Source organism: Corynebacterium sp. Marseille-Q4381 (assembly GCF_036881695.1).
Taxonomy (GTDB): domain Bacteria; phylum Actinomycetota; class Actinomycetes; order Mycobacteriales; family Mycobacteriaceae; genus Corynebacterium.
The window spans coordinates 223,943-280,565 of sequence record NZ_JBAJNR010000001.1; the positions used below are offsets into that span (position 1 = coordinate 223,943).

The 56,623-nt window shown below is 66.1% G+C and carries 55 protein-coding genes (2 of these 55 cut by a window edge); 23 read left to right on the forward strand and 32 right to left on the reverse strand.

From position 1 onward, the window contains the following. Positions 1-22: the 3' end of a metal-dependent transcriptional regulator gene (locus tag V6D40_RS01170; RefSeq protein ID WP_334288522.1), read on the forward strand. Its footprint begins 668 nt before the window's first position; 22 of the gene's 690 nt are visible here — the last part of the coding sequence; the start codon falls outside the window, past its left edge; the stop codon is at positions 20-22. Positions 23-30: 8 nt separating this feature from the next. Beyond that, positions 31-1,011, forward strand: a complete 981-nt coding sequence (gene galE / locus V6D40_RS01175) for a UDP-glucose 4-epimerase GalE (protein WP_334288523.1) — start codon at positions 31-33, stop codon at positions 1,009-1,011. Between the two features lie 6 nt (positions 1,012-1,017). Here the strand turns inward: galE and V6D40_RS01180 are convergent, their stop codons facing one another. Beyond that, on the reverse strand, positions 1,018-2,121 hold the full coding sequence (locus tag V6D40_RS01180) for a DUF4192 domain-containing protein (RefSeq protein WP_334288524.1): 1,104 nt from the start codon (positions 2,119-2,121) through the stop codon (positions 1,018-1,020). Positions 2,122-2,355: 234 nt separating this feature from the next. Between V6D40_RS01180 and V6D40_RS01185 the strand changes: the two genes are divergently transcribed. The 3 genes from V6D40_RS01185 (at position 2,356) to V6D40_RS01195 (ending at position 9,410) form a co-directional block, all read left to right on the forward strand. After that, the gene (locus V6D40_RS01185) at positions 2,356-3,357 is read left to right on the forward strand and encodes a PAC2 family protein (protein ID WP_334288525.1); all 1,002 of its coding nucleotides are present in this window, start codon (positions 2,356-2,358) and stop codon (positions 3,355-3,357) included. Further along, on the forward strand, positions 3,354-5,894 hold the full coding sequence (locus V6D40_RS01190) for a DEAD/DEAH box helicase (RefSeq protein ID WP_334288526.1): 2,541 nt from the start codon (positions 3,354-3,356) through the stop codon (positions 5,892-5,894). Before V6D40_RS01185 ends, V6D40_RS01190 begins: the two co-directional genes overlap by 4 nt. An 81-nt stretch (positions 5,895-5,975) precedes the next feature. Continuing rightward, on the forward strand, positions 5,976-9,410 hold the full coding sequence (locus V6D40_RS01195) for a bifunctional proline dehydrogenase/L-glutamate gamma-semialdehyde dehydrogenase (protein ID WP_334288527.1): 3,435 nt from the start codon (positions 5,976-5,978) through the stop codon (positions 9,408-9,410). An 82-nt stretch (positions 9,411-9,492) separates the two neighbouring features. On the opposite strand, the gene V6D40_RS01200 is transcribed toward V6D40_RS01195, so the two are convergent. Both V6D40_RS01200 and V6D40_RS01205 read right to left on the reverse strand, forming a co-directional pair. Further along, positions 9,493-10,017, reverse strand: a complete 525-nt coding sequence (locus tag V6D40_RS01200) for a carboxymuconolactone decarboxylase family protein (RefSeq protein WP_334288528.1) — start codon at positions 10,015-10,017, stop codon at positions 9,493-9,495. A gap of 18 nt (positions 10,018-10,035) precedes the next feature. Then, complete coding sequence (locus tag V6D40_RS01205; protein ID WP_334288529.1) at positions 10,036-10,632, reverse strand: peroxiredoxin; 597 nt, start codon at positions 10,630-10,632, stop codon at positions 10,036-10,038. 102 nt (positions 10,633-10,734) lie between these two features. Between V6D40_RS01205 and V6D40_RS01210 the strand changes: the two genes are divergently transcribed. Further along, the gene (locus V6D40_RS01210; RefSeq protein ID WP_334288530.1) at positions 10,735-11,688 is read left to right on the forward strand and encodes a hydrogen peroxide-inducible genes activator; all 954 of its coding nucleotides are present in this window, start codon (positions 10,735-10,737) and stop codon (positions 11,686-11,688) included. Beyond that, on the forward strand, positions 11,689-15,558 hold the full coding sequence (gene hrpA, locus V6D40_RS01215) for an ATP-dependent RNA helicase HrpA (RefSeq protein WP_334288531.1): 3,870 nt from the start codon (positions 11,689-11,691) through the stop codon (positions 15,556-15,558). A 9-nt stretch (positions 15,559-15,567) separates the two neighbouring features. Here hrpA and nrdR read toward each other — a convergent pair whose 3' ends face one another. Both nrdR and V6D40_RS01225 read right to left on the reverse strand, forming a co-directional pair. Beyond that, complete coding sequence (gene nrdR, locus V6D40_RS01220; protein WP_334288532.1) at positions 15,568-16,026, reverse strand: transcriptional regulator NrdR; 459 nt, start codon at positions 16,024-16,026, stop codon at positions 15,568-15,570. 10 nt (positions 16,027-16,036) lie between these two features. Next, a complete protein-coding gene (locus V6D40_RS01225; RefSeq protein WP_334288533.1) occupies positions 16,037-16,360 on the reverse strand; it encodes a hypothetical protein in 324 nt (107 codons plus the stop codon). Between the two features lie 189 nt (positions 16,361-16,549). Here V6D40_RS01225 and lexA point away from each other — a divergent pair, with 189 nt between their 5' ends. From lexA to V6D40_RS01240, 3 genes are read left to right on the forward strand one after another with little or no spacing between them, the layout of a single operon-like run. After that, on the forward strand, positions 16,550-17,230 hold the full coding sequence (gene lexA, locus V6D40_RS01230; protein ID WP_334288534.1) for a transcriptional repressor LexA: 681 nt from the start codon (positions 16,550-16,552) through the stop codon (positions 17,228-17,230). A 5-nt stretch (positions 17,231-17,235) separates the two neighbouring features. Next, the gene (locus tag V6D40_RS01235) at positions 17,236-18,024 is read left to right on the forward strand and encodes a DeoR/GlpR family DNA-binding transcription regulator (protein ID WP_334288535.1); all 789 of its coding nucleotides are present in this window, start codon (positions 17,236-17,238) and stop codon (positions 18,022-18,024) included. A gap of 49 nt (positions 18,025-18,073) precedes the next feature. Then, positions 18,074-18,343, forward strand: a complete 270-nt coding sequence (locus tag V6D40_RS01240; protein ID WP_334288536.1) for an HPr family phosphocarrier protein — start codon at positions 18,074-18,076, stop codon at positions 18,341-18,343. Between the two features lie 11 nt (positions 18,344-18,354). Here the strand turns inward: V6D40_RS01240 and V6D40_RS01245 are convergent, their stop codons facing one another. Together V6D40_RS01245 and V6D40_RS01250 are read right to left on the reverse strand one after the other, a co-directional pair. Continuing rightward, positions 18,355-19,656 (reverse strand): uracil-xanthine permease family protein, encoded by a 1,302-nt coding sequence (locus V6D40_RS01245; RefSeq protein ID WP_334288537.1) that lies wholly within the window; start codon positions 19,654-19,656, stop codon positions 18,355-18,357. 35 nt (positions 19,657-19,691) lie between these two features. Continuing rightward, positions 19,692-20,792 (reverse strand): HNH endonuclease signature motif containing protein, encoded by a 1,101-nt coding sequence (locus V6D40_RS01250; RefSeq protein WP_334288538.1) that lies wholly within the window; start codon positions 20,790-20,792, stop codon positions 19,692-19,694. A 118-nt stretch (positions 20,793-20,910) separates the two neighbouring features. Here V6D40_RS01250 and nagB point away from each other — a divergent pair, with 118 nt between their 5' ends. Beyond that, on the forward strand, positions 20,911-21,633 hold the full coding sequence (nagB, locus tag V6D40_RS01255; RefSeq protein ID WP_334288539.1) for a glucosamine-6-phosphate deaminase: 723 nt from the start codon (positions 20,911-20,913) through the stop codon (positions 21,631-21,633). On the opposite strand, the gene hflX is transcribed toward nagB, so the two are convergent. Then, complete coding sequence (gene hflX / locus V6D40_RS01260) at positions 21,630-23,126, reverse strand: GTPase HflX (protein ID WP_334288540.1); 1,497 nt, start codon at positions 23,124-23,126, stop codon at positions 21,630-21,632. The genes nagB and hflX overlap by 4 nt on opposite strands. A 105-nt stretch (positions 23,127-23,231) precedes the next feature. Here hflX and V6D40_RS01265 point away from each other — a divergent pair, with 105 nt between their 5' ends. After that, positions 23,232-23,999, forward strand: coding sequence for a hypothetical protein (locus tag V6D40_RS01265; protein ID WP_334288541.1), 768 nt, complete (start codon positions 23,232-23,234; stop codon positions 23,997-23,999). Between the two features lie 15 nt (positions 24,000-24,014). Then, positions 24,015-24,530: a hypothetical protein gene (locus tag V6D40_RS01270; protein WP_334288542.1), complete on the forward strand. Its 516-nt coding sequence runs from the start codon at positions 24,015-24,017 to the stop codon at positions 24,528-24,530. Positions 24,531-24,697: 167 nt separating this feature from the next. Here the strand turns inward: V6D40_RS01270 and dapF are convergent, their stop codons facing one another. Genes dapF through V6D40_RS01285 form a run of 3 tightly spaced genes read right to left on the reverse strand, consistent with a single transcriptional unit; the run spans position 24,698 to position 27,017 of the window. Continuing rightward, complete coding sequence (dapF, locus tag V6D40_RS01275; RefSeq protein ID WP_334288543.1) at positions 24,698-25,555, reverse strand: diaminopimelate epimerase; 858 nt, start codon at positions 25,553-25,555, stop codon at positions 24,698-24,700. Continuing rightward, positions 25,552-26,454: a tRNA (adenosine(37)-N6)-dimethylallyltransferase MiaA gene (gene miaA / locus V6D40_RS01280; protein ID WP_334288648.1), complete on the reverse strand. Its 903-nt coding sequence runs from the start codon at positions 26,452-26,454 to the stop codon at positions 25,552-25,554. The genes dapF and miaA overlap by 4 nt, the downstream gene beginning before the upstream one ends. Then, complete coding sequence (locus tag V6D40_RS01285; RefSeq protein WP_334288544.1) at positions 26,448-27,017, reverse strand: hypothetical protein; 570 nt, start codon at positions 27,015-27,017, stop codon at positions 26,448-26,450. Before V6D40_RS01285 ends, miaA begins: the two co-directional genes overlap by 7 nt. 119 nt (positions 27,018-27,136) lie before the next feature. Between V6D40_RS01285 and V6D40_RS01290 the strand changes: the two genes are divergently transcribed. Together V6D40_RS01290 and V6D40_RS01295 are read left to right on the forward strand one after the other, a co-directional pair. Then, positions 27,137-28,459 carry a DUF349 domain-containing protein gene (locus V6D40_RS01290; RefSeq protein WP_334288545.1) on the forward strand — a complete coding sequence of 441 codons (1,323 nt, stop codon included), beginning with the start codon at positions 27,137-27,139 and terminating at the stop codon, positions 28,457-28,459. Continuing rightward, positions 28,459-29,556, forward strand: a complete 1,098-nt coding sequence (locus V6D40_RS01295; RefSeq protein ID WP_334288546.1) for a GNAT family N-acetyltransferase — start codon at positions 28,459-28,461, stop codon at positions 29,554-29,556. The genes V6D40_RS01290 and V6D40_RS01295 overlap by 1 nt, the downstream gene beginning before the upstream one ends. A 4-nt stretch (positions 29,557-29,560) precedes the next feature. On the opposite strand, the gene V6D40_RS01300 is transcribed toward V6D40_RS01295, so the two are convergent. After that, positions 29,561-30,121 carry an Rv2732c family membrane protein gene (locus tag V6D40_RS01300; protein WP_334288547.1) on the reverse strand — a complete coding sequence of 187 codons (561 nt, stop codon included), beginning with the start codon at positions 30,119-30,121 and terminating at the stop codon, positions 29,561-29,563. Further along, a complete protein-coding gene (gene miaB / locus V6D40_RS01305; protein ID WP_334288548.1) occupies positions 30,118-31,587 on the reverse strand; it encodes a tRNA (N6-isopentenyl adenosine(37)-C2)-methylthiotransferase MiaB in 1,470 nt (489 codons plus the stop codon). Before miaB ends, V6D40_RS01300 begins: the two co-directional genes overlap by 4 nt. 89 nt (positions 31,588-31,676) lie before the next feature. Here miaB and V6D40_RS01310 point away from each other — a divergent pair, with 89 nt between their 5' ends. Further along, complete coding sequence (locus V6D40_RS01310) at positions 31,677-32,525, forward strand: transporter substrate-binding domain-containing protein (protein ID WP_334288549.1); 849 nt, start codon at positions 31,677-31,679, stop codon at positions 32,523-32,525. A gap of 8 nt (positions 32,526-32,533) precedes the next feature. Here V6D40_RS01310 and V6D40_RS01315 read toward each other — a convergent pair whose 3' ends face one another. The 5 genes from V6D40_RS01315 to V6D40_RS01335 form a co-directional block, all read right to left on the reverse strand. Continuing rightward, positions 32,534-33,706 (reverse strand): aminotransferase class I/II-fold pyridoxal phosphate-dependent enzyme, encoded by a 1,173-nt coding sequence (locus tag V6D40_RS01315; protein WP_334288550.1) that lies wholly within the window; start codon positions 33,704-33,706, stop codon positions 32,534-32,536. Further along, positions 33,703-34,398 (reverse strand): 6-carboxyhexanoate--CoA ligase, encoded by a 696-nt coding sequence (locus tag V6D40_RS01320; protein WP_334288551.1) that lies wholly within the window; start codon positions 34,396-34,398, stop codon positions 33,703-33,705. Before V6D40_RS01320 ends, V6D40_RS01315 begins: the two co-directional genes overlap by 4 nt. Before the next feature lie 23 nt (positions 34,399-34,421). Then, positions 34,422-35,012, reverse strand: a complete 591-nt coding sequence (gene recX, locus V6D40_RS01325; protein WP_334288552.1) for a recombination regulator RecX — start codon at positions 35,010-35,012, stop codon at positions 34,422-34,424. Further along, positions 34,996-36,120: a recombinase RecA gene (gene recA / locus V6D40_RS01330; RefSeq protein WP_334288553.1), complete on the reverse strand. Its 1,125-nt coding sequence runs from the start codon at positions 36,118-36,120 to the stop codon at positions 34,996-34,998. The genes recX and recA overlap by 17 nt, the downstream gene beginning before the upstream one ends. 167 nt (positions 36,121-36,287) lie before the next feature. Further along, positions 36,288-36,503 (reverse strand): DUF3046 domain-containing protein, encoded by a 216-nt coding sequence (locus tag V6D40_RS01335; protein WP_334288554.1) that lies wholly within the window; start codon positions 36,501-36,503, stop codon positions 36,288-36,290. Between the two features lie 33 nt (positions 36,504-36,536). Between V6D40_RS01335 and V6D40_RS01340 the strand changes: the two genes are divergently transcribed. Genes V6D40_RS01340 through V6D40_RS01350 form a run of 3 tightly spaced genes read left to right on the forward strand, consistent with a single transcriptional unit; the run spans position 36,537 to position 38,425 of the window. Continuing rightward, the gene (locus V6D40_RS01340; RefSeq protein ID WP_334288555.1) at positions 36,537-37,127 is read left to right on the forward strand and encodes a biotin transporter BioY; all 591 of its coding nucleotides are present in this window, start codon (positions 36,537-36,539) and stop codon (positions 37,125-37,127) included. Positions 37,128-37,130: 3 nt separating this feature from the next. Further along, the gene (locus tag V6D40_RS01345) at positions 37,131-37,814 is read left to right on the forward strand and encodes an energy-coupling factor ABC transporter ATP-binding protein (protein ID WP_334288556.1); all 684 of its coding nucleotides are present in this window, start codon (positions 37,131-37,133) and stop codon (positions 37,812-37,814) included. Then, complete coding sequence (locus V6D40_RS01350; RefSeq protein WP_334288557.1) at positions 37,811-38,425, forward strand: energy-coupling factor transporter transmembrane component T family protein; 615 nt, start codon at positions 37,811-37,813, stop codon at positions 38,423-38,425. Before V6D40_RS01345 ends, V6D40_RS01350 begins: the two co-directional genes overlap by 4 nt. Positions 38,426-38,431: 6 nt before the next feature. Here V6D40_RS01350 and V6D40_RS01355 read toward each other — a convergent pair whose 3' ends face one another. The 5 genes from V6D40_RS01355 to pgsA form a co-directional block, all read right to left on the reverse strand. Next, positions 38,432-41,077: a lamin tail domain-containing protein gene (locus V6D40_RS01355; protein ID WP_334288558.1), complete on the reverse strand. Its 2,646-nt coding sequence runs from the start codon at positions 41,075-41,077 to the stop codon at positions 38,432-38,434. Positions 41,078-41,227: 150 nt separating this feature from the next. Beyond that, a complete protein-coding gene (locus V6D40_RS01360) occupies positions 41,228-42,076 on the reverse strand; it encodes a PspA/IM30 family protein (RefSeq protein ID WP_334288559.1) in 849 nt (282 codons plus the stop codon). Between the two features lie 88 nt (positions 42,077-42,164). Then, positions 42,165-42,536 carry a helix-turn-helix domain-containing protein gene (locus V6D40_RS01365; protein ID WP_334288560.1) on the reverse strand — a complete coding sequence of 124 codons (372 nt, stop codon included), beginning with the start codon at positions 42,534-42,536 and terminating at the stop codon, positions 42,165-42,167. A gap of 8 nt (positions 42,537-42,544) precedes the next feature. Further along, complete coding sequence (locus V6D40_RS01370; RefSeq protein ID WP_334288561.1) at positions 42,545-43,102, reverse strand: CinA family protein; 558 nt, start codon at positions 43,100-43,102, stop codon at positions 42,545-42,547. After that, positions 43,099-43,644 carry a CDP-diacylglycerol--glycerol-3-phosphate 3-phosphatidyltransferase gene (pgsA, locus tag V6D40_RS01375; RefSeq protein ID WP_334288562.1) on the reverse strand — a complete coding sequence of 182 codons (546 nt, stop codon included), beginning with the start codon at positions 43,642-43,644 and terminating at the stop codon, positions 43,099-43,101. The genes V6D40_RS01370 and pgsA overlap by 4 nt, the downstream gene beginning before the upstream one ends. A 24-nt stretch (positions 43,645-43,668) precedes the next feature. On the opposite strand from pgsA, the gene V6D40_RS01380 reads away from it, so the two are divergent. Beyond that, positions 43,669-43,956, forward strand: coding sequence for a YciI family protein (locus tag V6D40_RS01380; protein ID WP_334288563.1), 288 nt, complete (start codon positions 43,669-43,671; stop codon positions 43,954-43,956). A 3-nt stretch (positions 43,957-43,959) separates the two neighbouring features. Here the strand turns inward: V6D40_RS01380 and V6D40_RS01385 are convergent, their stop codons facing one another. From V6D40_RS01385 to dapB, 9 genes are all read right to left on the reverse strand, one after another. Continuing rightward, positions 43,960-45,132: a TerC family protein gene (locus V6D40_RS01385; RefSeq protein ID WP_334288564.1), complete on the reverse strand. Its 1,173-nt coding sequence runs from the start codon at positions 45,130-45,132 to the stop codon at positions 43,960-43,962. Positions 45,133-45,305: 173 nt separating this feature from the next. Continuing rightward, entirely contained in the window at positions 45,306-48,359 is a 3,054-nt protein-coding gene (locus V6D40_RS01390) for an FtsK/SpoIIIE family DNA translocase (protein WP_334288565.1), read from the reverse strand. 75 nt (positions 48,360-48,434) lie between these two features. Then, on the reverse strand, positions 48,435-48,890 hold the full coding sequence (locus V6D40_RS01395; RefSeq protein WP_334288566.1) for a hypothetical protein: 456 nt from the start codon (positions 48,888-48,890) through the stop codon (positions 48,435-48,437). After that, positions 48,891-49,517, reverse strand: coding sequence for a TIGR03085 family metal-binding protein (locus V6D40_RS01400; RefSeq protein ID WP_334288567.1), 627 nt, complete (start codon positions 49,515-49,517; stop codon positions 48,891-48,893). A gap of 14 nt (positions 49,518-49,531) precedes the next feature. Beyond that, positions 49,532-49,966 (reverse strand): hypothetical protein, encoded by a 435-nt coding sequence (locus V6D40_RS01405; protein WP_334288568.1) that lies wholly within the window; start codon positions 49,964-49,966, stop codon positions 49,532-49,534. Positions 49,967-50,051: 85 nt separating this feature from the next. After that, positions 50,052-52,124 carry a ribonuclease J gene (locus V6D40_RS01410; RefSeq protein ID WP_334288569.1) on the reverse strand — a complete coding sequence of 691 codons (2,073 nt, stop codon included), beginning with the start codon at positions 52,122-52,124 and terminating at the stop codon, positions 50,052-50,054. Between the two features lie 2 nt (positions 52,125-52,126). Further along, complete coding sequence (gene dapA, locus V6D40_RS01415) at positions 52,127-53,035, reverse strand: 4-hydroxy-tetrahydrodipicolinate synthase (RefSeq protein WP_334288570.1); 909 nt, start codon at positions 53,033-53,035, stop codon at positions 52,127-52,129. Between the two features lie 62 nt (positions 53,036-53,097). Beyond that, positions 53,098-53,850, reverse strand: coding sequence for an FAD-dependent thymidylate synthase (thyX, locus tag V6D40_RS01420; protein ID WP_334288571.1), 753 nt, complete (start codon positions 53,848-53,850; stop codon positions 53,098-53,100). Beyond that, positions 53,851-54,597 (reverse strand): 4-hydroxy-tetrahydrodipicolinate reductase, encoded by a 747-nt coding sequence (gene dapB, locus V6D40_RS01425; RefSeq protein WP_334288572.1) that lies wholly within the window; start codon positions 54,595-54,597, stop codon positions 53,851-53,853. It abuts the gene before it with no gap. A gap of 39 nt (positions 54,598-54,636) precedes the next feature. On the opposite strand from dapB, the gene V6D40_RS01430 reads away from it, so the two are divergent. The 3 genes from V6D40_RS01430 to V6D40_RS01440 form a co-directional block, all read left to right on the forward strand. Then, entirely contained in the window at positions 54,637-55,284 is a 648-nt protein-coding gene (locus tag V6D40_RS01430; RefSeq protein ID WP_334288573.1) for an AMIN-like domain-containing (lipo)protein, read from the forward strand. Beyond that, positions 55,281-55,520, forward strand: coding sequence for a hypothetical protein (locus V6D40_RS01435; protein ID WP_334288574.1), 240 nt, complete (start codon positions 55,281-55,283; stop codon positions 55,518-55,520). Before V6D40_RS01430 ends, V6D40_RS01435 begins: the two co-directional genes overlap by 4 nt. Before the next feature lie 146 nt (positions 55,521-55,666). After that, positions 55,667-56,623 carry the 5' portion of an oxygenase MpaB family protein gene (locus V6D40_RS01440; RefSeq protein WP_334288575.1) on the forward strand. 180 nt of this gene lie beyond the right edge of the window, so only the first 957 of its 1,137 coding nucleotides appear in the window; its start codon is at positions 55,667-55,669; its stop codon lies beyond the right edge, outside the window.

Sequence of the window (56,623 nt, forward strand, 5' to 3'; positions counted from 1 at the left end):
GCGCGTTGAGTTAGCGAGGTAGGAAAGGGTATGAAACTCTGTGTCACCGGCGGTGCCGGCTACGTCGGCAGCGTCTGCGCCGCTACCCTGCTCGAGGCCGGCCACGAAGTCGTGGTTGTCGACGACCTGAGCACCGGCAACCGCGGGGCAGTTCCGGCCGGCGCCACCTTCGTCGAGGGCAACATCGTCGACGTGATCGACGACGTCTTCACCGAGCACGCCATCGACGGCGTGCTGCACTTCGCGGCCCGCTCACTCGTTGGCGAGTCTATGGTCGAGCCCGCGACGTATTGGCACGACAACTTCGAAGTGTCGCTGCACCTGCTCGACCGCATGCGCGCCCACGGCGTGAATTCGCTGGTGTTCTCATCCACCGCCGCGACCTACGGCGAGCCGGATCAGACCCCGATCGTAGAGACCGCCCCAACGCGCCCGACCAACCCGTACGGCGCTTCCAAGCTCGCCATCGACTACGCAATTACCTCCTACTGCCAGGCCTACGGCCTCGCCGCGACCAGCCTCCGCTACTTCAACGTCGCGGGCGCCTACGGCTCCATCGGTGAGAACCACATCACAGAGACTCACCTCATTCCGTTGGTGCTGCAGGTGGCGATGGGCTACCGCGACAAGATCATGATCTTCGGCGACGACTGGCCCACCAAGGACGGCACCTGCGTGCGCGACTACATCCACATCCGCGACCTCGCGGACGCGCACATACTCGCCCTCGAAGCGAACACGTCCGGCACCCACGCCATCTACAACCTCGGTTCCGGCGACGGCTACACCGTGCGCGAAGTCATCGACGCCTGCCGCGAGGTCACCGGGCACCCGATCCCGGCTGAGGTGGCTCCCCAGCGCGCCGGCGACCCCGCAGTGCTGATTGCCTCCTCGGCGAAGATCCAGGACGAGCTCGGGTGGAACCCGACGCGCACCGAGCTTCACCGCATCGTGCGCGACGCCTGGGAGTTCACCAAAGAACTCGGCGACGCCTCCCACGGCGCGCGCTAAACCGCGCTAACCCAGCACGTCCCTCCACGTCGCGTCGCAGCCGGAGCGGGCGCTCTGCAGTAAGCCTTCATGCTCGCCGCCGCGCAGCAGCTGGTCGAGGATGTAGGACAGGGAGTGACCCGGCACCTCCTCCTGGGCACACATGAGGGCCACGCTTGCCCAGTTGGCGAGCTTGAGCTTCACGGCGATGACGGCCCACACGCTCAGCGCGTTCGCGCGGATGACCCCCTCGAAGTTGCGGGCGATGGTGAGCATCACCGCGCCGGCCTCCTTCGGGTGGTCCAGCGCCGTGTTGAACAGGCTGTCGCGCAGCTGCGAGCGGGTCAGCATCGTCGCGACGCGCTCCATTTGCTGCGTGCTGGTGAACACGTCGTCGAACCTCAGGTGCTCCGCCCCGCCGACGAGGGGGTGCGGCGGTGCGGACGCCAGGTCGACGCACGCCTCGAGTGCGAGATCGCGCGCCGCACTGGGATTGGCCTCGAGTTGCTCGATCAGGTTATCGCCCAGGTGGTAGCAGTGCGCGGCGCCAGATGCCGCCGCCTCTTGGTCCCCCCGGCAGCTCGCGTCGAAAAACGCCCGTGTGTCGTCCTTGCGCAACTCCGGCAGCGCCCCTTGTGCAAGCAGCGCGCCCATTGTCGGCTGCTGCATGACCGACGCCACGGTGCCGCCGACCCAGTCGTCGCCGAAGCCTGCCGTGACCAGCTCCCCCGGCGGCGGTCCGAACACGAGGCTGTACGGGGTGCCGGGGGCGATCTCGGAGACGTGCCAGCAGACGTCGACAAGCGCAAGCCCCTGCGCATCCTTCAGTGCGTAGAGCGCTTCCACCGCATCCAACGCGAGGCCCGAGTTCGGAATGCGGGTGACCACCACCGCCATGTGGCCAATGGCGTTGTGCGTGTCCACCTCATCCACGGCGTCCTGCAGGTTGCCGGCGTGGCACAGATCGGTGCGCAGCACCGGGCCGAGAACTGGTTCACCGCTTTCGTCGTCGAGCCACAAGCTCATGATTACGGCAGATTCTTGCGGGTAGTAGCCTAGAACCCCCGGCAGCGAGGCAATGAAGTCGGCGGGGCCGGATAGCGTGGTGTCTGGGTGCATGTATTGAGTCATGGTTATTTTGACTTCCAGTTCCCCCTTGCGGTTCCGCTTGCCCGCAATCTCGCTGAAGCTGTGGATAACTTGCGGGGTGGGTGCTGGCAGCCGAGGCACCGATCCGGCACAATAGGTGCTTTGAACTTCGTGGTTGCTGGGTGCAACCCTGTGGAATGTTCGCAGCGGCGACCACGTTGTCGAAAGGGAATGCGCGCCATCAAGGGCGCCCATCTTCGGATCAGGAGGCACACCATGTCGGACGAACGCCGCATGTACGAACTCGAGTATCCTGCGCCATCAGTCGGCGAGGGTGCTCCCGCCGGGCCCGCCCTCATCATCGCCATGCAGGGCTACGCAGATGCCGGCCACGCCGTCGAAGGCTCTGCCGACCACCTGAAGGCCGCGCTGGAGTCGCGCACCGTAGCCACCTTCAACAACGACGAGCTGATCGACTACCGCTCCCGCCGCCCCGCAGTGACGTTGAGCCAGCACGAGATCACCCAGATCGACGAGCTTGAGCTAGACATGCGCGTGCTCAAAGACAACACCGGCACGCCGTTTCTGCTGCTCTCCGGCCCGGAGCCGGACCTGCGCTGGGAAGCGTTCTCGGAGGCCGTAGCTGACCTGGCGGAACGCTTCGACGTGTCGAAGACGATCTGCTTGTACGCCGCGCCGATGGGTGCGCCCCACACCCGCCCGCTGGTGGTTTCGGCGCACGGCAACAGCGCTGAGCTGGTCGGCTCCATGTTCACGTTCGACGGCATGGTGACCATCCCCGGTTCCGCCGCGATTTTGATCGAGCGCGAGCTGCACAAGCGCGGGCGCTCGGTTGCGGGGTTTACCGCCCACGTGCCGCACTACGTCGCTTCCTCGCCGTACCCGCACGCGATGTACCAGCTGCTGCAGTCGGTGGAGGATTCCACACAGCTGAAGTTCCCGCTGCGCGCGCTGGAGCAGGACATGAAGAAGGTGGCGCGCCAGCTCGCGGAGCAGACCTCTGCGTCCGAGGAAATCACGCAGGTGGTGCAGTCGCTCGAGGAGCACTACGACGCGGAGATGGAGGACTACCGCAAGCGCAACCCGGAGGCCATGATGCCGGGTGAGGCCGAGCTGCCGAGCGGGGAGGAGATCTCTGAGGCGTTCGAGAATTTCCTTTCGGCCATCGAGGACCGGGACCGCTCGAGGGAGCTGTCCGACCCCTACTTCGTTGACCCCGACGAAGACGGCGCTGACGGGACGGACGAGAACGAGTGACACTCTCTGACTTCCTCCCAGATCTCGCCGACGTTCCCGAATCGCTCTTTGAAGACGCGGTGTGGGACTCGTTCACCCAGTGGACGGTTGAGCGGGGTATCTCCCTCTACCCCGCCCAGGAGGAAGCGTCGCTCGCTTTGCTCGCGGGCGACAACGTCATCCTCGCTACCCCGACTGGGTCGGGAAAGTCGATGGTGGCCAACGCCGCGCACTTCATCGCGATGGCGCGCGGGCAGCGCACGTTTTACACTGCGCCGATCAAAGCGCTGGTGAGCGAGAAGTTCTTCGCCTTGTGCGAGATCTTCGGTCCCGAGAACGTGGGCATGATGACTGGCGACGCCACCGTGAACGGTCACGCCCCGATCATCGCCGCAACCGCTGAGATCGTGGCAAACATCGCGCTGCGCGAGGGCGCGAACGCCCGCATCGACCAGGTGGTGATGGACGAGTTCCACTACTACTCCGAGCCGGAGCGCGGCTGGGCGTGGCAAGTGCCGCTGCTCGAGCTGCCGAACGCCCAGTTCCTGCTCATGAGCGCAACCTTGGGCGACACGCAGTGGCTCCAGGACGACCTGACCGAGCGCACCGGGCGCACCACCACGTATGTGGGCGGCTCGCAGCGCCCGGTCCCGCTGGACTTCCACTACGTGTTCACGCCGGTCCACGAGACCGTGGAAGAGCTGATGGAAGCCGGCAAGGCGCCGATCTACATCGTCCACTTCTCCCAGCGCGAGGCGACCGAGCGCGCCCAGGCGTTGACGAGCATGACGCTGATCACCGCCGAGGAGAAGGCGCGCATCGCCGAAGAGATCGGCGACTTCCGCTTCACCACCTCATTCGGGAAAACCCTGTCGAAGCTGGTTCGCCGCGGCATTGGCATCCACCACGCGGGCATGCTGCCGAAGTACCGCAGGCTGGTCGAGAGGCTTTCGCAAACCGGCTTGCTCAAGGTCATCTGCGGCACCGACACCTTGGGGGTCGGCATCAACGTCCCGATCCGCACGGTGCTGATTACGGGGCTTGCGAAGTACGACGGCACCAAGAGCCGCATCTTGAAGTCGCGCGAGTTCCACCAGATCGCGGGCCGCGCCGGTCGCGCTGGCTACGACACTGAAGGCACCGTCGTTGTCGAAGCGCCGGAGCACGAGATCGAAAACGTCAAACTGCGGCGCAAGGCGGGCGACGACCCGAAGAAGCTGAAGAAGCTGCGCAAGAAGGCTCCCCGCGACGGCGAGGTGTCGTGGTCGGAGAAGACCTTCGACCGCCTCACCACCGCGGAGCCGGAGGAACTCACCAGCCAGTTCTCCGTGTCGAACTCGATGCTGCTCAACGTCGTCGCGCGTCCCGGCGACGGCTACGAGCACATGCGCCACCTGATCCGCACCAACCACGACACCCGCGCAAAGCAGAACCGCGACATCCTGACCGCGGTCGAGCTGTTCCGCGGGCTGATTCAGGCAGGCGTTGTGGAGCGCACCCCGGATTCACCCGCGTTCCGCCCCTACACGCTCACCCGCGAGCTCGACCCGGACTTCGCGCTGAACCAGCCGCTGTCCCCCTTCGCGCTGGCGTTCCTCACGCTGCTCGACCCGGAGTCGGACACCTACGCCCTCGACGTCATCTCCACCTTCGAGGCGATTCTGGAGGATCCGCGCCAGCTCCTTCAAGCGCAGCAGAACGTGGAGCGGGGCGAGGAAATCGCGGCGCTGAAGGCCGAAGGCGTCGACTACACGGACCGCATGGCGATCATCGAGGACGTCACCTACCCCAAGCCGCTGGCCGACGAGCTGGAGGAGGCGTTTTCCACATTCACGGAGTCCAACCCGTGGGCGAAGGAGTTTGAGCTGTCGCCGAAGTCAGTGGTGCGCGACATGATCGAGCACGCCATGACGTTCTCCGACCTCATCGCCACCTACTCCCTGGCGCGCTCCGAGGGTGTGGTGTTGCGTTACCTGACCGACGCGTGGCGCACCCTCACTCATTCCATCCCCGAGTCCTACATGACCGATGAGCTCGAGGACATCGTCGTCTGGCTCGGCGAGCTCATCCGCCAAGTCGACTCCTCGCTCATTGACGAGTGGGCGCACATGGCAGACGAGGACACCCCCATCTCGAGGGAGACCCTCGACCGCGAACTCGCGTTTGGCGTGGAGGACCCGAGTGCTTTGACCGCAAACCGCCGCGCGTTCACGATCATGGTGCGCAACTACTTCTTCCGACTCGTGGAGCTCTTCGCCTACGAAAAGGAGGACCAGCTCGTCGACATGCTCGCCTACCTCGACCCGGACAACACGGTGGATTGGCCGGCGGCGATGGACGACTACTTCGACGAGTACGCCGACCTCGACCTCGGCCAAGACGCGCGCGGGCCGGAGTACTTCCGCATCGGCGACCAAGCCGGCCGGTACTGGGACGTCACCCAGATCATCAAAGACCCGGACGGCGACAACGCCTTCCAGCTTCACGGCGTGGTCGACTTGGATGCCTCGGACGAGGCGGGTGAGGTGCGGCTGAGGGAGATACGGCTGCGTCGTTAAGCAAAATGCTCCGCAGCGCGCGGGCGTGGATTATGGTGTTGGAAATCTCACCCGATCTACCACCGTGATAAGGAGCACACAATGCCGGACCTTTTGGTCAACCACACGCCACCCGAGCAAACCAGCGATGTCGATGCGGTTGTCCAAGCCGCGATCGCGCGCGCCCACAGCTGGATGGAGGCCACCGCAGAAGCGGACGCCGACGACGCGCAGACGCAGCAACTTGCCGAGATGCTTCGCGACGACAACGGCGTACGCTTCACCATGGACTTCGTCGACCGCGTCATGCGCCCCGAGGACAACCGCGTTGCGGCGAACGCACTGCGCTCCATTACCCGCGGCGTCGACGCGTCGTTCCTCGGTCAGATCAACGCCCTGCTCGTCGGCGCCGGCGCGTTCGTGGGCCCCTTTTTGCCGTTCGTGGTCGTGCCCGCGGCGCGCGCCCGCCTGCGCCAGCTCGTCGGCCACCTCGTGCTCGACGCCGAGTCCGACGCCCTCAACCAGCTGCTCGAGCGCGCGGAGAAGCGCGGCGAACAGCTCAACCTCAACCTGCTCGGCGAGGCTGTCCTGGGCGAGAAGGAAGCGACCGACCGGGCCGAGCGCACGCTTGCCCTGATCAAGAACCCGCGCGTGACGTACGTGTCGGTGAAGGCGTCGTCCATGGTCTCCCAGCTCAACCACTGGGATTACGACGAGTGCGTCCGCCAAGTCAAAGACCGCATTCGCCCGCTCTACCGCGCTGCGCGAGACCGCAGCCCGCAGGTGTTCATCAACATGGACATGGAGGAGTACCACGACCTCCACCTGACCATCGACGTGTTCACGCAGCTGCTCAGCGAGGAGGAGTTCACCGATTACGAGGGCGGCATCGTGCTGCAGGCGTACCTCCCGGACACGCTCGGCGCCCTCGAGTATCTAGCCAAGTTCGCTCAGGAGCGCGTCGCCGCCGGCGGCTCCAAGATCAAGATCCGCCTGGTCAAGGGCGCGAACCTGTCAATGGAGCGCCACCACGCCGAGGTCAAGGGCTGGCCGCAGGCGCCGTACCTGACCAAGGACGAAGTCGACGCGAATTACTACCGCCTGCTCGACTACATCCTGCGCCCCGAGTTCTCAGACGCCGTGTCCATCGGCGTCGCGTCGCACAACCTGTTCACTTCAGCGCTGGCTTACGAGCTTGCTTATCGACGGGGCGTTACCCCCATGATCGACTCTGAAATGCTCCAGGGCATGTCGCCGGCGCAGCAAGCAATCGTGCGCGAGGTCTACGGCCGCCAGATCCTCTACACCCCCGTGGTGCGCAAGGAGGATTTCGACGTCGCCGTGAGCTACCTCGTGCGCCGCCTCGAGGAGAACGCCGCGCCGCAGAACTTCCTGCACGCGCTGTTCGCGCCGAAGACCGCCGAGCACGACCCGATCAAGGAGCAAGAAGACGTCTTCCGATGGGCGGTGGCCAACCGTTGGGAGGTGCGCGACGGGCCAAACCGCACCCAGGACCGCACTACGGAGACCGGCCGCCACGTGGCCGAGGCGTCTGCGGTGACGGGCCGCTTCTTCAACGAGCCGGACACCGACCCCGCGCTGGCCGCGAACCGCGAGTGGGCGAAGCAGCACTTGGCGAACCCGCCGGCGGTGGACACCGGCGAGGAGATCGCGGACCCGGCGCAGATTGCGGACCACATCGAGCGCGCACTGAAGGCGCAAGGCTCGTGGGGCGCGCTCAGCGCCGACGAGCGCGCGAACGTGCTGGAGGCGATCGGCGACGAGATCGCGCGCCGCCGCGGCAACTTTGTTGCGGTCGCGGCGCACGAGGCGGGCAAGACCGTCGACCAGTCCGACCCGGAAGTTTCGGAGGCGATCGACTTCTGCGACTACTACGCGGACAGCGCGCGCCGGCTGGGCGATATCGCCGCCGAGTTCGAGCCGAACAAGCTCACCGTGGTCGTGCCGCCGTGGAACTTCCCCGTGGCAATCCCGACGGGCGGCGCCATGGCGGCGCTCGCCGCGGGCTCGGCGGTGATTTTGAAGCCGGCGCCGCAGGTGACCCAGTGCGGCAAGCTGATCGTCGATTGCGCCCACGCCGTCTTCGAGGCCCACGGCATCGACCTCGACACCCTGCAGTACGTGCGCGCGGACGAGGGCGAGGCGGGCAAGGCGCTTCTGACCAGCGACGCCGTCGACTCGGTGATCCTGACCGGCGCGTCCGAAACGGCCCAGCTGTTCACGTCCTGGAAGCCGGATCTCAACGTGATGGCGGAAACCTCCGGCAAGAACGCGATCATCATCACCCCGGCCGCTGACCCGGATCTCGCGGTGAACGATTTGTACCTGTCCGCCTTCGGGCACTCGGGCCAGAAGTGCTCCGCGGCCTCGCTCGCCATCCTGGTCGGCGCAGCAGGTGAGTCGGAGCGCCTGATCAACCAGCTTGTCGACGCAGTCTCCACCCTCGTCGTCGGCCCCGGCACCGACCTTTCCACCACCATGAACGGCCTCATCGAGCCGCCGGGAGACAAGCTCGAGCGGGGACTGACCCAGCTCGAGCCCGGCGAGCGCTGGCTGTTGAAACCCCGCAAGCTCGATGACGAGGGCAAGTTCTGGACCCCGGGCATCCGCGACGGCGTCAAACCAGGCTCGTGGTACCACCGCAACGAGTGCTTCGGCCCGGTGCTCGGCATCATGCGCGCCAAGGATCTGGACGAGGCTATCGAGTGGCAGAATTCCACCGGTTACGGCCTGACGGCGGGCATCCACACGCTCGACGGCGACGAGATCGCCACCTGGCTCGACCGCGTCGAGGCGGGCAACGTCTACGTCAACCGTGGCATCACCGGCGCGATCGTGCAGCGCCAGCCGTTCGGCGGGTGGAAGAAATCCTCCGTCGGCCCCGGCGCGAAGGCTGGCGGCCCGAACTACGTGGCACAGATGGGTGTGTGGACGGATGGGGATGGGAAGGTGGCGTCGTTAAGCGTGAGCCTCTCCCCGGCCATCCGGGAGCTTTTGGAGGAGTTCAAGCCGCACCTCGAGCCAGACGATTACGGCTGGCTGTCGCGCGCCGCGGAGTACGACCAGCGCGCGTGGGACCAGGAGTTCGGCCGCGACCACGACTTTGCCGGGCTTCGCTCCGAGGCGAACATCTTCCGCTACCGCACGCCGCTCGAGCCGGTGGTGGTGCACGTGGGCAGGGGCTACAAGCTTCGCGACGTCTACCGCCAGCTTCTTGCTTCCACCATCACGGGCACGCCGGTTCGGGTGGTGGCGGACCGTGCGATCGCAGGCGAGCTCGAGGCGGCGGGCGTGCGCGTCGACGCCAACGCGGTCGCCGGAACGCCGTCGCGCATTCGCGCCGTGGGCGAGGTGCCGGAAGCGCTGTACGGCGATGTTGCCACGCACGTGTTTGACGGGCCGGTGCTTGTCGACGGCCGCCGGGAGCTCCTCCCCTACCTCCTCGAGCAGTCCGTGTCCGCGACGTTGCACCGCTTCGGCGTGATCCACGACCCGGCTGGGCTGCGCGAGTCCTAGCCGCAAACGCAGTTTGAAGCGCGAAAAATCCCGTCCGAAATTCTTCCGGGCGGGATTCTTAGCGTCTTAGGTTTCGCGGGCGCTAGCGCGCGTCCTCCACGATGACCACCTGGGCCACGGCCTGAACGACGGCGGCAACCTTGACTGCCTCCCAGACCTGCTCCTTGGTCAGGCCGGCCTCGCGCACCTCGTTCGCGTGCGCGACGGCGCAGTGCTCGCAGCCGTTGATGGTAGACACCGCGAGCGACCACAGCTCGAAGTCGGCCTTCTCAACGCCGGGCTTCGAGATGATGTTCATGCGCAGGCCGAACTTCACCTGGGAGTAGTCGTCGCCGAGCCAGTTCTTGGCGCGGTAGGCGACGTTGTTCATCGCCATGACGGTCGCGGCGCCGTACGCGGCCTCGACAGCCTCCTCGGAGAGGTGCTCCTTGGCCTCGTCGGCAATCTCGCTGATGACGGTCGCGTTGCGGGTCGCCGCCGCGGATGCCAGCAGGGTGCCCCAAAGCTGCTGCTCGCTCAGCTCGCTCGAGCGGGTGAGCGAGCCCAAGTTCAGCTTTTGGTCCTTGGCGTACTCCGGCAGCGCGCCGCGCAGGTTCTCGATCGACATTGTTATTCGGGCCTCCTTTTACTTCAGGGAGTCCTGGACCACAGCCATCTTGTCGATGTTCTTGGTCGGGTCGTTCTTCTGCCAGTCGCAGGCGCAGACCTCCTCAGACTGCAGCGCGTCGAGCACGCGCAGCACCTCGTCGACGTTGCGGCCGACAGCGTCCGGGGTGACGGAAACGAACTGAATCACGCCATCCGGGTCGATGATGAAGGTAGCGCGGTCTGCGACACCAGCTGCGTTCTCCACGCCGAGGGCGCGGATCAGGTCGTGGCGCACGTCCGCGAACATCGGGAACGGGATGTTCAGCAGATCCTCGTGGGTGGCGCGCCAGTTGAAGTGGGAGTACTCGTTGTCGGTGGAGCCGCCGAGCACCTGGGTGTCGCGGTCCTCGAACTCCTCGTTCAGCTTGCCAAACGCGGCGATCTCAGTCGGGCACACGAAGGTGAAGTCCTTCGGGTAGAAGAAGACGACCTTCCACTTGCCTTCGTACTTCTCCAGGGAGACGTTCTCGAAGTAGTCGTCCGGCGAAGCGGCGTTGGCTTCCTTCAGGTTGCCGCCCTTCAGCGCAATGAGGTCGAACTCCGGGAAACGCTCGCCAACGGTCATGATAGGCATGTCAATCCTCCATCTCTTGGGTTCCAGCGATACATCTCAAGTGTGCCACAGATCCGATAGCCGGACAAGAAAAACTTATGGCGCTGCGGTATTCTCATAGGCATGTCCAATAAAGATTACAGGCCGACGCTCGCCCAGCTGCGGACGTTCGCCACCATCGCCGAGCACAAGCACTTCGGCACGGCGGCGACCAAGCTGGGCATTTCGCAGCCGTCGCTGTCGCAGGCGCTGGTGGCGCTGGAGAGCGGCCTCGGCGTGCAGCTGATTGAGCGCTCCACGCGGAAAGTGATCGTGACCCCGACCGGCGAGCAGCTCTTGCCCTACGCCAAGGCCGCGCTCGAGGCAGCGGACGCGTTTGTGGTGCACTCGCGCGGCGGCGACGGCACACTCAGCGCGCCGCTGACCATCGGGATGATCCCCACGATCGCGCCGTATCTTTTGCCCCACCTGCTGCCGCTGGTTCGCGACGAGTTCCCGCAGGCCCAGCCGAAGGTGGTGGAGGAACAGACCGCGCACCTGGTGAGCAAACTCCGCGACGGCCTTATCGACGTCGCCGTCCTCGCCCTTCCTGTCGACCAGAGCGGGCTCGAACAGGTGGAGCTCTACGCTGAACCGTTCGTCGTTGTCACCCCCGAGGGGCACCCGCTTGCGGGGCGCACTGATCTCAGTGTGAGTGACGTCGGCGAGCTGGAGCTTTTGCTGCTTGACGACGGCCACTGCCTCCGCCACCAAATCCTGGACTTGTGCCACGGCGCTCAGGTCAACCCCACCTCAACGTCGCTGTCTGTCACTCGGGCTGCGTCGCTGACCACGGTGACGCAGCTGGTGATGTCGGGCATGGGCTCGACCCTTTTGCCCGTCTCGGCGCTGGAGGCAGAGTGCCGCCGGCCGAACTTGCGGATTTCGACCTTCGCGCCGGATTCGGGCGCGGAGCGGCGCGTGGGGCTGGCCTTCCGCACGTCGTCGTCGCGCCGCGCAGATTTCGCCGCACTCGGCGGGCTTGTCACCCGCGCCTACGAGGCGGCCGCCAACAACGCGAAGGATATGCTGCCGTAAATGTACGAATCGCTGACCATCGCCGACGAGCGCAAGTTCCGCCGCCGGCTCAAGAACGCGAAAACTGACGAGGCGCGAGAGACGATTCGCGCCGAGATGGCCGAGGCCGCGCAGGTCGTCGCCGCGCGCGACGCTACCGTGCCCGCCATCACCTACCCGGAGGGCCTGCCGGTTTCCGCCCGCCGCGACGAGATCATGGACCTCATGCGCGACCACCAAGTCGTTGTCATCGCCGGCGAGACGGGCTCAGGCAAAACCACCCAGATTCCAAAGATGCTGCTCGAGCTGGGCCGCGGCCGGCGCGGCATGATCGGCCACACCCAGCCGCGGCGTATCGCGGCGCGCACCGTCGCTGAGCGCATCGCCGAAGAGCTGGGCCAGCAAGTCGGCGAGTCCATCGGCTACGCCATCCGCTTCGACGACCGCGTCTCCCCCACCACTTCGGTGAAACTGATGACTGACGGCATCCTGCTCGCCGAAATGCAGCGCGACCGCTTCCTCAACGCCTACGACACCATCATCATCGACGAGGCCCACGAGCGCAGCCTGAACATTGACTTCCTCTTGGGCTACTTGAAGCGGCTGCTGCCGAAGCGCCCTGATCTGAAGGTGATCATCACCTCCGCAACGATCGACCCGGAGGCGTTCGCGGCCCACTTCGCCGACGCTGACGGCAACCCGGCGCCAATTATCGAGGTCTCCGGCCGCACCTACCCCGTGGAGATCCGCTACCGCCCGCTGATCGAGCAGGTCGAAACCAAAGACGGCGTCAAAGACGTCGACACCGACATGATCGACGGCGTGATCGACGCATGCAAGGAGCTCATGCGCGAGGGCAAGGGAGACATTTTGTGCTTCTTCGCCTCCGAGCGCGACATCCGTGACTGCATGGAAGCCATTGAGAAGCAACACTGGCGCGGCGTCGAGGTCGTGCCGCTGTTCGGCCGCCTCTCCAACGCGGAGCAGCACCGGGTGTTCTCCCCGCACTCGGGGCGGCGCATCGTGTTGTCAACCAACATCGCTGAAACCTCGCTGACGGTGCCCGGTATCCACTACGTGGTGGACACAGGCCTTGCGCGCATCTCGCGCTACTCTACGCGCACGAAGGTGCAGCGCCTGCCGATCGAGGAGATCTCGCAGGCCAGCGCCAACCAGCGCTCGGGCCGTTCCGGCCGCACCGCCGACGGAATCGCAATCCGCCTCTACTCCGAGGAGAACTTCGAGGCCCGTCAAGAGTTCACCGACCCGGAGATCCTGCGCACCAACCTCGCGAGCGTGATCCTGCAGATGATCTCGCTGCGGTTGGGCGACATTTCCGAGTTCCCCTTCATCCAGCCGCCGGACCAGAAGTCGATCCGGGACGGCCTGATGCTGCTGAACGAGCTCGGCGCCATCCGCGACGGCAAGGGCGGTGCGCCGGCGCTAACGGACATCGGCCGCGACATTGCGCGCATCCCGGTCGACCCGAAGATGGCCCGCATGCTGGTGGAGGCCAACCGCTTGGGCGTGCTTGACGACGTCACCGTCATCGTCGCCAACATGACCATCCAGGACGTGCGCGAACGCCCGCTCGACTACCAGGCCCAAGCCGACCAGGCGCACGCCCGCTTCAAAGACAAGGAATCCGACTTCCTCTCGGCGCTGAAGCTGTGGGATTACATCAACGATTCGCGCGACGAGCTGTCCGGCAACGCCTTCCGCAAGCGGATGAAGCGCGAGTTCCTGCACTACATGCGCATCCGCGAGTGGTACGACCTCGTGCGCCAGCTGCGCGACGTGGAGCGCCAGCTCGGCTGGTCGCGCGCCGAGAACGTCGCCGGCGAGCGCGACGCAGACGCGATCCACAAGTCGCTGCTCACCGGCCTGCTCTCCAACATTGGCGCACGGGACGGCAACTCGAAGGAGTACGACGGGGCTCGGGGGACGCGGTTTGTGGTGTTCCCGGGGTCGTCGTTAAGCAAAAAGCCCCCTGCCTTCCTCATGGCCGCCGAGCTGGTGGAAACCTCCCGGCTGTTCGCCCGCGACGTGGCGAAGATTGAGCCCGCCTGGGTCGAGCACGCCGCCGGCGACCTGCTGCGCCGCAGCTACTCCGAGCCGGTGTGGTCGCGCAAGCGGTCAGCGGCGATGGTGCACGAGAAGACGATGCTCTACGGCGTGACCATCGCGCGCGACCGCCTCGTGCCGTACCACCGCGTCGACCCGGACGGGGCGCGCAACATGTTCATCCGCCACGCGCTGATCGGCGGCGATTGGAATCGGCACCACCTGTTCATCGAGCACAACGAGGCGCTGCTCAACGACGCCGCCGCCGTCGAGGAGAAGGTCCGCCGCCGCGGCCTCGTCGTCGACGAGGACACGCTGTTCGACTTCTACGACGCCAAACTGCCCGAGACGGTGACCACCGCCCGGCATTTCGACTCGTGGTGGAAAAAGCAGCGCCACGCGGACCCGCACTACCTCGACTTCGACCCGGCGGCGCTGTTGACCGACGACAACCTCGACACGTCCGAGGAGGCGTTCCCGCCGCTCTGGCGCCAAGGCACGATCGATTACGAGCTGCGCTACAAGTTCGAGCCCGGCGCCCCGTTCGACGGACTCACGGTGGTGGTGCCCGTGCCGCTGCTCGCGGGTTTCGAAGCGGACGGGTTCGACTGGCTGGTGCCGGGGCTGCGCCTCGAGCTGGTCACGGAACTCATCCGCACGCTACCGAAGGCGCTGCGCAAACACGTCGTGCCGGTGCCGGACTTCGCCGCCCGCGCGGTGCCGCTGCTCGACGAGGAGCTTCCGCTTGTCGACGCCCTCTCAAACGCCCTGCGCGCCGCCGGCATCTCCGGCGTCAACGGGACCGACTTCAACCCCGCGGCGCTGCCTGACCACTTGAAAGCGACGTACGCGGCGATTGACAAGCGCGGCAACATCATCGACCACGACACCGACCTCGCCGCGCTGAAGCGCAGGCAGGCGGGCAAAATCCGCTCGTCGGTGGCGAAGCGCGCCGCTGCCAGCGCCTCGGAAACGGTAAAGAAGTGGACCGCCGACACGCTCGGCGCGGTGCCCGAAACCGTCACCACAGTCATCGAGGGCAACGAGGTCGACGCGTACCCCGCGCTCGAGGTCACGCCGGACGGCGTAAAGGTGTCGGTGCACCCGACAAAGGCGGCCGCCGACGCGTCGATGACGACGGCAACGTTGACGCTGCTGCTTCGCGAGATCCCCGTGTCCGTGCAGCAGATGACGAAGGGGCTACCGTTGCGCCACAAGGTGGCCGTGGACCATTACCCGCACGGCGGCGCGGAGGGCTTGGTTGACGACGCCCGCGTCGCAGTCATCCGCGACCTCATGCTCTCGCACGGCGGCGCAGTGCGCACCCCGGAAGAGTTCGACGCGCTTGTCAAGGAGATCAAGCCAAAGGTTCCTGGCGAGGTGCGCCGCATCGTGGTGGGGCTCGCGCCCGCGCTGGTGGAGTACGCGAATATGCGAACCGAACTGGCGAATTGGGAAGGCCCGGCGATCGATGACATGCGCTCTCAGCTGGACTTCTACCTGCCGAAGCACGCAATCACCATCCACGGCGCGGACCACCTGCAACACCTGCCGCGCTACATTGAAGCGATGCGCATCCGCTTGGAAGACATGCGCTTGGACCCAGACCGCGACGCCGACCGCCAGTCGGTCGTCGACGAGTCGAAGCGCTACCTCGAGGCGCGTGTCGCGAAACTGCCTGCGAGTGTGCGGAAGTCTCGCGCCTACAAAGACATCCTGTGGCGCATCGAGGAGCTGCGCGTCAGCCTGTTCGCTCAGCGGCTGGGCACGCCGCAGCCGGTGAGCCAGCGACGAATTGAGAAGCTCGCCGACAAGCTCGGGCGCTGATACCGGGCGCTAGAATTCCGAACGGTCGCGCCTGCGCATGAGGCGGATCTCGGACTCGAAATCGTCCGCGCTTTCGAACGACTTGTACACGGAGGCGAAGCGCAGGTACGCCACCTCGTCGAGCGCGCGCAGCGGTTCAAGCACCGCGAGGCCGATCTGGTTCGCCGGCACCTGCGAGCTGCCTTGAGCGCGCACCGTCTCCTCAACTTGCTGCGCGAGGCGCTTCAGCGCGTCGTCGGACACGTCGCGGCCCTGGCAGGCGCGACGCACACCCAGGATAAGTTTGTCGCGGTCGAACGGCTCGCTGACCCCGTTGCGCTTGACCACTGTCAGCACGGCTTTCTCCACCGTGGTGAAGCGCCCCCCGCACTCCGTGCACTCGCGGCGTCTACGGATCGCGGCGCCGCCTTCCACCGTGCGCGAATCGGTCACGCGCGACTGCTCATGATGGCAGAACGGGCAAAACATGACCTCTATCCTAGCGCGCCGCTTCCAAGACGCTGCTGGGTTGAACCGGCGCATCCCCCGCGCCGAACGCGCCGCCGAAGAGCGACCCGGCGATCAGCGCCGCCGCCATCAGCCCGCCGAGGGCGAGATTATCGCGACGCTCGCGACCCGGTTCGAACCCGTCGTGCTGCGGAAGAGCGCGGCCACCGGCAGGGGCAGCCGTTCGCTCCGCCGTTCGATTCGCGGGCGCTAACGTTCGAACAACGGCACGTTCGCCCGTGCGGGAACTCCCGCGGTTGACGTCCCAAACCTCCGACGCCGGTGCGCCGCCGTACGGGTAAATCATGGTGGTCATTGCTTATCTCCTCTCATTCAACTGGGCCAAATACTAACTGCCCGCCCAACACGGGCGCCGGTTCGTACGCTCACCTGTTCTAACGCCCACATGTTCGATTTATAGCACACCGGTGGAGAATATCGAACACACTTGCTTAGCGTGGTAGCTTCGTCGATAAGCAACTGCCCCAACGTCCAAGGAGAACGCATGCCGCGCAAGAAGGCGGACCCGAACGAACTCGACATGAGCGCTCTCTCCGAGCGCCAGCGCCGCATTCTGCAGGTAATCCAGGACGCGGTCGTGCTGCGCGGCTACCCGCCAAGCATCCGCGAGATCGGCGACGCGGCGGGCCTGCAGTCCACCTCCTCGGTGGCGTACCAGCTTAAAGAGCTGGAGAAGAAGGGGTTCCTGCGCCGCGACCCGAACAAACCTCGCGCCGTGGACCTGCGCCACCTGCCGGAACCCGTGAAACGAAAGAAGGCGGCCCCCGCCGAAACCCCGGAAGAGGCGTCGAGCCCGCGGTTTGTTCCGGTTGTCGGGCAGATTGCCGCGGGAGCGCCGATCCTGGCGGAGGAGAACGTCGAGACGTACTACCCGCTGCCGGATGAGCTGCTCGGGGACGGTGACGTGTTCATGCTCAAAGTCGTCGGCGATTCCATGATCGACGCGGCGATTCTCGACGGCGACTGGCTAGTCGTGCGATCGCAGCCGGTGGCTGAAGAAGGCCAAATTGTCGCCGCGCTGATCGACGGCGAAGCGACGGCGAAAGTGTTCCACAAGGACGCGACGGGCGTGTGGCTTCTTCCGCGCAACGAGGCCTTCTCCCCTATTAAGGGCGACGACGCCGAGATTATGGGCCTCGTCGTGTCTGTCTTCCGAGCACTGTAGCAGCGATGCAGGCCGAGGAACGCCGCCGCCAAATCGCCGCGCTGACCGCCGTTGAGGGGCGGGTGAGCGTTGCGGAGCTTGCTGAGCGCTTCGACGTCACCGCTGAAACAATTCGGCGGGACTTGGCCGCGTTGAACGACGAAGGGGTGGTCCAGCGCGTCCACGGGGGTGCGGTGGCGAGCCAGGGATATATGACGTCCGAGTTTCCGCTGGCTGCGCGGTTGCGCTCTGCGCTTGATGCGAAGGAGGCGATCGCGAGGGCGGCAGCGGCGTTTTTGCCTTCGGAGCCCGGCAAGTCAATTTTTCTGGATTCGGGCACGACGATCAGCGCGTTGGCGCAGCGGATAGCGTTCCTGCCGGAGGCGAGTTCGTGGTCGATTGTGACGAACTCGCTGCCGGCGGCGCTGGAGCTCGCCGAAGCCGGCGTCGGCGACGTGCAGCTTCTCGGCGGGACGGTGCGGGCCATTGCGCAGGCGGTCGTGGGTGACACGGCGCTGCGGACGCTTGCGCTTTTGCGTGCCGACGTCGCGTTTGTCGGCACCAACGCCCTCACAGTGGACCACGGCCTATCCACCGCCGACGCGCACGAAGCCGCGGTGAAGGCTGCGATGGTAACCAACGCGCGCCGCGTGGTGGTGCTGTGCGACTCGACGAAGCTCGGCAACGACTACCTGGTGAGTTTCGCCCCGCTCGACGCGGTGGACGTGGTGGTGACTGACTGGGGTGCTCCGCAGTCCTTGGTCGCCGATCTTGAGAGGCACGGGGTCAATGTCGTCATCGCCGACAGTCTCTAGACTGGTTGTCACTGCAACTGATGTTCGCGCACAACGAAAGGACCCCATCATGGCTTCCAAGACGGTGAAGGTTGGCTCCCACGTGGGCCTGCACGCGCGCCCAGCGACCGTTATCGCCGACGCCGCGGGCGAGTACGACGACGAAGTCATTCTCTCGCTTGTCGGAGGCGACGATGAGGACGAAACGGATGCCGCCTCAGCGCTGATGATCATGGCGATGGGCGCCGAATTCGGCGACGAGGTCACCGTCACCTCCGACAACCCGAAGGCCGTCGAGTCGATCGCGGCGCTGATCGAGCGGAACTTGGACGACGCTTAGGAGGGCGTCGTTTAGCGGTACTGCCCCTCGCCGATGGTGTCGTAGATCCAGCGCATGATCGGGTACACCACGATGATCCCGACGGAGCCCAACGCGATGCCTTCAAGGGCAACCTGGCCGGCGTGCAGCGTGAGGTTGCCGATACCCACGATCAGCGCCACCGCCGCAGCAGTGAGGTTCACCGGATCGGTGAAGTCGACGCGGTTGTCCTGCCAGATGCGAACGCCCAGCATGCCGATCAGCCCGTAGAGCACCAGGCAGGCGCCGCCGAGCACGCCCGCTGGAATGGTGAAAATAACGGCGCCGAACTTCGGGATGAACGCCAATACGATCGCGAACACCGCCGCGACCCAATAGGCGGCCGTGGAATACACCTTCGTCGCCGCCATCACGCCGATGTTTTCGGCGTAGGTCGTGGTGCCGGAGCCGCCGAAACCGCCGGCGAGTGTGGTCGCGATGCCGTCGCCAATCAGCGCTTTGCCCTGCAGGGAGTCGAGGTCGCGGTGGGTCATCTCGGACACCGCCTTGACGTGACCGACGTTTTCGGCGATGAGCACCACCAGCACGGGCAGCGTCACCAGCACAGCCGAAAGGCGGAACTCCGGCGTGTGGAAGGCGGGCAAGCCCACCCAGGGGGCGGCGCCGATGGTGTCTAAGGCGGCGTCGTCAAGACCGCCCGTCAGGGCGGCGAAAACCCAACCGACAACCACTCCGATGAGGATGGACAGCCTGGACGCCATCCCGCGCGCGGCAACGGTGACCAGAACGATGGTCACAAGCGTGACGCCGGCGACCGCCGGCTGCGTCTCCACGTTCGCCACAGCCGTCGGGGCGAGGTTGAAACCGATGAGCGCCACGATCGCGCCGGTGACCACGGGCGGCATGACGGCGTCGATGACGCGCTTGCCGGCGGCCTGGACGATCACGCCGACGAGGATGAGCGCCAGGCCGGTGATCAGCACGCCGCCGAGCTGCGCACCCATCCCGTACTGCTGCGAGGCAGTCAGCGGGGCGATGAACGCGAACGACGAACCGAGGTAGCTCGGCAGCTTGTTCTTTGTCAGCAGCAGGAAGATGATCGTGCCGAGGCCGGAGAAGAGCAGCGTGGTGTTGACCGGGAACCCGGTCAGGGTGGGCACGAGGAGCGTGGCGCCGAACATAGCGACCACGTGCTGCATGCCGATGCCGATCGTGCGCGGCCAGGAGAGCCGCTCATCCGGGGCGACGACGGCACCGGGGCTCACCCGTTTGCCGTCGCCGTGCAGCGTCCAACCAAATCGTGTCGTATCGGGAGTGCGGGGCGTTTCATTCACGGGGAGCCATTATCGCACCCGAGCGGCGCAATCTCCTACCCCGCGGGCACGCGCGGTCCGAACAGGAGCTCCATCGCGCCGGGGCGGTTGGCGGGTAGAAGGTGCCCGGTCCAGGTTCGGTAGGCCGGCCCGCCGCGGTTCATCACGATGCGACCGGCCCGCCGCCGTCGTTTCTGCCAGCCGGGACTCGCATCATCGGGGTCGTCGTTGTTGATGCGGTTGTGGTACGAGCACAGCACCGCCAGGTTCGAAATGTTCGTCTCGCCGCCGTGTTTCCACGCAGTTACGTGGTGCGTTTCGCAGTGGTCGGCCGGCAACCGGCACCCGGGTACCGCGCAACCGGGCGACACCAGCGCGGCTAAGGTGCGCTGCTTGGTGTTGGCGCGGCGCTGGGTGCGGTACAAGTTCACTGCGCCGTGCTCGGGGTGGAACAGCGCCACCTGGAGATCGCAAGCGTGGTGCAAAGCCAGGTATTGGGCGCCGGTGATTGAGGTGCCGTCGGTAAGCATGAGCTCCGTGTCGTCGCCTGCGCCCTGCAGAATAGCTACGTGCTTATCCAGCGGCACCAGCACGCAGGGCTGCGGCGCAGCTGGCGCGATGCCGCCGCCTGAGTTCTCGAACAACGACCAGAACTTCTCCTCCATCTGCGGCCCCGCGGGTTGACCGGGGTCGAGACCTTCACGCAGGCGGTGCTCAAGATCGGCGAGGCGCCGCTCGTCCGAACCAATGTGGAACCCGCGGGTGCCGCACCGGGAGCGGGTGAACGAAGCCTGCTTCTTGTACGGCTTCTCCTCAACCGGAACGAGTTCTTTCGCGCGCTGCTGCAAATACTTGTACGAGCGGCGCGACTGGAGCAGCTCCACCCGCAGCGCGGCGCGTTCAGCAGCATCAGCGACGAGCTTGAGCTTCTTCTCAATGAGCACCAGCTGATCGAGCGGGAACCGGCCCGCACGCGCCAGCGACACCGCCTGACGCTGCAGCCGCACGTACCGCGTGGGCCCGAAGTACGCGTTGTGCACCGCCTCCCAGTCCCCCGCGGTCGACGAAGAAATGCCGGCGGCAAGCGCCGCGCCGCGGTCGAAGCCCTCGAGGGCATCGACCGTCAACGCGGCGATCATGCTGGCAAACGGGGTCATGGCCAAGACGCTAGAGGCGCAACAACACCAAGTAAAGGGCCCCCTCCGAAATTGTGGATAACCCCGCCGCCGCGCCGAAATCTTCTCCACAATGCGCAGCTGAAGTACATTACTCCACATGGAAATTCTGATCCGCAGCACCAAAGAAGAAGTCGGCGCCGCCGCAGCCGACCTACTGGAGCCCACGGTTCGGGCGGGAGGAGTGCTCGGCTTAGCGACGGGCTCCACCCCCACCCCGACCTACCGAGAGCTCACCCGCCGCCACGTGGAAGAGGGCCTGAGTTTCGGGAACTGCAAAGCGTTTTTGCTGGACGAGTACTACGGCTTACCCGCAACCCACCCCGAGTCGTACTACGCGACGATCCGGCGCGAACTAACCAGCCACATCGACATCGCGGACGCTGACGTGCATTCTCTCGACGGCACCGCGGCAGACGCGGAGGCCGCGGCTGCGGCGTACGAGCGCGCGATCGCTGCCGCCGGCGGCGTCGACCACCAAATCTTGGGCATCGGGGCCAACGGCCACATCGCCTTCAACGAGCCGGGCAGCCCCCTCGATTCGCGCACCCGCGTCATCGACCTGCACCCGCAGACGATCGCGGACAACGCCCGCTTCTTCGACAGCGAGGGGGAAGTGCCGCGCCGCGCACTGACCCAGGGCATCGGCACCATTATGGAGGCCAAGCGCATTGTGCTCATCGCCACCGGCGAAAACAAGGCCGATGCGGTGCGCGCGCTCATCGAGGGCCCGGTCACCGAGGACTGCCCCGCCAGCGCGCTGCAGCGCCACGAGAACGTCGCGGTCATCCTGGACGAGGCGGCAGCCAGCAAGCTCGTCTAAGGGGAGACGACGAACTCGCGGTGTTGGTCGGCGAGGATGCGGGGCAGGCGGACGTCGATAAGCGTGCCGTGCTCCTCGTAGCTTTCTGAACGCACGGTGCCGTGCTCGTGCAGCAGTGACACGACGTCGCCGCGCGTGAAGGGCACCAACATCGTCACGTGCTCATCGAGGGTGTTGAGGAACATCTCGATCTTCGCCTCGAGCTCGCTAATCCCCTCGCCTGTGAGCGCGGAGACGAAGACGACGTCGCGGCCGGTGCGGTCGAACGCGTGGCGCAGCTCAGCGAGCACGACCGGATCCGCCTCGTCGATCTTGTTCACCACCACGATTTCCGGCGGCAGCGTCTCGCCCGTGTCGCGCGTGATCTCGGCGAGCACCTCGCCCACCGCCTCGATTTGCTTCAGCGGGAACGGGTCCGAGCCATCGACGACGTGCAGCACGAGGTCCGCGCCGGCGACCTCCTCGAGCGTCGATTTGAACGCCTCGACGAGCTGGGTCGGAAGGTGGCGCACGAAGCCGACGGTGTCGGTGAGGACGACGGTGCGGCCGTCGGCAAGCTGAGCTTTTCTTGTCGACGGGTCCAACGTCGCAAACAGCGCGTCCTCCACCAGCACACCCGCATCGGTCATGGCGTTGATCAGCGAGGACTTGCCGGCGTTGGTGTAGCCCGCGATCGCGATCTTCGGCGTGGCCGATCGCGCGCGCTGCGCGCGTTTCACCTCGCGCGACGTCTGCATGGCGCGCAGCTGGTGGCGCAGCTTCGCCATCTCCGTGCGCAGGCGCCGGCGGTCCGCCTCGATGCGCGTCTCACCAGGGCCGCGCAGGCCCACGCCGCCGTTCGAACCGGCGCGTCCACCCGCCTGGCGCGACAGGTTGCCGCCCCAGCCGCGGGTGCGCGTGTAGAGGTACTCCATCTGCGCGAGGCTGACTTGCGCTTTACCCTCGCGGCTTTTCGCGTGCTGGGCGAAAATGTCCAAAATGAGCATCGTCCGGTCGATGACCTTGATGTTCAGCGCCTCCTCCAGCGCCACCATCTGGCCGGGCGAGAGCTCGCCGTCGAAGACCACGGTGTCGGCGCCGGTCGCCTGCACGATCTCGCCGAGCTCCTTGACCTTGCCGGAGCCGATGTAGGTGCCCGGGTCCGGCTTGTCGCGCTTTTGGTACAGGATGTCGAGCACCTCGGCGCCGGCCGTTTCCGCCAGCGCGGCAAGCTCGAGCATGTTCGCCTCCATCTCGGCGGTGGTGCCCTCCGTCCACGCGCCGACAAGGATAACCTGCTCAAGGCGCAGCTTGCGGTACTCGACCTCGAAACCGTCTTGCTGCTCCTCGGCGCGGATGTCGGTGCCGCGGGTGAGGCGGCGCAGCGCGTTGCGGTCCTCGAGGTCGAGGGCGCCGGTGGTTGGGTCCGCACCCGGCTGCGGGGCGTTGTGCCTAAACGCGCGGGCGAGCAGCTCGTCGTGGGCGTCGTTGGCGTCGTGGGTTGTCTGAGTCATTCAGTCCTTATGTTCTTTGGCGGTTCACGATTCTTCCTACCCCATCTAACCCGCGCCTGCCCGCTTTTCTTCCGCCGGGGTGGGCGGGAGGTAGGATACGGCCGTATGAGCGAAACTCTGGTCACGGACCTTGCTGCTATCGGCCTCGGCTTTACGCGTTGGCAGGACGCGGTGGAGGCGGCGATCGCCTCCAACAGGCTCGCTGTCACCGGCGAGGTCCGCGGCGGCCAGCTGATCCAGTACTCCGACCCGTCGGGCGCGCAGCTGAACATCCTGGCGGTCGAACCGTTCGCAACGTTCGCGGGCTTCGAGTCCATCACGCGCACCTACGCGCACATCACGCCGCTGAGCGACGTCGTCGCGCTCGCCGACATCATCGATCCCCACGGCAACACCATTGCTTCAGTCACGGTGAACCTCGCGCAGGAGCCGTTGCTTGTCGACGAAGCGCCCCTCCAATGGCAAGAGCTCTCGCTGACCGCCCTCATGCTGTCGGTAGAGGTGCACGACTCGGTCGACGCGTACTTGGCGGATCACCCGGGTGAGGTTGTGGGTGAGGTGCGCTCTGGGGGTGCGGAGGGCATCGCTAAGCGTGCTCCTCAAGCCCCTGATGCGAGCGCCGAGTTTTCTGCGCGCGTGCTGGAGGCGGAGTTCCGCACCTCGCAGCTGACCGGGCAGCGTTTTGTGCACGCGACGGTGGACGCGGCGTTCCCGTTCGACGTGTGCCTGCCCGAAGGGTTGCTGCCGGACGGCGAGTTGCCGGCGCACAACAGCGTGATCTCCGGGTCTGCCCTGCTCGTGGGGTCCATCCCCACGCCTGCCGGCGGCGGCTGCGGCGGTTGCGGCGGGTCTTGCGGATGCGGCGGGCACTAGGCTAGGCGGGCTCTAGTGAACGCATCCGACCGCGACTTAACCCGCGCCCTTGTCGGCGCGCTCACGCTCGCGGCCGTGGTCATGCTCGTGGTGCTGCTGCGCCTGCCCGGGCTTTTACTGTCGGTGCTGCTGGTCGTGGGCGTGCTGGTGTTTTTCCGCATGCACCAGACGACCCCCGAAGTCGCCGCGATGCGCGCGAGCCTGAGTTACGCGCGCGACGACATCTGCGAGGTGCTCGACGCCTACGACCAGCTCCAAAACGGCGCGAGCGCGGCCGACATCGCCGACCGCACCCTGCACTACCCCGCCCTAGCGAACCCGGACAACTCCGTACCGGAGGTCAACGAGTTCCTGCTGCGCGCTTCGTCTGCGCGCCGTTTTCTTTCGCGCATCGACACGTATTTAGAGGACCCCACCGTCGACCGCGCGCAGCTCGAACGCCTGATCAGCGTCGCCGACCAGCGCGCCTTCGAGCTGCAGAGCGCGTGGGACGAGGCGCGCCGGGCCGCCAAGCAGATCGGCCCGGGTTAGGGCTCGCGGTTTGGTGTTGGGCGCTGCAGGCCCAGCTCGGTGATAGCGGGTAACTCGCGCTGGGTTTTGCGTTCCCGCTGGTCGCAGGGAGCCGGGTTGCGAGTTACCCGCTATCAACGCGTGGGGCTGTAGCTCCCACGGTTTCGGGGTGGTGGCGACCTGCGATTTTACCCCTCGTCGATACGGTGTTTTCCGTTGGGAGCTACAGGATCGGCGAGCTCGCCGCGGGCGACGATGGTGGACGGGCCGGTCATGACAGCGCGGGTAATGCCGTCATCCTCGGCGATCGCGACGTCGATGGCGCCGCCGGGGACGTTGACGGTGACGGTGCCGGTGGCGGTGCCGGAGGTAAGCGCGGCGTCGGCAAGCGCTGCTTGCGCGGCGGCGACGGTGCCGGTGCCGCAGGAGCGGGTCTCCCCCACGCCGCGCTCCCACACGCGCATGTGGACCTCGCCGTCGGAAAGCTCGGTCAGCACCTCCACGTTGACGCCCTCCGGGAAGAAGTCGTGGTCGAACGACGGCTGCGTGAACTCGAGCGCCGCCAGCTCCTCAGCAGTCAGCCCCGGGATGACGCACGCGAGGTGCGGGTTGCCCACGTCGACGCCGATCCCGGCGAACTCGAAATCGCCCATCGAAGCAGTGGACACGCCCGTCACGTCCACAGCGCCCATGCCGACCGACACAACCGCGTGCGTCGGCGTGGCCTCAAGCACGCGGATCGTCTTCACACCGGCGCGGGTGTCCACGTCAAACTCAGAGGCCGTTTCCAACCCCTCGGCCACCAACACGTGGGCGAAGGCGCGGATGCCGTTGCCGCACATCTCAGCGACGGAGCCGTCGGCGTTGCGGTAATCCATGAACCAGACACCGCCTCGCCGAACGACACGCAGCAAACCGTCGCCGCCGATGCCGGCGCGGCGGTCGCACAGAAACGCGACCTGCGAAGGTGAAAGCGTCAGCTCGTCGTCGACGTCGACGACAACAACAAAGTCGTTTTCGGTGGCGTGGGCTTTGATGAACTTCACGAAAGGGAGTGTAGCGCGGCGTCGACAAGCAATGGCTCCCACGCGTCCAGCCACTGCACCCGCGGGTCCCGATTGAACCACGAGCGTTGGCGGCGCACGTAGCGGCGTGTGCCGGTGATGGTTTGCTCGTGGGCGTCGGCAAGCGAAAGCTCCCCCTCGAGATGCGCCAGCACCTGCGCGTAGCCGATCGCTCGCCCCGCGGTGGAATCGCGCGTCAGGCCCGCGTCAACCAGCCCGCGCACCTCGTCGACGAAGCCCGCCCCGAACATTTGCCGCGTGCGCAGCTCGATGCGCGGGTTCAGCCACGCGGCATCCGTGCGAAGCCCCACAATCCGCGTGCCCCAGCGCGGCGGCGCGTCCTTCGGCGGCTGCGACGCCTGAAACGGCCGACCCGTCAGCGCAATGACCTCCAGCGCGCGCACGGTGCGCCGCGGGTCCTTGTCCTCGATGACCCGCGCCGCCGCCGGATCCACCTGCGCAAGCTCCGCGTGCAGCGCGTCGACGCCGATCGACGCAAGCCGCGCCTCGTAGCGCGCGCGGACGGCGGGGTCGGTGGGGGGAAACGACCAGTCGTCGATAAGCGACTGCACGTACAGCATCGAACCCCCAACCAGGATGGGGACCTTGCCCCGCGCGGCGATCTCCTCCACCGCGGCGACCGCGCGCCGCTGGTAATCGGCGACACTCGCGGTGCGCGTGACGTCCCAAATGTCCAGCAGGTGGTGCGGGATGCCGCCGCGCTCTTCCGGCGCAAGCTTTGCCGTGCCGATGTCCATCCCGCGGTAGAGCTGCATCGAATCGACGTTGACCACCTCGCCGCCGAGCTCCTGCGCGAGCGCGATGCCGAGGGCGGATTTGCCGCTCGCCGTCGGCCCGACCACCGCTACCGGCGCTACCACTGCCACACCCCCACGTACCTACCGACACCGAGCGTCGCGTCGGAGGCGATCAACTCAGCGCGCTTCGGCGTAAGCTGCGCAAGCTCGCGCCAGAGCAGTTGCTTATCGACGCCCCCCTCAAGCCCCCCAAGCGCCCCTCCGGCGATGAACCGCTCGAGTCCCTCGTGCGTAGCTTGCGCGCCGGGCTGGAGCGCGAGCGGCGCGCGCGCTGTGAGACCCGCGGGGCCGTCGACGACCACGATCGTGAGCGCGTCCGGGTCAAGGGGTTCGACGTGCTCGCGCGTTTCGCGGTACTCGCGGTCGCCTGCGACGTAGCGCGCCAGCAGCTCGCCGAGGTAGTTGCCGCCGCCGACGGTGACGTGCGGCGCGCCCCACGCGTGGAAGCTACCGGTGTGGGCGGTGTACGACGCCTCGTCGAGCGTGGTGACGATGTCCACGGGGCCGCGATGCGCTCGGGCCGCCTCGCGCGCGGCGGCGAGCAGCCGCGCCGATGCCTCGTCGGCGGGCGCGAGTTCGGGCACCAGCGCCGGCGAGCCGGGCATGATCAAAACGGTCGCACTCATCGCCCCCACCCTAGTCAGGGAAATGCTGCACCGGCGCTACCGCTGCGCGCTAAGCTAAATCGATACTGGCAGCCGCGTCGCGCGGCACTGAAGAGACGAAGCGAAAGGATGCGCGTCCCATGACCCACCCGAACGAGGACAACCGCCCCACCCCGAAGCCCGGCCCCAAGCCGGGTCCGAAACCGGGCCCGCGCCCTGGGGCCACCCCGGCACCGGCGCCGCGCGAGACGCCTGCGAAGTTCGGGCGTATCGACGACAACGGCACCGTCTTCGTCACCCGCGGCGGCGTGGAGCGCGAGATTGGTTCATGGCAGGCGGGTACGCCGCAGGAGGGTCTCGCCCACTACGGCCAGCGCTTCGACGACATTGTTACCGAGGTGCAGCTTCTGGAGACGCGCCTGGCGGCGAACCCGGAGGACGCGTCCCAGATCAGCAAAACCGCAACGGCGCTGCGCGACTCGCTCGCTGACGCCGCCGCGATCGGCGACTTCGACGCCCTCGAGGCGCGCCTGAACAAGGTCATCGCCGACACGGACGAGGCCGGCGCCCGCGCCAAGGAAGCGAAGGCGGCCCGCCGCGCCGAAGCGATCGCGCGCAAGGAAACCCTCGCCGCCGAGGCCGAGGACCTGGCCGAGAACTCCACCGACTGGAAGGCCGCGGGCGACCGGATTCGCGACATCCTCGAGGAGTGGCGCACCATCCGCGGCATCGACCGCAAGACCGACGACGCGCTGTGGAAGCGCTACTCCCGCGCCCGCGACAGCTTCAACCGCCGCCGCGGCGCCCACTTCGCCGAGCTCGACCGCGGCCGCGCGCAGGCGAAGCAGGTCAAGGAGGACCTCGTCGCCCGCGCCGAAGCCATCAAGGACTCCACCGAGTGGAACGAGACCGCCCGCGCTTTCCGCGACCTGATGCAGGAGTGGAAGGCCGCCGGCCGCGCCCCGCGCGACGTGGACGACAAGCTGTGGGAGCGGTTCCGCGCCGCCCAGGACCACTTCTTCGACGCGCGAAACGCCGTCAACGCCGAGCGTGACCGCGAGTTCGAGGCGAACGCCCAGGCCAAGGACGCGCTGCTCGCCGAATACGATTCGCTGATCGACCCAGCGGCCGGCCTCGGCGCCGCCAAGGCAAAGCTGCGCGAGCTGCAGGACAAGTGGGAAGAGATCGGCTTCGTCCCGCGCGGCAAAGTGCGCGAGTACGAGGACAAGATTGCCAAGATCGAGCGCCGCGTGTCCGACGCTGAGGATTCCCGCTGGCGCCGCTCCGACCCTGCCGCCCAGGACAAGGTGAACCAGTTCCAGGCCCGCGCCGACGAGTTCACCGCGCAGGCCAACGCCGCCGAGGCGTCCGGCAACGCCAAGAAGGCCGCCGAGCTGCGCGAGCAGGCGAAGCAGTGGCAGGAGTTCGCCGACGTCGCCGCGAAGGCCGCAAACGAGCGCTAGTGCCCGCACTGCACTTTGTCCCCGGTGCCGCCGACTTCAACGAGGCAGTCACCGGGGCGTACGCCTTTTCGGCCACGCTCGCGATCCAAGACATCACCGGCCTGGCCACCTCTGGGGTGACGCCGTCGCACATTGCGAAACGCCTCGAGGGCTCCGCGGAATCCGAGGCGCTGCTGTTCGCGCTCACCAGCCGCACCGCGCCGCGCCCGCTCGGCCCACTCGGCTACCCGCAGCTCACTCCCGACGACCTCCTCGATATCGACGCGTGGGTCTTCGTCTCGCTGCCCCTCCTTGAAGACCTCTCGGTACTCGAAGCCAACGTCACCCTCGACGCGGCCATCGCACCGCTGCCCGGCGAACCGGTTCCGGATTCACCCTGGCAGGAAGCATTCTTGCTTATCGACGCCCTGTCACACTCCCTCCACCGCCCCACCCGCCAACTGTGGGTCACGCACTCCCCCGGCGAATGGACCCCACCTGGCGCCCTCGAACGCGGGTACGCTGCGGCGTTCCGCGAAGATCAAGCGGTGTTCGACGCTGACGCGGCGCTCGCGCTGCCTGCGCATCCCCACCGCATCGACGTGTTCGAGGGCCCCGGGTTCGCGGGCTTCACCGCGCCCGCTACGTCGCTCAGCGACGACGCCGCCCAGTTCGCGAACCTGCTCACCTCCGCCTCCCGCGACTACCCACGCGGCGACCTCGTGATGGACACCATCACGTGGGACCTGCAGAGGATCATCGACGCCGGTGAGCGCCTGGGCGACCGCGGCGGCCGGCAGCTCACCGGCGTGTGCCGCGCACGCACGGCAGACGGGGCCGAGACGATCGTTGGGCTTTGCGAGGCCGTCCACTACACCTCCGACGCCGACACCGTTTGCGAGCTTGGCCTCATCTACGTCCTCCCCGAGTACCGCGGCCGCGGCATCGGTGAGGCGCTCATCCGCGAAACGATCGCGGCCGCCCGCGCACGCTGGGAAAAGCTGGACACGGTGTACCTCTCCTACCCCGCCGACATCGCGGCGGCGCAGAGCATCGCCGCATCGCTTCACGCGGACACGGTTTCCTCCACCACCGCCTGGCAGCGACGAGGTACGTAACGGGCTACTGCTGTTTGTGGCGGCGGGCGGCGCGGGCGCGGCGGTCGTCGACAAGCAGCGGGTTCCCGCTGTGCGATTCGGTGGCAGCGCGCTGCAGCTGGGCAAGCTCGTCGCTTTCCGGCGGTGCGCTCTGGGTGCTGGACGCCTCGGCTCGGCGGGTGATTGCCGGTACGTATGCGAAAACGGCGATCACCACCTCGACCAATGCAACGTAAAAGCCAGGGCCGTGGCCGATGTCGAGGAGCGCCGTGGTGTTGCGCAGCCACATGGACAGCACCGCGAACACGAGCGACATCGCGGTGAGCACCCACCCCACGGCGGCAACGCGGTAGCGCTTCGTCAGCATCGCCACGGTACCGAGTACGCCTAACCCGATAAGCGAGAACCACGCAAAAAGGTACTCCGCGATGTTCGCGCCTGCATCGCGCGCAGCGTCGGTTGCCGCGAGGAATTGCCACCCTCGCGCAGACCCGGCGAAAGGAAGGAAAAACGACACGACAACGCCGGCGGCGCAGGTGAGGAGGGTGGGTTTGAAGGGGCCGTCGGCAAGCTGTGCTTCGGTCACTGTGGTGCTCCGATGCGTAGCGTCGGCAAGCCTAAGCCCACTCCCGTGGTGGTGGGCACCTGACCGATCTCGGAGTTATCGCCGGCCTTCGTGCGGCGGTGCTCGTGGACGCCGGAATCCGCGATCAAGAAGTGCGGTTTGGCGTCGGTGACAGTCACGGTGACGTAATCGCCGGGGCGAATCCCCTCGTTGCCGTCGAGCGAGAAGTGCACCAGGCGGCCATCGCGGGCGCGGCCCGACATGCGCTGCGTGCGGTCGTTCTTCCGGCCCCCGTCGGCCTGCACGAGCAACTCTTGCTGCGTGCCGACCAGCTTCGCGTTCTCTTCCGCGCTGATGCGGTCCTGCAGCGCGACGAGGCGCTCGAAGCGCTCCTGCACCACCGCCTTCGGGATCTGGTCAGTCATCTCGGCAGCCGGGGTGCCCGGGCGCGGCGAGTACTGGAACGTAAACGCGGAAGCGAAGCGGGCCTTCTCCACCACGTCGAGGGTGGACTGGAAATCCTCGTCCGTCTCGCCGGGGAACCCGACGATGATGTCGGTGGTGATGGCGGCGTGTGGCAGCTTCTCGCGCACCTCGTCGAGAATCGCGAGGAACTTCTTCGAGCGGTAGGAGCGGCGCATGTCCTTGAGCACCTTGTCGGAGCCGGATTGCAGTGGCATGTGCAGCTGCGGGCAGACGTTTGGCGTCTCCGCCATGGCGTCGATCACGTCGGAGGTGAACTCCGCCGGGTGCGGCGAGGTAAAGCGGACGCGCTCGAGGCCGTCGATCTCACCGCAGGCACGCAGCAGTTTCGAAAACGCGGAGCGGTCGCGCGGGGTGTCCTCGTCGACGAAGTTCACGCCGTACGCGTTGACGTTTTGGCCGAGCAGCGTCACTTCGGACACACCTTGGTCGACCAGCGCCTGGACCTCGGCGAGGATGTCGCCCGGGCGGCGGTCGATCTCCTTGCCGCGTAACGACGGCACGATGCAGAACGTGCACGTGTTGTTGCAGCCCACCGACACCGATACCCAGCCAGCGTACGACGACTCGCGCTTCGCCGGCAGCACCGAGGGGAAAACTTCGAGCGCCTCGGCAATCTCCACTTGGGCCTCGTCTGTGACGCGGGCGCGCTCCAGGAGCGCTGGCAGCGCAGATAGGTTGTGCGTGCCGAAGACGGCGTCGACCCACGGCGCCTTCGTGATCACGCTGTCGCGGTCCTTCTGCGCGAGGCACCCGCCGACGGCAATTTGCATGCCGGGGTGCTGCTCCTTGGTGTGCTTCAGCTGACCCAGCGAGCCGTAGAGCCGCTTGTCGGCGTTGTCGCGCACCGCGCAGGTGTTGAAGACGACTAGGTCGGGGGTGTCGCCGGCGGGGGCGGCGACGTAGCCGGCGTCTTCGAGCATGCCCGACAGGCGCTCCGAGTCGTGCACGTTCATCTGGCAGCCGAACGTTCGCACCTCATACGTGCGGTTGGTAGTAGACACGGCACGAGAGTCTAACGCCGCGACGTGGTCAAACGAAAACGTTTGCGCGACAATGGTGGGCAACTGTTTTGCTGACTCAGGAGTTTTTCATGCACCGTGCCATCCGCCGCGCCGCGGCGTCCGTCGTTACCGCCGCCGCCGCGCTCACCCTTGCCGCTTGCTCAGGTTCTGACGGCAACCCCGAGGCCGAGGGCTTGCTGGCGCGGATTGAATCCGGCGAGGTCACAGTCGGCATGCGCGAGGACACCAGCGCGATGGGCAAGTTGGACGAGGCAATCGCAACCCACGTCATCAACGCGATCGCGAAAGACCGCGGCTGGGACGCGCCCGAGATCACGTGGGCAGAGACACTGCCGGCGAAGCGCGAGGAGATGCTGACAAGCGGCGAAGTCGACATGGTCGCCGCGGCGTACTCGATTTACCAGGAGCGGGCGGAGAAGGTGAGCTTCGCCGGCCCGTACGCGATTACGCACCAGGCGCTGCTGATCGCAGCCGGCAACACGGAGATCGACGGGCTCAACGATTTGCGCGGCAAGGTGGTCTGCTCGGCGACCGGCTCGTGGTCGGCGCAGATGATCCTCACCACGCAAAGGGACACGGAGGTGCGCGAACGCGACACCTACACCGAGTGCGTGGACGAGCTGCGCAGCGGCCGGGTCGACGGCGTGACCACGGACGAGCTGATCCTGCAGGGCTACGCCGCTAACAACCCGGGCGAGTTCCGCATCGTGGAGCTGGTAGACCGCGGCACGCCGCTGACCATGGAGCGCTACGGCATCGGCGTGCGCAAGGACGACACGCAGGTCACAGACGAGATCAACAAGGCGCTTGGGGCAATGCTTGACGACGGCACCTTCGACCGCCTCACCGCCACCCACATGCCCGACGGCGTAGAGGTGGAAAAGGACGTGCCCGGGGACCTCGCGTACTTGAACTAGGGCGAGATCTACGTGAGGCGGGCGATCGCGTCGGCAAGCGCGTCGATCTGCTCGAGGGTGTGCGTCGCCATGACGGTCACACGCAGCATCGCCGCGCCGCGCGGCACCGTTGGGTAGCGGATGGCGGGCACGAAGAAGCCCTCTTGACGCAGCTGGCTCGATGCGAGCTGCGCGGCGCGTTCGTCGCCCACAGGGACGGGGATGATCGGCGTGGGCCACTGCCCCATCCCGAGCCGGCCAGCGAGGTGGGCGATGTTGCGGTGCAGGGCGGGCACCGGGCTTTCGGCGCTGTCGATCACGCCGATCGCCGCAGTCACGGCGGCGCAGGTGGCGGGCGTGGGTGAGGTGGAGTACACGAACGGCCGAGCCTTCTGACGCAGTAGCTTGGCGACGCCCTCCGACCCCAACACCGCGCCCCCCTCCACGCCGAGCGCCTTCGACGCCGTGGCGACGAGGATGTCGGGCCGCGCTTGCGGATCCGCACCCAGACCGAAGTGCTCGATCACTCCGCGGCCGGTGGCGCCCAGGGTGCCGGTGCCGTGGGCGTCGTCAACCATCAGCGCCGCACCGTATCTGCGGCATAGCGCAACCATGCCCGGGACGTCGGCAACGGTCCCGTCCATCGAGAACAGCCCGTCGGTGACGACGAGGACGCGCGTCGCCGGCTCCGCCGTGTGCGCGGCGAGGAGCTCCTCGAGGTGGCTCAAGTCCATGTGGCGGAAGACGTGGACCCGCGCGCCCGCGGCTTTGGCGAGGCGGCAGCCGTCGATGATGCTGGCGTGGTTGCGTTCGTCCGAAAGCACCACAAGCTGCGGCGACGCCAGCGTGTGCAGCACCGCGGTGTTCGCGTGGAACCCGGAGGAAAAGAACACGGCGTCCGGGTAGCCCGTAAAGCGCGCGAACGCCTCCTCCACGCCCCGGTGCAGTTCGGTGGTGCCGGTGGTGAGGCGCGAGCCGCCGGAGCCAGCACCGTAGACCTCCAGAGCGCGGCGGGCGGCGACGACCACAGCCGGGTGCTCTGCGAGACCGAGGTAATTGGATGAGGAGAAGAGGATGGTGGGCGCGGCGTCGATAAGCGCACTCGGCTCCTGCGCCGAGGAAAACACCGCGGGTGTGCGCTCGAGGCCGTCGGCGAGCCAGGCGGTGAGCGTGTCGTCTGCGGCGGTGTCTATCCAGCTCACCGCTGCCCCACCACCACGGGCGTGTGCTCGAGGTACTCCACGAGGTCGCCCGGCTCAGCCACGACGAACACGCGGCCCCCGATCGGGGAACCGGCCGGCTTCATGTTCGGGATGCGGACGTAGCCGCGGCCCGAGGTGGCGAGGTAGCCGGTGGTGTAGTCGGGGTCGTCGGAGATGCACACCTCCGCTAGCACCGCCGGGTGGTGCGCAACCTTCGAGGCCAGCACCAGCGCCTCGGAGACGCGGGCCTTGCCGTCCGTGTCCGGGGGCGCGGCGGCATCCATGTTGGTCACGCGCACGCCGCGCTTGTGGTCGGCCTCAAGGCGGGCGCCGGTTGCGGCGCCCATGAGCACCGCCCCACGCATATCCCGCACCTCGGTCAGCAGCTGCCACGCGCGCTCGGCGTGGACGGTGTGGTCTTCGAGCATCCCCACCACCAGCTCGCGTGCCTCAGCGGGAGAGGCGCACTCGAGCTCCGTCACGGGCAAGAACGGGACGCGCACAATTGCTTCTTCGTCGACTGCAGCCACCGTGACGTGAATTTCGTCCGGCTGGCCCTTCGGGTGGGAAAGTGCGCGCCGCGTCATCGCGTCGCACACCCCGCCGACGCGGTCGGCGTCCACGATGCGCTCGGCGCCGGAGACGTGCACGCCGCCGCGGCTGGAACGCATTTTCACGCTGAACAACGACATGCGCCTCAGTCTAAGGCGCGGGCCTACTCCCCCGTGAGCGTTTCGATCCGCGCGTCCAAGCTCTCCCGCGCCACCCGCATCGTTAGCTCGCTGCCGTAGCCGCGGCGGGCAAGGACACCGACAACACGGCGCAGCACCTTGTCGTACTCGGCGCGGTCGGCCGGTGGTGCTTTGACCTCGCGCGCTTTCTTCTCCGCCAGCGCGCGGGCCTGCGCTTCCTCGTCAGCGGGCGTCACCTGCGCCAAGGCCTCGGCGCGGATGTCGGCGGCGACTCCTTTCTCCCGAAGTTCCAAGTCCAGCGCGCGGGTGGATTTCCCCCGGGTGCGCGAGCGCTGGCGGACCCATTCGGAGGCGAAGAAGGCATCGTCGATAAGCAAACTGCTCTCGAGTGAATCGAGCACCTCGTCCACTAACGCGGGCTCGAACTCCAGCTTGAGGAGGCGCTCGCGAAGCTCGTGGCGCGAACGCGCGCGCTGATCGAGCAGTAGCAGCGCCCGCTTGCGTATCGGTGCGAGCTCTTCCTCCCGGCGGGTGTCGAAGATCTCCCCGCCGGTGAAGTTCTCGATCGCCTCCTGCAGCTTGGCGATCTTGTCTGGGTTAGGCGAGCTCGCCATCGCCCTCGTCGTCATCGTCGAAATCGATGTTCGGAACCATGTCGATCGCGTCGTCCGTCAGGGCGTCGTCCTCAGCGCTTTGCCCCGCGTACTTGCCCACGCCGAGTGCCTGGAAGATCTTGTCCTCGATCTCGTCGGCCAGATCAGGGTTGCTCTTCAAAAACAGGCGCGCCTTCTCTTTGCCCTGGCCAAGCTGGTCGCCCTCGTAGGTGAACCAGGAGCCGGACTTTTTCACAATGCCGTTGTCCACGCCCATGTCGATGATTGAGCTCTCGCGCGAGATGCCCTCGCCGTACATGATGTCGAACTCGGCGACCTTGAACGGCGGAGACACCTTGTTCTTCACCACCTTCAGCTTGGTGCGGTTGCCGATGGAATCCTGGCCGTCCTTCAGCGTCTGAATGCGGCGCACGTCGCATCGGACCGACGCGTAGAACTTCAGCGCCTTACCGCCGGTGGTGGTCTCCGGGGAGCCGAACATCACGCCGATCTTCTCGCGCAGCTGGTTGATGAAGATCGCCGTCGTGCCCGAGTTGTACAACGCGCCGGTCATCTTGCGCAGTGCCTGGGACATCAGGCGTGCTTGGAGGCCGACGTGACTGTCGCCCATCTCGCCCTCGATCTCGGCCTTCGGCGTCAGCGCCGCCACCGAGTCGATGACGATGATGTCGATCGCGCCGGAACGGACCAGCATGTCCGCGATCTCGAGCGCCTGCTCGCCGGTGTCCGGCTGCGACACCAGCAGGTTATCGGTGTCCACGCCGAGCTTCTTCGCGTAATCGGGGTCGAGGGCGTGCTCCGCGTCGATGAACGCGGCGATGCCGCCGGCGCGCTGCGCCTGGGCGATCGCGTGCAGCGCCACGGTCGTCTTACCGGAGGACTCCGGGCCATAGATCTCCACGATGCGCCCGCGCGGCCAGCCGCCGATGCCCAGCGCCACATCAATTGCCGTGTTGCCGGAGGAGATGGACTGGATCGGCGGGCGGTTTTCCTCGCCCAGGCGCATGATTGCGCCCTTGCCGAAGTCCTTCTCAATCATCGCCAGCGCGGCGTCGAGCGCGTTCTGGCGGTCGTTGCCGGCCGCCGCGGTCTTTTTCTTCGTTGCCATGTGTTTCTCCTTGTCGCTTTCAGCTATTAGACGTCCGCCGCCACCGCTTCGGTTCCATCACTCTGGCGGTTTGACCTGCGGGACACAGTAGAGGCCGGTGCAAACATTGTTGAAGATACACGCACGCGTGTTCGAAATCCTATTCGACACACCGGTTCAACACGCCGCTACCACCCCGGCCGGTCCACCCCGAGACGGCGGTCCTCCGGCACGTCGAAGGAGTCGCACAACCCCTCCCAGACAACGCGGGGATCGACACCACTTTCGATAAGCTCCGCGGCCGTCTTGTCGCTCTGCGGCAGCACTTGCGACTGGATGATCCACTCCGCGCGCTCCGCGCCGAACTCGTCTCGCACGAGCTGATGAAATTCGGTCAATCGCATGCCATAAAACCTACAGGAGGTACTGTTTTCGCCATGACTTCCGCTGCAGGCGCACCTACTCCGCGCGCCAACAACACCGCGGCCGACATCGCGTACATCGCGGTGTTTGCCGCTATCATCATGATCCTCGGTTTCGTCGCCATCCCGGTGGGCGCGGCGGGCGTGCCGATCGTGCTGCAAAACGCCGCTGTCATTCTCGCCGGCTTGGTCCTCGGACGCCGCCGCGGCCTGCTCACCACCGCGCTGTTCCTGCTTGTGGGCATGGCGCTTCCGGTGCTCGCGGGCGGTCGCACCACCATCAGCGCTCTCGGCGGCGTGACGGTGGGCTACCTCGCCGGTTACCTGGTCGCAGCGTGGGCCGCCGGCGCCATCGCCTACCGCGCGCCGTTTAGCAACAACCGCGGCGCGACCATCGCCGTGCTGGCCCTCGCCGGCTACGTCGGCCTCTTCCTCGAGTACCTCTTCGGCGTGTTCGGCATGATGTGGCGCCTGTCGCTCTCCTTCGGCGAAGCGTGGGCAGCCCAGGTGCCGTTCTTCCTTCCCGACGCGCTCAAGGTCGCCCTCATGATCGCGATCGCGGCGGCGGTCCACGCAGCGTTCCCGGACCTGCGCCGCACGCGCTAGACCATGCCCACCATTGAGTTCCGCGGCGCGGCGGTTTCCTACGACGGCCAAACCGTTCTTCACCCCCTCACCGCCACGCTCACCGAGCGCCGCATCGGCATCATCGGTTCCAACGGCTCCGGCAAATCCACCACCGTTAGGCTCATAAACGGTCTCATCGAGCCCACCACAGGGCAGGTGCTTGTCGACGCCCTGTCCCCCTCCACCAACGGCAAAGAAGTCCGCCGGCGCGTCGGTTTTGTCTTCTCTGACGCAGAATCCCAGATCATCATGCCCCGCGTGGCCGACGACGTCGCATTCTCCCTGCGCCGCTTCAAGCTGCCGCGTGCGGAGGTCGACGCCCGTGTCGCCGCAGTTCTTGAGCGCTTCGGGCTTACCGACCTCGCCGGGAACTCGCCCCACACCCTCTCCGGCGGTGAGAAGCAGATGCTCGCCCTCGCCTCGGTCCTGGTCATCGAGCCGGAGACCATTATCTGTGACGAGCCCACGACGCTGCTTGACATGCGCAACCGCCGCCGCATCATCAACGAACTTGAGGCGCTCGACCAGCAACTTATCGTTGTCACCCACGACCTCGCCATGCTGGAGGATTTCGATCGGGTGCTGGTGATTAACGACGGCCACCTCGTCTTCGACGGCGCCCCAGCCGAAGCAATCTCCTACTACACCGACCTGATGGACGCATGATTCGCGAACTCCCTTTGGGCGTTTACGTCCCAGGAAACACGCTGCTCCACCGCGCCGATCCCGCGTGGAAGTTTGTGGTGCTCGTCGTCTTCATCGTGCTGGCGTCGTTTTTGCCGAGCCAACCGTGGCACGCAATGGCTTTCATGACGCTCGTGGTTGTCTGCTACGCGTGGGCTCGCATCCCCATGGTCACCGCGTGGCGGCAGTTCGTGCCGCTGCTGCCCATCCTCGTGTTCTTCGGTGCGTTCCTTTGGTGGCAAAACGGGCTGGGGCAGATGCTGACGAGCTTGATCAGCCTCGTCGCCACCTTCGCCGCCGCGAACCTGCTTACCCTCACGACCACCGTGGAGGAGTTACTCACTGCCCTCGATAGGTCGCTGCAACCCCTCGGCCGCGTCGGCGTGCGCGTGGAGCTGATCAGCCTCACCATCGCCTTGACGATTCGCCTGATCCCCCTCATGCTGCAAACGGCCAACGAGGTCCTCGACGCGCGCAAGGCGCGCGGCGCCGGGTTCTCGTTGGCCGCGTTCGGTATCCCCCTGGTAATCCGCGCTGTGCGCCGCGCCCGCATGATCGGCGAGGCGCTTATGGCGCGCGGCGCAGTGGACTAGACGCGCTTAGGCGACGAGCTTGCGCGCCTCTTCTATGATCGGCGCCGCCTGCGGGTAGGCGTTCGCAACCGCGTCGGCAAGCGGGCCGAAGATGGCAGCCCAGATGCCACCCAGCACCAGCGCCGGGATCAGGATCGCCGCCGCCAAGGAGCCGACGGTCGAACCGACGACGAACTGGCTGCTGTTAGAGCTGCCAGCCGAGCCCTGCGGCTTCGGAGCCGGCGCAACGACAGTCGTAGGAACAACAACGGTGGTCGGCACAGTCACCGTGGTGGGAACCGCAACCGTGGTGGGAACCGCAACCGTGGTTGGGACCTCAATCGTCGTCGGGACCTCAACCGTGGTCGGAACCTCAACCGTGGTCGGAACCTCAACCGTGGTCGGAACCTCAACGGTGGTCGGAACCTCAACGGTGGTCGGAACCTCAACGGTGGTCGTCACGATGACGCAGTCCTTCGAGACCACCGCGATCGCGCCACGGAGTGCGATGTTGTTGGTGTGGCCGTCATCGGCCCACAGGTAGCGGGTCGTGGTGGTCTGCTTGCCATCCACGCACTCGCCTACCTCGCGGCGGGCAGCAAAGCCTTCGTTGGCGAAGTTATCGGTCCCTGCGGGGCGGTTCTGCACCTTGGAGACCTCTTTGAACTCGGTGCCGTTGTGTGCCAGGAGGATGGATTGGCCGAAGCACACCTCGTCGCAAAGCACTCGCAGCTCCTTGGCCGAATCCTCCCAATCCAGCGCCATGACGCCCTTGAACGGGGACTTGTAGCGCTGGACGAGCTTGGTGGAGCCGTTGTCTCCGAGCTCAACGAAGAGGACTTCGCCGGAGGACTCGACGCCGACGGCGTACAGGTTGGTGCCGATGCCTGGGATGTAGGAGATCGCCTCCAGGCCCGAGTTCGCGCCGACCTTGCCGGTGTGTTCGGCGAGGTTCCACTCGTCGGTAGCCTTCAGCTCGCCGCTGGTGCCGGTCGGCAGGTCGAAGCGGAGTACCGACGGGCGGGAGACGTTCTTGTCGTCGTTGTTGCGCTCGGTGGCGACGTAGATCGCGCCGTCGTGGCCGATGGTGACACCCTCCGCATCGGGGGTGCCGGTGCCGTCTTGGTAGCGCAGGGTCCAAGTGCCGGCAACGGTGTAGGTGTCGTTGTCTGCGTCGTAATCAAGGGCCCAGAGGGAACCCTGGCCGTTGTTCACGATCCAGGCGCGGCCGTTCTCGTCGAAGTCGACGCCGGACATGTCCTCGATGTTGAAGTCGGCGCCGAGGTCGATGTCCTTGATCTCGAGGGCGGCGTGCGGCCACGCTTCGGCCTCGAGCGGCGCGGGTTCGGTGTACGCCTCGTTGGCGGCCTCCGGTGTGGCGTTGGTGTTGACGAAATCGCCGGTACCGTCCGGGATGCGGCCCAGGGTGTCGGGGGCATGGCCCTCCCAGGTGTGCTGGTCCACGAGCTCCTTACCTGGGTTGAAGAGGCGGACGCTGTCGTTGCCGCCAAGACCAAAGCCCTTTTGCCCGCCGAGTACCTCGGTGCCCTCGGTGTAGAAGCGGTAGAAACCACCAGGCTGGAGCTCGGTGCCGGCAGGGATAACGAGCGGATCGTGCTTGTCATTGTCATCGAGCACGAACCACTGTGAGAGATCGACGACCTCGTTACCGGTGTTGTAGAGCTCGACCCAGTCGCCGAACTCATCGCCGTTGGATTCGATCTCGTTGATCACCACGGTTGAGGCCAGCGGGATGTCATCTTGGTTTTCCACGATGGCGACGTTGGCCGCGCCGCGCGTTGCCTTGCCGGTCACCGCGAAGTTGCCTGTCATGTCCGGGAGGCGGCCCCACGAGGTGTTCGCGCCGTTGTGCTTTGCGTGCTCGGCATACTTGAACGACTCAAGCAGGTTGCCGTCGGCGTCACTGAGGTTGACCTCGTCACCATTGCCCAGCCCAAAGCCCTTCGAACCGTCCGGGGTGAATCCCTTTTGGGTGTCGAAGACGTAATAGCCGCCGGAGGGAATCACCGTGTCGGGGAGCACGATCGGGGCATGCTTCGGATCATCGTCAACCACGGACCAGCCGCCGATATTGACGTCGCCATCCGTGGGATTGGCGAGCTCGACCCAGTCGGACTCGGCGCCGTCGGAAACGACCTCGTTAATCACGACGCGCAGCTGTTCGTTGGCGGCCTCGCGGGTGGGGCGCAGGCTCTTTTCCAGCTTGTCGCCGACGCGGATCCACGAGGTCTTCGTGCCGTGGACATCGGCGTGCGCGTTCCAGCTCTGGGTGTCGACGACGGCGCCGGAAGCGTCGCGGATGGTAATCTCATCTCCCTTGCCCAGGCCGAAGCCCTTGCTTCCGTCCGGGGTTTGCCCCTCTTCGGTGTAGAAGGCGTAGTACCCGCCTGCAGGAACCACGGCGTCGGACGGGAAAGTAATTGCGACGGATTTCTTGCCGCTGTCGATGGCGGTCCAGCCGCCGATGTTGATGTCGGTGTCGCCGGGGTTGTACAGCTCAACCCAGTCGGCCACGGGGTCGCCGTTGGTGACGACCTCGCTGATCTGAATCTGCTGGTCGGCCGCGGCCGCGCCGGGGACGGTGAGAAAGGTAAACGCCAGCGCCGCGGTGACAGGAGCCGCGAGGACAGCGTGGAAACGGGAAAGCGCCATAGAACTTCCTTGGTGTGAGGTGTGAACAAGGTTCTCGCCAAGGCTATGGATGCTCGGTAAACGTTAAGTGTCACCGAGGTGGCTAACGGGTGAAAGAACGCGAAACCCCCAACGCGGCGGGTGGCCGGTTGGGGGTGGGCGTCGACAAGCTTAACCTTCTCCGCGCAGCTCACGCATGCGCTGCGCGACCGCGTCGTCGGAGATCTGTGCTCCCGCCGGGTTGGCTGCACCGGTGTTGGAGGCGCCGCCCTGCTCGATCGCCGGCTTGGCACCGGAGGTGAGCTCACCGGCCATCTCAGCGCGGATTTGCTCGAGGCGGCCGTGGCCTGCCATCTGGATGCCGGCCTGCTCAACCTCAGCCATGCGGCCCTCAACGGAGTTCTGCGCAAGCTCCGCGGCGCCGAGCGCGTTGGCGTAGCGGCGCTCGATCTTGTCGCGGACCTGATCCAGGTTCGGGCCCGATGCAGTGATGGAGTTCATCTGCTGCATGGTCTCGGAGACCTTCTCCTGCATCTTCGCCTGCTCGAGCTGGCTGAGCAGCTTGGAGCGCTCCGCAACCTGCTGCTGCAGGTGCGCGGCATTGCGCTCGACGGCCTGCTTCGCGGCGCCAGCCTGCTGCAGCGCCTGGTCGTGCAGCTGCTTGGTGTCCTCGACACCCTGCTCAGCGGTCACCAGCTGGGCTGCGAACGCCTCAGCGGCGTTCTCGTACTCCTGCGCCTTCTGGTTGTCGCCGGCTGCGCGGGCCTTGTCCGCGAGCTGGAGGGCCTGGCGGGTGTTCGCCTGCAGCTTCTCCACGTCCTCGAGGCGGCGGTTGAGCTGCATCTCCAGCTGGCGCTGGTTGCCGATCACGGCGGCGGCCTGCTGGCTAAGCGCCTGGTGCTGACGCTGCGCTTCGCTAATAGCCTGCTCGATCTGCACCTTCGGATCGGCGTTTTCCTCGATCTTGTTGTCGAAGAGCGCCATCAGGTAGTTCCAGAATTTCTTGAACGGGTTCGCCATGGGGCGTTCTATACCTTTCGTGGGAGAATTCAACGAGTTCTGCATTCCCACTGTAGACGCGAAGCGCCCGCCACGCTTGCGCCAGGTATTACACCTCAGCGGCAGCCGGGGTGGTGGCGCTCAGTTCATCGGCGATAGACGTCAGTGACAGGTTCGACACGGCTTCGAGCAGCAGGTCCGCAACGGATGTGTCGAGTGCCTCACAGATCGAGGCGAGTACTTCGGATGAGACTTCCTTGCGGCCGCGCTCGAGCTCCGAAAGGTAGCCCGGGGACACGAGCGCTTGGGAAGCGAGTTCGCGCAGCGAGACGCCCTTGTCTGCGCGGTAGGCGCGCAGTGACATCCCGATCGCCTCGCGCAACAGCGGCTCTTTCGCCCGCCGCGCCGGAGCAATGCGGGCAGGGTCGAGCGTGAGGGTGCGGTCGAGTCTCGGTTCGGCGAGCAGCGTTGTAGTGGTCATCGTTAGTCCTAACGGTCCGCGCCCGCGGTTTGTTCCCGTTCGATCGCGCGCAGGGCTCCGAGCAGCGCAGCCTCAACGGCTGCGGCGCGGATCTCGTTGCGCTCACCCGTGAGCACGCGCAGCGGCTCCGCGGAGCCGGGCACTAGGGCGTAGCGGCCCGCCTCGGCCGGCAGGAGCTCGGCGGCGAGCGACGACGCAGTCCAGTTCGGTCCGCTCAGCCCGATCCACACCTCCCCCACCGGGTGGCCGTCTTGAAGGTCGGGGCCGGCAACGCCGGTGAGCGCAACCGCCCAGTCCGTGCCGCAGGCTTTTCGGCAGCCGCGCGCCATCTCGCGGGCGACGGTCGGCGAGACCGCGCCGCATTCTTGAATCACAGCCTCCTCAACGCCGGCGAGTGCCGTCTTCAAGTCGGTCGCGTAGGTCACCAGCCCGCCGCGCAGTACGTCCGAGGCACCGGGGACGCTAGCCAGCGTCGCGGTTGCCAAACCCGCGGTGAGGGATTCGCAAAAAGAGATGGTCTGGTTGCGGTTGCGGAGGGCGTCGATAAGCAAACTGCTCGTGGTCACTTGTTCACCTTTCCTGCGTCGACGAGGTACTGCACGCCGGTGATTACCGTGACCACCGCGGCGAGGATCATAACGACAAGCGTCGGGGTGTCCATCCACGCTGGCAGCGGGCAGAGGTAAAGGCCGATGCCGACGCTTTGCAGCACGGTCTTCAGCTTGCCGCCTTTCGATGCCGGCACCACAAAACCGCGCCGCAGCATCACCATCCGCCAAGCGGTGATGCCCAGCTCGCGGATGACGATCACGACGGTGATCCACACCGGCAGCGTGGACGCGATGTTCAGCGCGACCATCGCGGTAATCATCAGCGCCTTGTCTGCGATCGGGTCGGCGATTTTGCCAAAGTTGGTGACTAACCCGCGGGCGCGCGCGATGTCGCCGTCCAGCTTGTCCGTAATCATGAGCGCGACGAACACACCGAACGCCCACCACCAACGCTGATCGAGCACCAGCCACGCAAACACGGGGATGAAGATGATGCGCAGGCTGGTCAGCACGTTGGGCAGGTTCCAATTGGACTGTGTGGCCGTAGCGTTACTCACGCTTCCCACCCTAGACTGCCTGACATGAAATACTTCGCTTGCACCTACACATATGTAGACGATGGTGAACTTGTCGGCGCCACCCGCCCCGCGCACCGCGAGTTCATCGCGTCGCAGCTCTCCCTCGGGCGCGTCGTCGGCTCCGGGCCGTACGTCGACGGCGGGCAGGCGCTGATCATTATCCAGCTGCCGGACACCGCCACGCAGGCCGACGCGGAAGCGATCATGGATCAGGATCCGTACATCGCCGCTGGCGCGCTAGCCAAGCGCGAGATCCGGGAGTGGAACCCGGTCTCGAACATCTTCAGCTAAGCGCTACTTCTTTCCGCCGCGGCTCACGTGCAGGTGGTCGGTCTCCCGCGAGCCGGTCGCAGTGTGGTCGCCCTTGCCCGAAGTCGCCGGGTCGTCGATCCACTCGATGTGGTGGCCGTGGCGGTCCACCTTGCGGCGGTTGCCATGGTCGTCGAAGTCAATGTGGTAGCTCGGGCCCTCAGGGTCCTTCTTGCCGGCCTTGACGTCCGCGCGGTCCTTCAGCAGCGATGCGATCGCGGTTACTGCGAGCACGCCGACGATGACGAGCAGCGAGGTCACGGTGCCGAACTCCGGCACGTTCACGCCCTCGCCGCCGTTGATGAACGGCAGGTTGTTCTCGTGCAGCGCGTGGAACAGCAGCTTGATGCCGATGAAGCCCAGGACGATAGCCAGGCCGTACGGCAGGTACACCAGCTTGTCCAACAGCCCGTTGAGCAGGAAGTACAGCTGGCGAAGACCGAGCAGGGCGAACGCGTTTGCCGTGAAGACCAAGAACGCTTCTTGGGTGATGCCGTAGATCGCCGGGATGGAGTCGAAGGCGAACATCACGTCGATGAAGCCGATGGCCAGAAGGGCAACAAACAGCGGCGTGACGGCCTTCTTGCCCGCCTCGGTCTGCGAGACCAGGCGGTCGCCGTGGTAGGACTTCGTCACCGGAATAACGCGGCGCAGCGTCTTCACCACGAACATGTCATTCGGGTCGGTTTCCGGCTGGTCGGTCGCTTCGTCGTACACCAGCTTGATCGCGGTGTAGAGCAGGAACGCGGCGAAGAGGTAGAAGACATCGCTCCACGCCTCGATGATGACCGCGCCCAGCAGGATGAACAGCAGTCGGAACACCAGCGCCATGACGATGCCGATCAGCAGCACCTTCTGCTGGTACGCGCGGGGGATCTTAAACGCGCCCATGATCAGCGCGAACACGAAGAGGTTGTCCACCGATAGCGACAGCTCAGTGATGTAGCCGGTGTAGAACTCCACCGCGTGCTGGCCGTCCCACAGCCACCACACGATGCCGCCGAAAATGGCGGCCATGGCCATGTAGAACAGTGCCCAGCCGGCGGATTCCTTCACGCTGGGTTCGTGCGGCGTGCGCACGTGGGAGACGAAATCAAAGATGAAAAATCCGAGGATCACCACTGAAGTGATGAGCCAGATTGACACAGGAACGTGCACGTCGACCTCCGGTCTAGAGTTACAAAAAACGACCGGAGGTCTCCCCCACCTGCGTTAGGTCAGGCTGCTCGGACCGGGGCCGTTGCTTATCGACGGCACCGTGCTGACGATTCCGAGCACTTGCGGGGTACTCCCCTCCAACGTCAGGCCACATTACCACGCGCGGCGACGTTCTAGAACGCGCCGCCGGTGGGGTTGTAGGTAGCGGTGACAGTGCGGGTGTCGTCATCAGCGGGTGCGCTTTCAGGCCCCTGCTCCTCCTTAGGTGCCTCGGCGGGGTCGGCACCCTTGATCATCCACTGGATGGTCTCCAGCTCCTCCGGCTTGACCAGCACCTCGCGCGCCTTCGAGCCCTCCGACGGGCCGACCACGCCGCGGGTTTCCATGAGGTCCATCAGGCGGCCGGCCTTGGCGAAACCGATGCGCATCTTGCGCTGCAGCATCGAGGTGGAGCCGAGTTGGGAGGTGACGACGAGTTCGACGGCCTCGAGGAGGTCGTCCATGTCCTTGCCGATTTCCTCGTCGATCTGCTTGGCTTCCGCAGCCTTGTCCTCGGTCACGCCTTCCACGTAGTCGGGCTCGTCCTGGGACTTCGCGGCCTCGACGACCGCCTGGATCTCCTCGTCGGTGACGAACGCGCCTTGGAGTCGCTGCGGCTTGCCCGCGCCCTGCGGGATGAACAACCCGTCGCCCATGCCGATCAGCTTCTCGGCACCGCCCTGGTCCAGGATGACGCGGGAGTCCGTCAGCGAGGAGGTGGCGAACGCGAGACGCGACGGCACGTTGGTCTTGATCAGGCCGGTGACCACGTCGACCGACGGGCGCTGGGTGGCCAGCACGAGGTGGATGCCGGCGGCGCGCGCTTTCTGGGTGATGCGCACAATGGAATCCTCGATCTCCTTCGGCGCCGTCATCATCAAGTCGGCGAGCTCGTCGACGACGCAGACGATGAACGGGTAAGGCCGCATCTCGCGCTGGGATCCCGGCGGCGCGGTCAGCTCTCCCGAGCGAACCTTGCGGTTGAAGTCCTTGATGTGGCGCACGCGCGCGGACTTCATGTCCATGTAGCGCTGCTCCATCTCCTCCACTAGCCACTGCAGCGCCGCGGCTGCCTTCTTCGGCTGTGTGATGATCGGGGTGATCAGGTGCGGAATGCCCTCGTAGGGAGTGAGCTCCACCATCTTCGGGTCCACCAGGATGAGCCGCACTTCTTCCGGTGTCGCGCGGGTGAGCAAAGACACCAGCATGGAGTTCACGAACGCGGACTTACCGGAGCCGGTGGAACCGGCGACCAGCAGGTGCGGCATCTTCTGCACGCTGGCGGCGACAAAGTCGCCCTCGATGTCCTTGCCCAAGCCGATGAGCATCGGGTCATCTTCTGAGGCGACCTTGGGGGCGTCGAGGACGTCGCGCAGCCTCACCATCTCACGGTCCTGGTTCGGGACCTCAATACCCACCGCCGATTTGCCCGGAATCGGGGTGAGCAATCGGACGTTGTCTGTCGCCGCCGCGTACGCCAGGTTGGACTGCAGGTTGGTGATCTTGGAGACCTTCACGCCTGGGCCGAGTTCGACCTCGTAGCGCGTCACTGTCGGGCCGCGGGAGAAGCCGGTGACCTGGGCGTCGACGCGGAACTCCTCGAAGACGTCCGTAATCGCCTCGATCATCCGGTCGTTGGCTTCAGTGCGGGTCTTCGGCGCGGAGCCGGGGATGAGCAGATCGGTCGACGGCAGCATGTAGTCCGAATCGCGCGCAACGCGCTTCGCCTGCTGCTGCGCCGGCTGGGCAGGCTGGTTCTGAGCCTGGGCCTTCTCCACCTCCGACTTGGGCGTGGAAGCAGGCACAGCTGCGGCGTCGATGCCGCTACGTGCGACGATGGCCTTGCGCACCGCCTCGCGCGAGCTCTCGACCGCGTCGGGCTGTTCCGCATCGCTTTCGGGTTCTTCCGGCTCGCGTGCGGGCGGTTCCGGCTCGCGGGCGGGCGGCGTTGCCGGCCTCTCCAGCACCTGCGTTTCGTTGTGCTCCGGCTGCCGCGGAACGATTTCAGTCCGAGGAGCAGGCGCGGGCGCGGGAGTCGGGGTCTCTTCGACGTCGTCGGCGAAGTCGTAGACCTCCGGCTCTTCGTTCGCCGGGTAGTTCTCCATCGGGGTGCGCCGCGGCGCTGGCGGGGCAGGCGGCGTGGCGCGGTGGCGCCGTTGGCGAGGTGCCGACGCCGGCGCCGGTGCGCTCTCCGCGGCCGGGCGCTCCGCGCGCGGCCGGCGCTCGCGCCCCTCCGCAATATCGTCGAGGTCGCGATCGACGTGGCCGTACGGGTCGTTGCCATTGTCGCGGTCGCCGTCTGCGGCGGTGCTGTCTTCGCGATTGAACGCCTTCGAGAAGAATCCGACGATGTAGTCGTAGAACTGCCGGACGGTAATCCCCGTCGTCTTCAACGCTCCGTAGATGATGAGCAGGGTGAGAAGCGGCACGGCCACAAACGGGGTGAACGCGACGGAGAGTGCGCCGCCGACAAAGGTGCCAATTGCGCCGCCGGCGATCTTGCGCGATTCCCAATCCGCGGGCGTGCCCGCGAAAACGTGGATCATGCCGAGCATTGCCACCGCGATGATGGAAAGCCCCAAGGCGACTCGGCCGCGCACCTCCATCGGGGTGCGAACGTTGAGCATCAGCGCGATCGCCGCGCCAACCAAGACCACCGGCAGGATGAACGCGCCTGCGCCGATCACCCAGTGGCACGCCTGCGCAATGGCGCTGCCGACGGGTCCAGCGATATCCATCCACACCGACGCGCCGATAATGGCGGCGAGCCCGATTAGCACCAAGCCCCACGCATCTGCGTGGGCGGAGACGTCACCTTCAGTGCTGCGGCTGCTGCTGCGGCGCCGGCGTTTCGGCTTCTCCTGTTCTTCGTCCTCGTCATCCTGGCCCTCGAACGGATCGAGGTCGTCTTCCTCCTGCTCATCGCGGCGCTTGCGGCGGTTTGCGCCGATGCTGGAAAAGGCAGATCCAACCCAGCGCCCTGCCGAGCCAATGGAGTTGCCGACCACCTTCGTGGCAGACCCCACCCGCTCGTCCGCTGTGTCCGACGCAACCAGAGATGAGGTCGGGGGGTGCGTCATCGACACAGGCGCACCGTAGTCACGCGAGCGGGAGTACCCGCCGGTGGTGTGGCTGCGGGGCGCGGTCGACGAGCGCGTCGAGCGGGGAGCCGAATTTTTGACAGACATGCATGTAACTTTAATACCTCAAGTCACATTGCCCACACGCGCCACACCGGCGCAGGCGGGTTCTGATGCGCCCAATCAGATCCGCGAGGAGCCAGCCCGGTACAACAGGTTGTTCAGCTCCAGCTGCGCACGCAGCCCGAACGAGATCACCGGCGCGAAGAACTTCACCACGGGGTCGTTGGTGATGACCTTGCCGTAGGGCATGTACGACAACTCCGTTGCCTTTTCGCCGTCGATGTAGCAACCCCACATACCGCCTTTGGCGTTCATGAGGCAGAGCACCGAATCCTGATCGAACTGGCCGAGCACCCGGACGCCGCGGACGTTGCTGTCCCGGTACCTCGGGTCCCCGAACTTCACCACGTCGTAGCTGCGCCACTGGGTGGCATAGCCCGGTTCGAAAGGGACCTCGGTGCCGGCGGGAAGCGGCCGCCCACCCGTCCAATCAGTGCCGTCCTGCGCGTGAGCAACCGGGGATAGGACAGCGACGGCGCAAACTAGCGCCGCCGCGGTTTTGGCCGTGGTCTTCATCTACACTCCGCGTTCGATCGCTTCTAGTTCGGCGGTGTTGCCGGTAAGGGTGACGTCGGCAACCGAGCGCCCCGACACCCACAGCAGCAACTCCCCCGGCTCGCCCGAAACCCGCGCGACGTTGTCGCCGCGCTCCGCCACGCCGGCCTTGCCGCCGAGCGTGACCGGCGGGAGGTTCGGCGGCGTGAGCACGACGGGGATCTCCGCTTTGCGGAACGCCATCAGGCCGAAGCGCTTCGCCCACGTAAGCAGTTCCTTGTTCACGGCCGCGCTGAACTCGCGCGGGTTGACCTCTCCCCTGCCCCGGCGCACGTCCTCGTGGTGGATGAAATGCTCGGCGGTGTTCATCTTGGCATCGATCGGCCTCAGCGCCGCGGGAGGACCGGCCGCCCACTGACGCACGACATCCTCGTACGGGCGGGCGAGCTGCTTGCGGGTCTCCGCATCAAGCAGTTGCTTAGCGACGGGCACGAAAATCCCCGCAGCCGCCAACGGCTTCCGCTCGCGGATAAACAAGTGGGCGGCCAAGTCGCGGGTCTGCCACCCTTCGTTGAGGGTGGGTGCGTCAGGTCCGACCTCGATGAGCAGCTCGCCGAGGCGCTCGCGTTCTCTCTGGGCAAAAGTCATGCGCCCAAGCCTATCTAGAACGACGACATCGAGCTGAGGCGCCCGAGCGGCGAGTACGCAATTCTGTCCTGGATCTGGAACCGCAGCTTGAACAGCGGGGCGAAGAACGCCACCACCGGATCGGTAGTCACGCGGCGACCGTTGTGCGCCCAACCCAGGTCGGTCACCTCCGTCCCCGGCAAGGCGCACGCTTGGACGCCGCCCTTGTTCTCCGCGCAGAAGATCTTGTCGCCGTCGAAGCGGCCCCACACCTCAACGGATTCACCGTCGTTGGGCTGGCCTGGGCGGACCACGTCGAACTCCCTCCAGTAGGTACCGTAGCCCAGTTCGTAGGGCACGGGCTCGCCGGGAGCAACGAGACGGCTCGCGGCACCCGCGGGAGCGGCGGCGAGTGTGAGGGCGGTGACTGCCGCTACGCCGGCGGCGAGAAGCGTATCGGTGGAGCACATAGGAAACGGCCTTCCGTTCGAGATGAGTTGGATCTACAACCTACATCTTTAGTGGACGGAAGGCCGTTACGCTTAGCGGTTGCGTCTAGAGCGACTCTCGGGAAGCGTGCACGTCATCGTCGTCGTCATCAAGCGGCAGGAAATCCGCAGCCATCGGGACGATGGTCGGCAGAATCACCGGCTCGCGCTTGTACTTCTGCTCGATGCCACGGGAGACCTTGCGGCGCAGCTGCTGCACCATACGCAGCGGGTCGTTCTCACCCTCCGCCGCGAGGTCGTTCATGACCTGCTCGACGCCCTCGACGACCTTCTTGTTGAAGTCGCGATCGTCGTCCGACCAACCAGTAGTGGACACGGTCGGCACCGAAAGCAGGCGACCTGTGCGGTCGTCGATCACGCAGGTAATCGAGACGACGCCGCCGGAAGCCAGCGAGGTGCGGTCTGCCAGCACATCCGGGTCGACATCGCCCATGGTCTCACCGTCGACGTAGAGCTGGCCGACCTGGTACTGGCCAACCACCTTGATCTTGCCCTTGGTCATGTCAACCACGACACCGTTCTGCGCCAGCGCGGTGTTCTCCGGGCGCACGCCCGTGGAAATCGCCAACTCCTTGTTCGCGCGCATGTGGCGCCACTCGCCGTGCACCGGCATAGCGCAGGTCGGTCGCGCCGCGTTGTACAGCGCGAGCAGCTCGCCGGCGTAACCGTGACCGGACGCGTGAACATGAGCCTCCTGGTTGGTGATCACGTTCGCGCCAATCTGGGCGAGGTTGTTGATCACTGCGAACACCGCTTCCTCGTTGCCCGGGATGAGCGACGAGGACAAGATGATGGTGTCGTTGTCGCGGATGGTGATCTGGCGGTGCTCGCGGCGCGACATGCGCGACAGAGCAGCCATCGGCTCGCCCTGGGTCCCGGTGGTGATCAACACCGTCTTGTGCGGCGCCATCTTCGCGGCTTCCTCGATCGGGATGATCGTGCCCTTCGGCGCCTTGAGCAGGCTCATCTTCTCCGCGATCTCCATGTTGCGCATCATGGAGCGGCCGTTGAACGCAACCTTGCGGTGGTTAGCGACGGCCGCGTTAATCGCCATCTGCACACGAGCAACGTTGGAGGCGAACGACGCGATCACCACGCGCTGGCGGGCCTGGCCGACGAGGCGGGTGAGCGTTTCCTCGATACCTGCCTCCGAGGCCGAGATGCCCGGAATGGTGGCGTTCGTGGAATCGCACATGAACAGATCGATGCCCTCGTCGCCGTAGCGCGCGAGCGCAGGCACGTCGGTCGGCTTGCCGTCGTACGGCGTCTGGTCAAGCTTCACGTCACCGGTCATGACGACGTGGCCGGCGCCGGTCTTAATGGAGACACCCAGGCACTCGGGGATGGAGTGGTTGACGTGCCAGAAGCGCACGCGGAACGGGCCGACGGTGATGTCGGAATCCTTGTTCACCTCGTGCAGCTTCGGCTTCTGGCGGTGCTCCTGCGTCTTCGCCGCGATCAGCGCGTTGGTGAAGCGCGAGGAGTAAATCGGGATGTCGTGGCGCAGCTTGAGCAGCCACGGGATCGCACCGATGTGGTCCTCGTGACCGTGGGTGACGATCAAGGCCTCGACCTTGTCCAGTTTGTTCTCGATCGGACCGAAGTCCGGCAGCACCAAGTCCACACCCGGCTCGCCCGAGTTCGGGAACAGGACACCGCAGTCGACGATGAGGAGGCGGCCGTCGTACTCGAAGACGGTCATGTTTCGGCCAACCTCGGAAATGCCGCCGAGGGCGTAGATGCGCAGCGTGTTCTTCGCCGGCTTCGGCGGCGCCGGCAGCCGCTTGGTCAGGTCGTTGCCCTGCATCTGCTTGACCGGGTTGCGGCGGTCCCGGCCTTCGCCGCCGTTGTTGCCGCCTCCATTGCCGCCGCGGCCGCGACCGCGGCGTCGGCTGCGGCCGTTGCCTCCGTTTCCGCCGTGGTTGCCGTTACCGCCGTGGTTGTTGCCGCCGCGGTTGTGGTTCTCGCTGCCGTTGTCGTTTTGACCCGCAGCAGCGTTGTCGCCGCCCTCCCGGGCGGCGGGGGTCTCTGGCGCCTGGAAAACCGGCTGCTGGTCTGCAGGTTCCGGCGGGCCAGCCTTGCGCGTCACCTTGCGGGCGCGGTTACGGGGTTCATTCATTGTTAAAGGACTCCAGCCTTTTCCATGTCGTCTCGGAGAGCCGCAATCTGTTCCTCGGTCGCAGCTGCGACGGGAAGCCTCGGGTCTCCAACTTCAATGCCCTGCAGGCGCAGAGCTGCTTTAGCGAACGTGACGCCACCGAGCACCGCTTGGTGTCGCGCGAGCACATCGATGACGTTGGCGTTGATTTCCCGCGTGCGGGCGAGGTCGCCGGCCTCGAAACTCGTGATCATTTCCCGGAGTGCGCCAGGCGCGGCGTGCCCGACAACGGAGATAAACCCGGTCGCGCCGACAGCAAGCCACGGCAGGTTCAGCGGGTCGTCGCCCGAGTACCACGCCAGGTCGGTGCCAGCGATGAGCTGGGCGGCCTCGAAGAAGTCGCCCTTGGCATCCTTCACCGCCTGCACGGTCTCAAGCTTCGCCAGCTCCGCAATCGTCGCACCGTGAATCGGAACACCAGACCTGCCCGGAATGTCGTACAGGCAGATCGGCAGGTCAGTGGCCTGGGCCACGGCCGTAAAGTGCGCCAGGAGGCCGGTTTGCGACGGCTTGGAGTAGTACGGGGTGACAACCAAAAGCCCGTCCGCGCCAGCTTCCGCAGACTTGCGGGCCAGCTCGATGGAGGTGCGGGTGTTGTTGGTGCCGGCTCCGGCGATGAGCTTGGCGCGGTCGCCGACTTCTTCCTTGACCGCAGTAAGCACCGCAATCTTTTCTTCAACTGAAGTCGTCGGGGATTCGCCGGTGGTGCCGGCGAGGACGAGAGAGTCGACGCCGTTGTCCACGAGGTGGGCAGCTAACGAGCGCGCGGCTTCAAGGTCGACGTCACCGTTCGCGTCGAACGGGGTGACCATTGCAACGCAGACGGTGCCAAAGGTTTCAGCTCCGCGGTTAGCTTTCAGTGATGTGCCCATGGGGTAACAGACTACCCCCTTGCCCCGGCGACACTCACTTCACCACGCGAGCCGGTGTGTGCTTAGGCAATGTAGGGACTGGTGGCCATCCGGGTGCCGTCGGCGAGGTCGCTGATGAGGAAGTCGCTGAAGAGGACTGGCGCCTCGCCGCGAAGCAACTCGAGGCAGGCCACCGCTAGGCTCCGGATTTCGACGTCCGCGTGCTCCGAAGCCCGCGCCGCGATGAAGGAGCGCCACGCGCGGTAGTTCCCCGTCACCACAAAGCGCGTCTCCGTAGCGTTGGGCAGAATCGCGCGCGCGGCTTGGCGGGCTTTCTTCGCGCGCAGCAGCGCGTTCGGCTCGGCGGCCATGTTTTCCTCGAGTGCGGTGAGCAGCTCGTCATGGACGAAGCGCGCCTCGTCGACCGCGTTCAAGAACATGCGGCGCAGCTCCTCGTCGTCCGCGATCGCCTCGGGGACGACTACCTCTCCGGCGCCAGCGTGGACGTAGCGCTGCGAGAGCTGGGAGAACGAAAAATGGCGGTGCCGAAGCAGTTCGTTGCCCGCGACCCGCGACAGACCGCGGATGTACACGGTGGCGGTGGCGTGCTCGAGCAGCGCGTCGTGGCCCACGTCGATGATGTGGCGCAGGTAGGCGTCGTTTGCCCTGGTGTGCGGGTTGGGCTTGTCCCAGGTTTCGTAGCACGCCCGACCCGCGAACTCGACGATCGCTTCTGCGTCGGTGGCGGTCTCGTCTGCCTGCCACTCGATTCCGGAGGGCATGCGGAACTGCGACGCCGCGATCAACTGCACGTCAAGCGTCGACGATTCAGCCATCTACAGCCCCAGGTAGGCGTCGAGGCCAATGGTCAGCCCCGGGTGCTCCGCCACCTGGCGCACGCCGGTGAGCACGCCCGGCACGAACGACTCTCTGCCGTAGGAGTCCTGGCGGATGGTCAGAGACTGGTCGCGGGTGCCGAAGATAACCTCCTCGTGAGCAACCATGCCGGTCATGCGTACCGCGTGGACGTGCACCCCGTCCACGTTGGCGCCGCGGGCGCCGTCTACGGACTGCTCGGTGGCGTCGGGCATCGGGTCCATGCCCGCTTCGAGACGGGCCCGGGCAATGCCCTGCGCCGTCTTGATGGCGGTGCCGCTCGGCGCGTCGAGCTTGTTCGGGTGGTGGTACTCCACGACCTCTGCAGACTCGAAGAACGGCGCGGCCTGCTTCGCAAACGCCATAGTCAGCACCGCCGAGATAGCGAAGTTAGGCGCAATGAGCACGCCGACGCCGTCGGCATCAGCGCACCACTGGCGCACCTGCTCGTAGCGCGCCTCGTCGAAGCCGGTGGTGCCCACCACGCAATGGATGCCGTGCTCGATGCAGAACTTCAGGTTGTCCATCACCGCGCTCGGCGTGGTGAAGTCGACAATGACCTCTGCACCGCTTTCCACAAGCAGGTCGAGTGAATCGTCCGAATCAATCTCCGCGACGAGCCCCAGATCATCGGCCGCCTGCACTCCGGCAACGACGGCGGAACCGACGCGCCCCTTTGCCCCGAGGACTCCAACTTTTATAGCCACGACCCCTAAAAACCTCCGCTGGCTCATATAGTGGTGGGTATGAAACGATCGTCGATAAGCATAATGCTCCTTGCTTCGCTCGCTTTGACTGCCTGCGGGCAGGCTTCCGTGCCGGAGCCGGCGACCGTGACGCAGGTGAGCGGTTCAACCAGCGTTGCAACGTCAACCGTGACCGAGGCGGTTACCGAGGAAGTGACCGCGACGCAGACCGAGCAGACCACCGTCGAACCGGCAGACGCCGCCGCGACGAAGTCCGCCTTCACACTCGACACCGTCCGCATCCCCTCTGAGGGCAACCCCGAGTTGGTCATCGAGGACGTGCGCGCCGGCAGCCACGACGGGTTCGATCGAGTCGTGTTCGAGTACTCGGGCCCGGGCAAGCCCGGCGTGATTGCGGGCTACAACCCGGATCCTCGCCAGCAGGCGTCTGGCTACCCGCTCGACGTGCCCGGCAACGCGTACTTAGAGATCATGATTCAGGGCACGCCCATGATGATGATGTCCCCGCGCGAAGACCTGATCCCGACCGGGCCTGTCGGCGTTGCTGCGGGCGGAGTCACCTCAGTGGTGCACGGAGGCGTGTTCGAGGCCGACACCCAGTACATCATCGGGCTGGACCGCGAGCGGCCGTACCAGGTGTACATCATGGAGAATCCGACCCGCGTCGTTGTGGAGTTCCAAAAGTGAACCTGACCTCCTGGTTAGGAATCGGCTTTGTCGTCCTGCTGGTGGCGCTCGGCGCGGCGGCGCTTGGTGCGACGCTGAGGAAGATCAGCAAGTCCGACATGGATGACGCGTCGAAGTCGAAGTGGGGATTGTTGATCGGGCTCTCCCCTGGCGCGGGCTTGTACGCGTGGCACCGCAAGGACGAGCTGATGGGTAACGGCGACGGCGAGCAGGATTCACGGCGCGCCGAGCTTTAAACCCCGCACGTGCCCGACAACCCGGTGATTCCGCTCGGACTAGGCCGCTGGTGACCCGTGTCTCAGGCGCGACTGCGACGTGTTACGGTTCACATGTAGGTAGTCCCCGTTGCCGCCGAGCGCGCAACCCGAAGATTGAAGCCCGCATGTCCAACGACACTCCCGAATACAACTACAACGAAGACGGCAAGCCGGAGCACGGCCACGTGACGAAGGACTTCGACTCGCTGGGAAAGTTCGACGACGCTGGTAACCGCGGCAAGCGCGAGCTCAAGCGCGCGCCGCTCGGCCCGGATTCCCTGCTGTGGCAGTGGGGCGCAGACAACCGTATCCAGCTGCTCCGCGGCTACACCGGCGTGCTGCAGAACATGCACCCTGCCATCGGCCAGTCGCTTCTGGATCACTCGAAGTTCTTCGAAGAGCCATTCTCCCGCCTCGAGCGCTCCACCCCGCAGATCATCTACTCGATCTACGACGACGGCACCCGCGCGAAGCAGATTCGCGATTACCACCACGGCATTAAGGGCAAGCTTCGCGACGGCAGCCGCTACCACTCCCTGAACCCAGACGTCTACTGGTGGGCGCACGCGACCTTCGTTTACCGCGTGATCTGGGCGCAGGAGCTTTTCGGCACCCCGTTCACCCACGAGGAGAAGGACCAGATCGTCCGCGAAGGCGTGACTTGGTGGGACATGTACGGCATGTCGGAGCGCCCCGTCATCGACAACTACGACGAGCTGGTCGCCTACATGGAGGAGATGGAAGACACGGTTCTCGAGCGCAACGAGACCGTTGACTTCGCTCTGCGAACCGCTCGCGTCGAACCGGTGAAGGCGCCGGACGGCGTGCCGGAGGCTGTGTGGAAGGTGATCTGGAAGCCGCTGATGAACTCGGTGATCTGGCTGACCTACGGCACCTTGAGCGATAAGCAGCGCGAGATCTTGGATCTGCCTTGGACCGAGAAGGACCAGAAACGCTTCGACCGCGTGGCAAACGGGGTACGCAAGCTCTTCGAGATCCTCCCCGAGGACAAGCGCTACATGGAGCCTGGCCGCTCCATGATGATCAAGGCCGGCATGATCGACGGCGAGTACAAGGAGCCG

Coding starts and splice junctions, on each gene's coding strand:
- V6D40_RS01350 (WP_334288557.1), top strand. CDS start 37,811: ATGATTCGCGAACTCCCTTTGGGCGTTTACGTCCCAGGAAACACGCTG.
- V6D40_RS01400 (WP_334288567.1), bottom strand. CDS start 49,517: ATGACTTTTGCCCAGAGAGAACGCGAGCGCCTCGGCGAGCTGCTCATC.
- V6D40_RS01335 (WP_334288554.1), bottom strand. CDS start 36,503: ATGCGATTGACCGAATTTCATCAGCTCGTGCGAGACGAGTTCGGCGCG.
- V6D40_RS01310 (WP_334288549.1), top strand. CDS start 31,677: ATGCACCGTGCCATCCGCCGCGCCGCGGCGTCCGTCGTTACCGCCGCC.
- galE (WP_334288523.1), top strand. CDS start 31: ATGAAACTCTGTGTCACCGGCGGTGCCGGCTACGTCGGCAGCGTCTGC.
- V6D40_RS01355 (WP_334288558.1), bottom strand. CDS start 41,077: ATGGCGCTTTCCCGTTTCCACGCTGTCCTCGCGGCTCCTGTCACCGCG.
- V6D40_RS01185 (WP_334288525.1), top strand. CDS start 2,356: ATGTCGGACGAACGCCGCATGTACGAACTCGAGTATCCTGCGCCATCA.
- nagB (WP_334288539.1), top strand. CDS start 20,911: ATGGAAATTCTGATCCGCAGCACCAAAGAAGAAGTCGGCGCCGCCGCA.
- V6D40_RS01195 (WP_334288527.1), top strand. CDS start 5,976: ATGCCGGACCTTTTGGTCAACCACACGCCACCCGAGCAAACCAGCGAT.
- hflX (WP_334288540.1), bottom strand. CDS start 23,126: ATGACTCAGACAACCCACGACGCCAACGACGCCCACGACGAGCTGCTC.
- V6D40_RS01345 (WP_334288556.1), top strand. CDS start 37,131: ATGCCCACCATTGAGTTCCGCGGCGCGGCGGTTTCCTACGACGGCCAA.
- V6D40_RS01180 (WP_334288524.1), bottom strand. CDS start 2,121: ATGACTCAATACATGCACCCAGACACCACGCTATCCGGCCCCGCCGAC.
- V6D40_RS01210 (WP_334288530.1), top strand. CDS start 10,735: ATGTCCAATAAAGATTACAGGCCGACGCTCGCCCAGCTGCGGACGTTC.
- V6D40_RS01240 (WP_334288536.1), top strand. CDS start 18,074: ATGGCTTCCAAGACGGTGAAGGTTGGCTCCCACGTGGGCCTGCACGCG.
- hrpA (WP_334288531.1), top strand. CDS start 11,689: ATGTACGAATCGCTGACCATCGCCGACGAGCGCAAGTTCCGCCGCCGG.
- recA (WP_334288553.1), bottom strand. CDS start 36,120: ATGGCAACGAAGAAAAAGACCGCGGCGGCCGGCAACGACCGCCAGAAC.
- V6D40_RS01225 (WP_334288533.1), bottom strand. CDS start 16,360: ATGACCACCATGATTTACCCGTACGGCGGCGCACCGGCGTCGGAGGTT.
- V6D40_RS01200 (WP_334288528.1), bottom strand. CDS start 10,017: ATGTCGATCGAGAACCTGCGCGGCGCGCTGCCGGAGTACGCCAAGGAC.
- thyX (WP_334288571.1), bottom strand. CDS start 53,850: ATGGCTGAATCGTCGACGCTTGACGTGCAGTTGATCGCGGCGTCGCAG.
- V6D40_RS01320 (WP_334288551.1), bottom strand. CDS start 34,398: ATGTCGTTGTTCAGCGTGAAAATGCGTTCCAGCCGCGGCGGCGTGCAC.
- V6D40_RS01405 (WP_334288568.1), bottom strand. CDS start 49,966: ATGTGCTCCACCGATACGCTTCTCGCCGCCGGCGTAGCGGCAGTCACC.
- recX (WP_334288552.1), bottom strand. CDS start 35,012: ATGGCGAGCTCGCCTAACCCAGACAAGATCGCCAAGCTGCAGGAGGCG.
- V6D40_RS01380 (WP_334288563.1), top strand. CDS start 43,669: ATGAAATACTTCGCTTGCACCTACACATATGTAGACGATGGTGAACTT.
- V6D40_RS01250 (WP_334288538.1), bottom strand. CDS start 20,792: ATGACCCCGTTTGCCAGCATGATCGCCGCGTTGACGGTCGATGCCCTC.
- V6D40_RS01390 (WP_334288565.1), bottom strand. CDS start 48,359: ATGTCTGTCAAAAATTCGGCTCCCCGCTCGACGCGCTCGTCGACCGCG.
- lexA (WP_334288534.1), top strand. CDS start 16,550: ATGCCGCGCAAGAAGGCGGACCCGAACGAACTCGACATGAGCGCTCTC.
- dapA (WP_334288570.1), bottom strand. CDS start 53,035: ATGGGCACATCACTGAAAGCTAACCGCGGAGCTGAAACCTTTGGCACC.
- V6D40_RS01395 (WP_334288566.1), bottom strand. CDS start 48,890: ATGAAGACCACGGCCAAAACCGCGGCGGCGCTAGTTTGCGCCGTCGCT.
- V6D40_RS01365 (WP_334288560.1), bottom strand. CDS start 42,536: ATGACCACTACAACGCTGCTCGCCGAACCGAGACTCGACCGCACCCTC.
- nrdR (WP_334288532.1), bottom strand. CDS start 16,026: ATGTTTTGCCCGTTCTGCCATCATGAGCAGTCGCGCGTGACCGATTCG.
- V6D40_RS01290 (WP_334288545.1), top strand. CDS start 27,137: ATGACCCACCCGAACGAGGACAACCGCCCCACCCCGAAGCCCGGCCCC.
- V6D40_RS01205 (WP_334288529.1), bottom strand. CDS start 10,632: ATGCCTATCATGACCGTTGGCGAGCGTTTCCCGGAGTTCGACCTCATT.
- V6D40_RS01430 (WP_334288573.1), top strand. CDS start 54,637: ATGAAACGATCGTCGATAAGCATAATGCTCCTTGCTTCGCTCGCTTTG.
- V6D40_RS01360 (WP_334288559.1), bottom strand. CDS start 42,076: ATGGCGAACCCGTTCAAGAAATTCTGGAACTACCTGATGGCGCTCTTC.
- V6D40_RS01285 (WP_334288544.1), bottom strand. CDS start 27,017: ATGAGTGCGACCGTTTTGATCATGCCCGGCTCGCCGGCGCTGGTGCCC.
- V6D40_RS01340 (WP_334288555.1), top strand. CDS start 36,537: ATGACTTCCGCTGCAGGCGCACCTACTCCGCGCGCCAACAACACCGCG.
- V6D40_RS01265 (WP_334288541.1), top strand. CDS start 23,232: ATGAGCGAAACTCTGGTCACGGACCTTGCTGCTATCGGCCTCGGCTTT.
- V6D40_RS01410 (WP_334288569.1), bottom strand. CDS start 52,124: ATGAATGAACCCCGTAACCGCGCCCGCAAGGTGACGCGCAAGGCTGGC.
- V6D40_RS01235 (WP_334288535.1), top strand. CDS start 17,236: ATGCAGGCCGAGGAACGCCGCCGCCAAATCGCCGCGCTGACCGCCGTT.